Source organism: Micromonospora echinofusca (assembly GCF_900091445.1).
In the GTDB taxonomy this organism is placed as follows: Bacteria; Actinomycetota; Actinomycetes; order Mycobacteriales; family Micromonosporaceae; genus Micromonospora; species Micromonospora echinofusca.
Genome location: NZ_LT607733.1, coordinates 5,647,437 through 5,704,696 on the forward strand (window position 1 = coordinate 5,647,437; position 57,260 = coordinate 5,704,696).

At 73.7% G+C, this 57,260-nt stretch carries 55 protein-coding genes and 1 tRNA gene (1 of these 56 only partly in view); 35 read left to right on the top strand and 21 right to left on the bottom strand.

Annotated features, from left to right (window positions below; translation table 11 throughout):
• Positions 1-51 precede the first annotated feature (51 nt).
• Entirely contained in the window at positions 52-1,200 is a 1,149-nt protein-coding gene (locus GA0070610_RS24105) for an Mrp/NBP35 family ATP-binding protein (protein ID WP_089002163.1), read from the top strand.
• A gap of 105 nt (positions 1,201-1,305) precedes the next feature.
• Here GA0070610_RS24105 and GA0070610_RS24110 read toward each other — a convergent pair whose 3' ends face one another.
• On the bottom strand, positions 1,306-1,725 hold the full coding sequence (locus GA0070610_RS24110) for a Sec-independent protein translocase family protein (RefSeq protein WP_089002164.1): 420 nt from the start codon (positions 1,723-1,725) through the stop codon (positions 1,306-1,308).
• Between the two features lie 73 nt (positions 1,726-1,798).
• Positions 1,799-3,121: a trypsin-like peptidase domain-containing protein gene (locus GA0070610_RS24115; RefSeq protein ID WP_089002165.1), complete on the bottom strand. Its 1,323-nt coding sequence runs from the start codon at positions 3,119-3,121 to the stop codon at positions 1,799-1,801.
• A 300-nt stretch (positions 3,122-3,421) separates the two neighbouring features.
• Between GA0070610_RS24115 and GA0070610_RS24120 the strand changes: the two genes are divergently transcribed.
• Entirely contained in the window at positions 3,422-4,009 is a 588-nt protein-coding gene (locus tag GA0070610_RS24120; protein ID WP_089003702.1) for an O-methyltransferase, read from the top strand.
• A gap of 46 nt (positions 4,010-4,055) precedes the next feature.
• On the opposite strand, the gene GA0070610_RS24125 is transcribed toward GA0070610_RS24120, so the two are convergent.
• Complete coding sequence (locus tag GA0070610_RS24125; RefSeq protein WP_089002166.1) at positions 4,056-5,522, bottom strand: leucyl aminopeptidase family protein; 1,467 nt, start codon at positions 5,520-5,522, stop codon at positions 4,056-4,058.
• A gap of 129 nt (positions 5,523-5,651) precedes the next feature.
• On the bottom strand, positions 5,652-5,819 hold the full coding sequence (locus GA0070610_RS24130; protein ID WP_007455245.1) for a DUF3117 domain-containing protein: 168 nt from the start codon (positions 5,817-5,819) through the stop codon (positions 5,652-5,654).
• A gap of 190 nt (positions 5,820-6,009) precedes the next feature.
• Between GA0070610_RS24130 and GA0070610_RS24135 the strand changes: the two genes are divergently transcribed.
• Both GA0070610_RS24135 and GA0070610_RS24140 read left to right on the top strand, forming a co-directional pair.
• Complete coding sequence (locus tag GA0070610_RS24135; RefSeq protein WP_089002167.1) at positions 6,010-6,828, top strand: PaaX family transcriptional regulator; 819 nt, start codon at positions 6,010-6,012, stop codon at positions 6,826-6,828.
• A gap of 2 nt (positions 6,829-6,830) precedes the next feature.
• The gene (locus GA0070610_RS24140; protein WP_089002168.1) at positions 6,831-7,622 is read left to right on the top strand and encodes an enoyl-CoA hydratase/isomerase family protein; all 792 of its coding nucleotides are present in this window, start codon (positions 6,831-6,833) and stop codon (positions 7,620-7,622) included.
• Between the two features lie 138 nt (positions 7,623-7,760).
• Here the strand turns inward: GA0070610_RS24140 and GA0070610_RS24145 are convergent, their stop codons facing one another.
• The 4 genes from GA0070610_RS24145 to GA0070610_RS24160 form a co-directional block, all read right to left on the bottom strand.
• Entirely contained in the window at positions 7,761-8,384 is a 624-nt protein-coding gene (locus tag GA0070610_RS24145) for a hypothetical protein (RefSeq protein ID WP_089003703.1), read from the bottom strand.
• A 13-nt stretch (positions 8,385-8,397) separates the two neighbouring features.
• Positions 8,398-8,979 (bottom strand): DNA-3-methyladenine glycosylase I, encoded by a 582-nt coding sequence (locus GA0070610_RS24150; RefSeq protein ID WP_089002169.1) that lies wholly within the window; start codon positions 8,977-8,979, stop codon positions 8,398-8,400.
• 192 nt (positions 8,980-9,171) lie between these two features.
• Positions 9,172-9,669: an SRPBCC family protein gene (locus GA0070610_RS24155; RefSeq protein WP_089002170.1), complete on the bottom strand. Its 498-nt coding sequence runs from the start codon at positions 9,667-9,669 to the stop codon at positions 9,172-9,174.
• Positions 9,666-10,310, bottom strand: a complete 645-nt coding sequence (locus GA0070610_RS24160) for a DivIVA domain-containing protein (RefSeq protein WP_089002171.1) — start codon at positions 10,308-10,310, stop codon at positions 9,666-9,668. The genes GA0070610_RS24155 and GA0070610_RS24160 overlap by 4 nt, the downstream gene beginning before the upstream one ends.
• 470 nt (positions 10,311-10,780) lie before the next feature.
• Between GA0070610_RS24160 and folP the strand changes: the two genes are divergently transcribed.
• Positions 10,781-11,650, top strand: a complete 870-nt coding sequence (folP, locus tag GA0070610_RS24165; RefSeq protein WP_089002172.1) for a dihydropteroate synthase — start codon at positions 10,781-10,783, stop codon at positions 11,648-11,650.
• A 50-nt stretch (positions 11,651-11,700) separates the two neighbouring features.
• Here the strand turns inward: folP and ndhC are convergent, their stop codons facing one another.
• Positions 11,701-12,078, bottom strand: coding sequence for an NADH-quinone oxidoreductase subunit A (ndhC, locus tag GA0070610_RS24170; RefSeq protein WP_089002173.1), 378 nt, complete (start codon positions 12,076-12,078; stop codon positions 11,701-11,703).
• A gap of 131 nt (positions 12,079-12,209) precedes the next feature.
• On the opposite strand from ndhC, the gene GA0070610_RS24175 reads away from it, so the two are divergent.
• The 3 genes from GA0070610_RS24175 to GA0070610_RS24185 all read left to right on the top strand — a co-directional run bounded on the left by GA0070610_RS24175 (position 12,210) and on the right by GA0070610_RS24185 (position 16,807).
• Entirely contained in the window at positions 12,210-13,619 is a 1,410-nt protein-coding gene (locus GA0070610_RS24175) for a hypothetical protein (protein ID WP_089002174.1), read from the top strand.
• Between the two features lie 313 nt (positions 13,620-13,932).
• Positions 13,933-15,780 carry a 2-oxoacid:acceptor oxidoreductase subunit alpha gene (locus GA0070610_RS24180; protein WP_089002175.1) on the top strand — a complete coding sequence of 616 codons (1,848 nt, stop codon included), beginning with the start codon at positions 13,933-13,935 and terminating at the stop codon, positions 15,778-15,780.
• On the top strand, positions 15,773-16,807 hold the full coding sequence (locus GA0070610_RS24185; RefSeq protein ID WP_089002176.1) for a 2-oxoacid:ferredoxin oxidoreductase subunit beta: 1,035 nt from the start codon (positions 15,773-15,775) through the stop codon (positions 16,805-16,807). The genes GA0070610_RS24180 and GA0070610_RS24185 overlap by 8 nt, the downstream gene beginning before the upstream one ends.
• 907 nt (positions 16,808-17,714) lie before the next feature.
• Here the strand turns inward: GA0070610_RS24185 and GA0070610_RS24190 are convergent.
• Positions 17,715-18,728 (bottom strand): potassium channel family protein, encoded by a 1,014-nt coding sequence (locus GA0070610_RS24190; protein ID WP_089002177.1) that lies wholly within the window; start codon positions 18,726-18,728, stop codon positions 17,715-17,717.
• Positions 18,729-18,971: 243 nt separating this feature from the next.
• On the opposite strand from GA0070610_RS24190, the gene GA0070610_RS31810 reads away from it, so the two are divergent.
• From GA0070610_RS31810 to GA0070610_RS24205, 3 genes are all read left to right on the top strand, one after another.
• Positions 18,972-19,469, top strand: coding sequence for a helix-turn-helix domain-containing protein (locus GA0070610_RS31810; protein ID WP_331716525.1), 498 nt, complete (start codon positions 18,972-18,974; stop codon positions 19,467-19,469).
• A gap of 138 nt (positions 19,470-19,607) precedes the next feature.
• The gene (locus GA0070610_RS24200; RefSeq protein ID WP_089002178.1) at positions 19,608-20,207 is read left to right on the top strand and encodes a ClpP family protease; all 600 of its coding nucleotides are present in this window, start codon (positions 19,608-19,610) and stop codon (positions 20,205-20,207) included.
• Between the two features lie 370 nt (positions 20,208-20,577).
• Positions 20,578-20,973: a RidA family protein gene (locus GA0070610_RS24205; RefSeq protein ID WP_089002179.1), complete on the top strand. Its 396-nt coding sequence runs from the start codon at positions 20,578-20,580 to the stop codon at positions 20,971-20,973.
• A gap of 131 nt (positions 20,974-21,104) precedes the next feature.
• On the opposite strand, the gene GA0070610_RS24210 is transcribed toward GA0070610_RS24205, so the two are convergent.
• The 3 genes from GA0070610_RS24210 to GA0070610_RS24220 are packed head-to-tail and all read right to left on the bottom strand — an operon-like array spanning position 21,105 to position 25,926.
• Positions 21,105-22,982, bottom strand: a complete 1,878-nt coding sequence (locus tag GA0070610_RS24210) for an AfsR/SARP family transcriptional regulator (protein ID WP_089002180.1) — start codon at positions 22,980-22,982, stop codon at positions 21,105-21,107.
• Positions 22,983-23,023: 41 nt separating this feature from the next.
• The gene (locus GA0070610_RS24215; RefSeq protein WP_089002181.1) at positions 23,024-24,577 is read right to left on the bottom strand and encodes an amino acid adenylation domain-containing protein; all 1,554 of its coding nucleotides are present in this window, start codon (positions 24,575-24,577) and stop codon (positions 23,024-23,026) included.
• A complete protein-coding gene (locus GA0070610_RS24220) occupies positions 24,574-25,926 on the bottom strand; it encodes an MFS transporter (RefSeq protein WP_089002182.1) in 1,353 nt (450 codons plus the stop codon). The genes GA0070610_RS24215 and GA0070610_RS24220 overlap by 4 nt, the downstream gene beginning before the upstream one ends.
• A 764-nt stretch (positions 25,927-26,690) precedes the next feature.
• Here GA0070610_RS24220 and GA0070610_RS24225 point away from each other — a divergent pair.
• From GA0070610_RS24225 to GA0070610_RS24335, 23 genes are all read left to right on the top strand, one after another.
• Positions 26,691-26,939, top strand: a complete 249-nt coding sequence (locus GA0070610_RS24225; protein WP_089002183.1) for an acyl carrier protein — start codon at positions 26,691-26,693, stop codon at positions 26,937-26,939.
• Entirely contained in the window at positions 26,936-30,127 is a 3,192-nt protein-coding gene (locus tag GA0070610_RS24230) for a non-ribosomal peptide synthetase (RefSeq protein ID WP_089002184.1), read from the top strand. Before GA0070610_RS24225 ends, GA0070610_RS24230 begins: the two co-directional genes overlap by 4 nt.
• Positions 30,124-30,852, top strand: coding sequence for an alpha/beta fold hydrolase (locus GA0070610_RS24235; RefSeq protein WP_089002185.1), 729 nt, complete (start codon positions 30,124-30,126; stop codon positions 30,850-30,852). Before GA0070610_RS24230 ends, GA0070610_RS24235 begins: the two co-directional genes overlap by 4 nt.
• Entirely contained in the window at positions 30,849-31,589 is a 741-nt protein-coding gene (locus tag GA0070610_RS24240; RefSeq protein ID WP_089002186.1) for an SDR family NAD(P)-dependent oxidoreductase, read from the top strand. Before GA0070610_RS24235 ends, GA0070610_RS24240 begins: the two co-directional genes overlap by 4 nt.
• Positions 31,586-32,866: a glutamate-5-semialdehyde dehydrogenase gene (locus tag GA0070610_RS24245; protein ID WP_231925788.1), complete on the top strand. Its 1,281-nt coding sequence runs from the start codon at positions 31,586-31,588 to the stop codon at positions 32,864-32,866. Before GA0070610_RS24240 ends, GA0070610_RS24245 begins: the two co-directional genes overlap by 4 nt.
• Positions 32,863-33,132, top strand: a complete 270-nt coding sequence (locus GA0070610_RS24250; RefSeq protein ID WP_089002188.1) for a phosphopantetheine-binding protein — start codon at positions 32,863-32,865, stop codon at positions 33,130-33,132. Before GA0070610_RS24245 ends, GA0070610_RS24250 begins: the two co-directional genes overlap by 4 nt.
• Positions 33,129-34,460 (top strand): TrpB-like pyridoxal phosphate-dependent enzyme, encoded by a 1,332-nt coding sequence (locus GA0070610_RS24255; RefSeq protein ID WP_089002189.1) that lies wholly within the window; start codon positions 33,129-33,131, stop codon positions 34,458-34,460. The genes GA0070610_RS24250 and GA0070610_RS24255 overlap by 4 nt, the downstream gene beginning before the upstream one ends.
• Positions 34,461-34,470: 10 nt before the next feature.
• The gene (locus tag GA0070610_RS24260) at positions 34,471-35,709 is read left to right on the top strand and encodes an acyl carrier protein (protein ID WP_089002190.1); all 1,239 of its coding nucleotides are present in this window, start codon (positions 34,471-34,473) and stop codon (positions 35,707-35,709) included.
• A complete protein-coding gene (locus GA0070610_RS24265) occupies positions 35,706-37,205 on the top strand; it encodes a class I adenylate-forming enzyme family protein (protein WP_089002191.1) in 1,500 nt (499 codons plus the stop codon). The genes GA0070610_RS24260 and GA0070610_RS24265 overlap by 4 nt, the downstream gene beginning before the upstream one ends.
• Entirely contained in the window at positions 37,198-38,448 is a 1,251-nt protein-coding gene (locus GA0070610_RS24270) for a type III PLP-dependent enzyme (protein WP_089002192.1), read from the top strand. Before GA0070610_RS24265 ends, GA0070610_RS24270 begins: the two co-directional genes overlap by 8 nt.
• A 7-nt stretch (positions 38,449-38,455) precedes the next feature.
• Positions 38,456-38,698 carry a phosphopantetheine-binding protein gene (locus GA0070610_RS24275; RefSeq protein WP_089002193.1) on the top strand — a complete coding sequence of 81 codons (243 nt, stop codon included), beginning with the start codon at positions 38,456-38,458 and terminating at the stop codon, positions 38,696-38,698.
• Positions 38,695-39,852, top strand: coding sequence for an acyl-CoA dehydrogenase family protein (locus GA0070610_RS24280; protein ID WP_089002194.1), 1,158 nt, complete (start codon positions 38,695-38,697; stop codon positions 39,850-39,852). The genes GA0070610_RS24275 and GA0070610_RS24280 overlap by 4 nt, the downstream gene beginning before the upstream one ends.
• A gap of 91 nt (positions 39,853-39,943) precedes the next feature.
• Complete coding sequence (locus GA0070610_RS24285) at positions 39,944-41,014, top strand: acyl-CoA dehydrogenase family protein (RefSeq protein WP_231925789.1); 1,071 nt, start codon at positions 39,944-39,946, stop codon at positions 41,012-41,014.
• Complete coding sequence (locus GA0070610_RS24290) at positions 41,014-41,703, top strand: 4'-phosphopantetheinyl transferase family protein (RefSeq protein WP_089003704.1); 690 nt, start codon at positions 41,014-41,016, stop codon at positions 41,701-41,703. The genes GA0070610_RS24285 and GA0070610_RS24290 overlap by 1 nt, the downstream gene beginning before the upstream one ends.
• Complete coding sequence (locus tag GA0070610_RS24295) at positions 41,700-42,641, top strand: hypothetical protein (RefSeq protein ID WP_089002196.1); 942 nt, start codon at positions 41,700-41,702, stop codon at positions 42,639-42,641. Before GA0070610_RS24290 ends, GA0070610_RS24295 begins: the two co-directional genes overlap by 4 nt.
• A gap of 10 nt (positions 42,642-42,651) precedes the next feature.
• Entirely contained in the window at positions 42,652-44,217 is a 1,566-nt protein-coding gene (locus GA0070610_RS24300) for an amino acid adenylation domain-containing protein (RefSeq protein ID WP_089002197.1), read from the top strand.
• Positions 44,210-46,639 carry a condensation domain-containing protein gene (locus tag GA0070610_RS24305; protein ID WP_231925790.1) on the top strand — a complete coding sequence of 810 codons (2,430 nt, stop codon included), beginning with the start codon at positions 44,210-44,212 and terminating at the stop codon, positions 46,637-46,639. Before GA0070610_RS24300 ends, GA0070610_RS24305 begins: the two co-directional genes overlap by 8 nt.
• 13 nt (positions 46,640-46,652) lie before the next feature.
• Entirely contained in the window at positions 46,653-47,411 is a 759-nt protein-coding gene (locus GA0070610_RS24310) for a HalD/BesD family halogenase (protein WP_089002198.1), read from the top strand.
• Positions 47,412-47,416: 5 nt separating this feature from the next.
• Positions 47,417-48,643 carry an argininosuccinate synthase gene (locus tag GA0070610_RS24315; RefSeq protein ID WP_089003706.1) on the top strand — a complete coding sequence of 409 codons (1,227 nt, stop codon included), beginning with the start codon at positions 47,417-47,419 and terminating at the stop codon, positions 48,641-48,643.
• Complete coding sequence (locus GA0070610_RS24320; RefSeq protein WP_089002199.1) at positions 48,640-49,560, top strand: methionyl-tRNA formyltransferase; 921 nt, start codon at positions 48,640-48,642, stop codon at positions 49,558-49,560. The genes GA0070610_RS24315 and GA0070610_RS24320 overlap by 4 nt, the downstream gene beginning before the upstream one ends.
• A gap of 54 nt (positions 49,561-49,614) precedes the next feature.
• Entirely contained in the window at positions 49,615-49,986 is a 372-nt protein-coding gene (locus GA0070610_RS24325; RefSeq protein WP_089002200.1) for a VOC family protein, read from the top strand.
• A gap of 4 nt (positions 49,987-49,990) precedes the next feature.
• Positions 49,991-50,515: a flavin reductase family protein gene (locus GA0070610_RS24330; protein ID WP_089002201.1), complete on the top strand. Its 525-nt coding sequence runs from the start codon at positions 49,991-49,993 to the stop codon at positions 50,513-50,515.
• 577 nt (positions 50,516-51,092) lie between these two features.
• On the top strand, positions 51,093-51,860 hold the full coding sequence (locus GA0070610_RS24335) for a hypothetical protein (RefSeq protein ID WP_157747221.1): 768 nt from the start codon (positions 51,093-51,095) through the stop codon (positions 51,858-51,860).
• A gap of 74 nt (positions 51,861-51,934) precedes the next feature.
• Here the strand turns inward: GA0070610_RS24335 and GA0070610_RS24340 are convergent, their stop codons facing one another.
• The 4 genes from GA0070610_RS24340 to GA0070610_RS24355 form a co-directional block, all read right to left on the bottom strand.
• Positions 51,935-52,165, bottom strand: a complete 231-nt coding sequence (locus tag GA0070610_RS24340) for a hypothetical protein (protein ID WP_089002203.1) — start codon at positions 52,163-52,165, stop codon at positions 51,935-51,937.
• Between the two features lie 59 nt (positions 52,166-52,224).
• The gene (locus GA0070610_RS24345; RefSeq protein ID WP_089002204.1) at positions 52,225-52,638 is read right to left on the bottom strand and encodes a hypothetical protein; all 414 of its coding nucleotides are present in this window, start codon (positions 52,636-52,638) and stop codon (positions 52,225-52,227) included.
• 357 nt (positions 52,639-52,995) lie between these two features.
• Positions 52,996-53,068: transfer RNA gene (locus tag GA0070610_RS24350), tRNA-Arg, on the bottom strand.
• 194 nt (positions 53,069-53,262) lie between these two features.
• Positions 53,263-54,453, bottom strand: a complete 1,191-nt coding sequence (locus tag GA0070610_RS24355) for an IS110 family RNA-guided transposase (RefSeq protein WP_089002205.1) — start codon at positions 54,451-54,453, stop codon at positions 53,263-53,265.
• Between the two features lie 549 nt (positions 54,454-55,002).
• Here GA0070610_RS24355 and GA0070610_RS30970 point away from each other — a divergent pair.
• Positions 55,003-55,563, top strand: a complete 561-nt coding sequence (locus GA0070610_RS30970; protein WP_172896585.1) for a hypothetical protein — start codon at positions 55,003-55,005, stop codon at positions 55,561-55,563.
• Between the two features lie 93 nt (positions 55,564-55,656).
• On the opposite strand, the gene GA0070610_RS24370 is transcribed toward GA0070610_RS30970, so the two are convergent.
• From GA0070610_RS24370 to GA0070610_RS31560, 4 genes are all read right to left on the bottom strand, one after another.
• The gene (locus tag GA0070610_RS24370; protein ID WP_088998274.1) at positions 55,657-56,436 is read right to left on the bottom strand and encodes a transposase family protein; all 780 of its coding nucleotides are present in this window, start codon (positions 56,434-56,436) and stop codon (positions 55,657-55,659) included.
• A gap of 57 nt (positions 56,437-56,493) precedes the next feature.
• Positions 56,494-56,691, bottom strand: coding sequence for a hypothetical protein (locus tag GA0070610_RS31550; protein ID WP_231925791.1), 198 nt, complete (start codon positions 56,689-56,691; stop codon positions 56,494-56,496).
• A 130-nt stretch (positions 56,692-56,821) separates the two neighbouring features.
• Complete coding sequence (locus tag GA0070610_RS31555; protein WP_231925792.1) at positions 56,822-56,971, bottom strand: hypothetical protein; 150 nt, start codon at positions 56,969-56,971, stop codon at positions 56,822-56,824.
• A gap of 61 nt (positions 56,972-57,032) precedes the next feature.
• Positions 57,033-57,260 carry the 3' portion of a hypothetical protein gene (locus GA0070610_RS31560; RefSeq protein WP_231925793.1) on the bottom strand. The gene runs 75 nt beyond the window's last position, so the window shows 228 of its 303 coding nt (coding positions 76-303); its start codon lies beyond the right edge, outside the window; its stop codon occupies positions 57,033-57,035.

Below are 57,260 nucleotides of genomic sequence, written 5' to 3' on the forward strand. Positions count from 1 at the left end.
CGGCCCCCGCTGGCGGCGGTGGGGCAGAGCCGCCGACGTAGCATTGCGGGCATGTCAGCTCCCGTCAGCACCGTCTCCGACGCGATCCAGGCCGCGCTGGCCACCGTCAACGACCCGGAGATCCGCCGGCCCATCACCGAACTCGGCATGGTCCGCTCCGCCGAGGTCGGCGACGACGGCGTCGTACGGGTCGAGCTGCTGCTCACCGTCGCCGGCTGCCCGCTGAAGGACAAGCTGCGCTCCGACATCACGGCCGCCGTCGGCGCGGTGCCCGGCGTGACCGGCGTGACGATCGAGTTCGGCGTGATGAGCCCCGAGCAGCGCCAGGAGCTCCAGGCGAAGCTGCGCGGCGGCGGTGCCTCCCAGGAACCGGTCATCCCGTTCGCCCAGCCGGGCTCCCGCACCCGCGTGTACGCGGTGGCCAGCGGCAAGGGCGGCGTCGGCAAGTCCAGCGTCACGGTCAACCTGGCCGCCGCGCTGGCCGCCCGCGGGCTCTCCGTCGGCGTGGTCGACGCGGACATCTACGGCCACTCGGTGCCCCGGATGCTCGGCGCCGACGGGCGCCCCACCCGCGTCGAGGACATGATCATGCCGCCGCAGTCGCACGGCGTGAAGGTCATCTCGATCGGCATGTTCACCGCCGGCAACGCCGCCGTGGTGTGGCGCGGCCCGATGCTGCACCGGGCGTTGCAGCAGTTCCTCGCCGACGTCTACTGGGGCGAGCTGGACGTGCTCCTGCTCGACCTGCCCCCGGGCACCGGCGACGTGGCCATCTCCCTGGCCCAGCTGCTGCCCAACTCCGAGATCCTGATCGTCACCACCCCGCAGGCCGCCGCCGCCGAGGTGGCGGAGCGGGCCGGCGCGATCGCGTTGCAGACCCACCAGCGCGTGGTCGGCGTCATCGAGAACATGTCCTGGCTGGAGCTGCCGGACGGCTCCCGGATGGAGGTCTTCGGCGCGGGCGGCGGTCAGGCGGTCGCCGAGTCGCTGACGAAGACCATCGGCGCGCAGGTGCCGCTGCTCGGGCAGGTGCCGCTCGACACCCGGGTCCGCGAGGCCGGCGACGTGGGCACCCCGATCGTGCTGGCCGAGCCGGAGTCGCCGGCCGCGAAGGCGCTGGGCCAGGTCGCCGACCGGCTCGCCGTACGGCGGGAGTCGCTGCTCGGCAAGCCGCTGGGCCTCAAGCCGGCCGGCCGCTGACCGTGGGCCGGCCGTGGGCCGGCACCGTCGCCACCCGCGCGGGGCGGCGTTCCCCCGGGGAGCGCCGCCCCCGTCGCCGTCTCCGGCGCGGTACGGCGGGCGGGGTCAGGTCGCGTCGTCGTAGCTGACCCGGGGGGCGGGGGCCGGGGCGGCACCGGTGGCGGTGGCCGGGCGGCCGCCCGCGCGCAGGTCGGCGGCGGAGGCCACGTCCTTCAGCTCGTTGTGCACGCCGGTCACGTCCGCCCGCAGGTTGTCGTAGACGCCCTGCAACGGCTTCCGGATCGCCTGCTCGTCCTCCTCGCTGAGCAGGTGCTTGCGGATGAACGCCTTCGGGTGCAGGTCCTCCAGCTGGATGTCGGTGCCCAGCTCGCGACTGAGGTCGGTGGTGGCGTTGCTGGCCATGGCGCGCAGGTTGCGCACCATGCGCAGCCCGTCGCTGATCACTGCGGGCAGCCGGTCACCGAAGATCAGCAGCGCCAGGAGCAGCAGCGCACCGATCTCCCACCAGTTCAGGTTCTCGAACACTGCGCGGGCCTCCTTCGGCGTCAGCAGCAAGACTACGCACGTCGGGCGCCGCCCGGGGAGAGGTGGTGGGACCCTACTTCGCGTCTGCGGCCAGCGTCACGGAGGCGTTCTGCCGGTTGGCGCCCCGGCGGTACTCCACGGTCACCACCGCGCCGGGCGCGAACTTGCGGACCAGCGCGATGAGGTCGGTCGGCTCGGTCATCGGCCGCCCGGCGAGCTTGAGGATCACGTCACCGGCCTTCAGCCCCGCGCCGGCCGCCGGGCCCGACGGCTCCACCGCCGCCAGGCGTACGCCGGTTCCTCCGGTGCCCGCGCCGGCCCCGCCGACCTGGGCGCCGATCACCGTGCGCCGGGCCTTGCCGGTGCCGATGATGTCCTGCGTGATCCGCTTGGCCTGGTTGATCGGGATGGCGAAGGCGAGGCCGATGTTGCCCGCCTCCTGCCCGTCGGAGACCAGCGACTTGATGGTCGAGTTGACCCCGATCACCCGACCCGCGCCGTCGACCAGCGGGCCGCCCGAGTTGCCGTGGTTGACGGCCGCGTCGGTCTGGATCGCCGCGTAGTAGCGCGTGGGACCGCCCGGCTCGCCGGCCCGCATCGTGCGGTCCAGGGCGCTGACGATGCCGGCCGTGACCGTGTTGGCCAGCGAGAGCGGCGAGCCCATGGCCAGCACCGGGTCACCCACGGCCAGCGCGTCGGAGTCGCCGAACTCGACCGGCCGCAGGCCCGTCCGGGAGACCTTGATCACCGCGATGTCGGACTCCGGGTCCTGCCCGACGACGGTCGCCGGGGCGGAACTGCCGTCGTTGAAGACCACCGACGCCTTGCCGGTCGCCCCCGCCACCACGTGGTCGTTGGTAATGACGTGCCCGTCGGCGCTGGCGATGAAGCCCGAGCCCTCGCTCGTGCCGCCGAGGCTCGCCACCCGGACGGTCACCACGCTGGGCAGCACCCGCTCGGCGACCCCGGCCAGCGACTCGGGCCTGCGCTGGGCCAGGCCGGGCGCCTGCGGGTCCGCGCCGAGCACCGTGTTGGCCACGGCGCCCCCGCGCACCGCGAAGGCGTACCCGAGCGCGCCGCCCAGGCTGCCCGCGAGCAGCGCGGTGATCAACGGGATGAGCAGCAGCTGCCGCAGCGTCGGCCGGCCCGGGGCGTCCGGGTCGAGGACCCGCTCCGGCTCGGTGCCGGGGCTCGGCGCGGCCGGCAGCACCACGGCGGTCGGCGCCGTCGGGTCGCGCCACGGGTCGGCCAGCGCGTCGGACCACCAGGGCGAAGTCGTGCCGGCCCCGCCGCCCTGAGGCGTCGGCGGCCGGCCCACCGGCGGGTGTCCGGGCAGCGGCGGTCGCGCCGGTGCCGGAGTTCCCCCGGGCTGGCGCCAGTCCCAGCCGTCGGTCACGTCGGTGCCCTCCCAGTCCGTCCCCGGGTCCCGCGCTCGACGGACCCGGCGACAGCGTCGCCCGGTCGCGCTCGCCGGAACACCGCTTCCAGGATTACACGGATGCGGCGGATGGAGTCACCGGTTGCCGACCGTGATCGTCGGGTGGCGGACGCGCGGCTGCGCCCGTTCGACGTCGCCTCTAGGCTCACAGTGCCCACCCGCCCCCGCACCACGCTTGCCGCCCGGAGGTGTCCCATCGCCACGGTCGCCGGTTCCGGCACTTCGACGGCCCAGACCCTGCACTTCGCCGAGTCGTACGTGACCGAGGATCTCGTCCTGCGCACCGCCCGCAGCCTGGCCCACGAGGTCGGCCTCGAGGCGGTGACCCCCGGCGCCGGCGCGGCGCTGCGGCTGCTCGCCGCCGCCGGCAGCGCCCGGGCGGTGGTGGAGATCGGCACCGGCACGGGCGTCAGCGGCGTCTGGCTGCTGCGCGGGATGCGCGCCGACGGCGTACTCACCACCATCGACGTCGAGGTCGAGCACCAGCGGATCGCCCGGCGGATCTTCACCGAGGCGGGCTTCGCCGCAGGCCGCACCCGGATCATCACCGGCCGGGCGCTGGACGTGCTCCCCCGGCTCGCCGACGGCGCGTACGACCTGGTCTTCGTGGACGCCGAGGCGACCGGATTCGCCGCCTGCGTCGACGCCGCGCTGCGGCTGCTGCGCCCGGGCGGCGTGGTCGCGCTCAACGGCACACTGGCCGGCGGCCGGATCGGTGACCCGGCCGCCCGCGACGTGGAGACGGTGACCGTCCGCGAGGCCATCAAGGCGATCCGGGAGTCCGAGCACTGGATCCCGGCGCTGCTGCCGGTCGGCCACGGGCTGCTCGCCGCCGTCAAGTGCTGACCCGCCGCTGACCGGGGGCCCGCCGGGGGCGGGCGCCGCCCGGCGGTCAAGCCAGCGAGCCCAGCCAGCGCAGCAGCGAGCGTACGCCCCAGCCGGTCGCGCCCCGGGTCAGCTCCGCGTCGTCGCCGTCGGCCCAGGACGGCGCGGACATGTCCACGTGCAGCCACCGGTCGCACAGCTCGCCGGTGAACTCCCGCAGGTAGAGCGCCGCCATCACCGACCCGGCGCCCCGGTCCGGCGAGCTGTGCAGGTCGGCCAGCTCGCTGCCGAGGTGCTCGGCGTAGTCGGCGGGCAGCGGCATCCGCCAGGCGGCCTCGCCGGCGGCGGCGATCGCGGCCAGCACGTCCGCCGCGAGGGCGTCGTTGTCGCTGTAGAGGGCGCCGGTGCGCTTGCCCAGCGCCACCGCGTTCGCCCCGGTGAGCGTGGCGAGGTCGACCAGCAGGTCGGGCCGCAGCTCGGCGACGGCGTACGCGAGGGCGTCGGCCAGCACGAGCCGGCCCTCGGCGTCGGAGTTGGTGGTCTCGCTGGTGGTGCCGCCGTAGTGGCGGATGATGTCGCCGGGGCGGAACGCCGACCCGCTGAGCATGTTCTCCGCCAGCGGCGCGAGCGTGGTGACCCGGACCGGCAGGCGCAGGGACGCCGCGCCGAGGGTCGCCGCGACCACCGCCGCCGCCCCGGCCATGTCCTTGCGCATCAGCTTCATCGCCGCCACCGGCTTGATCGAGATGCCGCCGGTGTCGAACGTGATCCCCTTGCCGACCAGCACCACGTGGGTACGCGCGTCGGCCGGCCGCCAGTCCAGCTCCAGCAGGCGTGGGCCGCTCGCGGAGCCGCCCCCGACGGCGAGGATCCCGCCGAAGCCCTCGGCCGCCAGCTCGTCCGGGCCGCGTACGCGCAGGTGCAGGTCGGGCACGTCGGCGGCGAGGGCAGCGACCTGCTCGGCGAACCACTGCGGGTTCTTGACCGACGAGGGGGTGTTGGTGAGATCGCGGGCGAAGCGGGTCATCCGGGCCGTCGTCCGGGCCGCCTCGACGGTCGCGGTGTGCGCGCCCGGGTCGGCCACCAGCACGTCGACCTCCGCCAGGGCGGGGGCGGCGCCGGCGTCGGTCAGCCGGAACCGGTACGAGGCCAGCAGCAGCCCCTCGACGAGTCCGCGTACGGCCGCCGGCGTGGCGTCGGCCGGCATCGCCAACGTGACGTGTATCTCATCCTTCCCGGCGCGGGCCAGGGCCGCCCCAGCCGCCCGCCAGCCCGCCTCGTCGCCCTCGCCGACGCCGAGCAGCAGCAGCCGGCCCGGATCCCGCCCGGGTCGCAGCTGCGACTGGACCTCGCCGGGGCGCCCGGTCAGCCGGGCCGCCGGCGCCAGGGCGGCGGCCTCCTCGGTCACGCCGTCGGGCAGCGCCGACGCGGTCGGGGCCGGACGGGCCGGGTCGCCGTCGGCCGGGCCGGGCCGGACGGGCAGAACGAGCGTGTCGAGCCGGTCGGGCTCGGCGAGCAGACGGATGGCGAGCACGCGGAGCCGTACCTCCAGGGAAGCTCGCGGAGCGCGGCTCCGCGGGAGATGAAGACCCTGAGCCACCGGCGGGGCCGGTGGCTCAGGGGTTGACGAATGGCCCGCGCGGGCGCGCGGACCGTTCCTCGGTCAGCCGGCGGCTGCCTTCAGTGCGTCGCCGAGTGCGTTGGCCTCGTCGGGAGTCATCTCGACGACGAGCCGGCCACCACCCTCCAGCGGGACGCGCATGACGATGCCCCGGCCCTCCTTGGTGACTTCCAGCGGACCGTCGCCCGTCCGCGGCTTCATCGCCGCCATGTTGTCTCCCCTCAGACCTACACCAGGGTCGGTGGGTTGCCCCACAGCCACTTCGTCTTGACCACCCGCAACCTATGCGGGGGTGTCGACCAACGATTTTCCCTGATGAACACCGCCGGACCCAAACCGAAGCAGCATTGATGTAACAGCATCTAGCTTATCCCGAGAAGGCCTGTCACAATGTGCGGTCATGCAGGCACGGTCGGCACTCTTCGACCTGTACGGCGACCACCTCCGGGCGAGGGGCGGCCGGGCACCCGTCGCCGCCCTGGTCAGGCTGCTGGCGCCGCTCGGGATCGCCCCGCCCGCCGTGCGCACGGCGGTCTCCAGGATGGTCCGCCAGGGGTGGCTCGACCCGTGCCGGCTGACCTCCGGGCCGGGATATTCGATCACACCGAAAGCCGCCCGCCGGTTGGACGAGGCGGCGGCGCGGATCTACCGGACCGGCCGGATCACCTGGGACGGACGGTTCGACCTGCTGGTGCTGGAGGCCCCCCTGTCGCGCCGGGACCGGCAACGGCTCGCCGCCAACCTGACGTTCCTCGGCTACGGCGCCCTGGACGAGTGCACGTGGGTGGCGACCCGGCCGGGCGAGGACGTGGACGTGCTGCTCGACGAGGCGGGCGTGCGCTACGAGCGGTTCACCGCCGCGCACACCGCCGGCACCCCCGGCGCAATGGGCGTCGTGCGCCGGGCCTGGGACCTCGCGGAGATCGGCCAGGCGTACGAGCAGTTCGTCGCCGAGCAGCGGCCGTTGCTGGCCGGGGTCACGGTGCGCAGCCTCGACGAGGAGGCGTACGCCGCTCGGTTCCGGCTCGTGCACGCGTGGCGTACCTTCCTGTTCCGGGACCCGCAGCTGCCCCCGGCGCTGCTCCCCGAGCGCTGGCCCGGCACCGCCGCGGCCAGTTTCTTCGACCGGCACGCGGCCCGGCTGCGGCCGGCCGCCGACCGGTACGTCGAGCAGTGCCTCGACTCCGGCAACCGCATCGCCCGACAGAAGGGTCGTTAGAAGTGACCGAGCCGCTGCTCGTCGACCGCACCGACGCCGTCGTCACCCTGACGCTGAACCGCCCGACGGCGATGAACGCGCTGGACGTGGCGCTCAAGGAGGCGCTGCGGGACACCCTGGCCGAGCTGGAGACCGACCGGTCCTGCCGCGCGGTGGTGCTCGCGGGCGCGGGCCGGTCGTTCAGCGCCGGGCAGGACCTGCGCGAGCACGTGCAGGCCCTGGAGTCCACCGACGGCAACCCGCTGGACACCGTGCGCGCGCACTACAACCCGATCGCCGCCCGGCTGGCCAACCTGCCCAAGCCGGTGGTCGCCGCCGTGCGGGGGATGGCCGCCGGGGCGGGCGCCTCGCTGACGTTCCTCGCCGACATCCGCATCGGCGGGCCGTCGACCAGCTTCCTGATGGCGTTCGCCAAGGTCGGGCTCGCCGCCGACACCGGCGCCTCCTGGACGCTGCCCCGGTTGGTCGGCCACGCCAAGGCCATCGAGCTGCTGATGCTGGCCGAGCCCGTGCACGCGGCGGACGCCTGCCAGCTCGGGCTGCTCAACCGCCTGGTGGAGGACGACGAGCAGGTGCTGCCGACCGCGCAGGAGCTGGCCGCCCGGCTGGCCGCCGGCCCGACCGTCGCGTACGGGGCGATCAAGCGGCAGCTCTCCATCGCCGACGCGGGCACGCTGGCCGACGCCCTGGCCGCCGAGGCGCAGGCGCAGTCGATCTGCGGGGGCACCGCCGACCACCGCGCCGCCACCCAGGCCTTCGTCAACAAGCAGAAGCCGGTCTACGAGGGCCGCTGACGCCCTCCCGGACCGGCCGGCCCCCCGCAACCCCCCGCAGGCGGCCGGTCGCGCCTGGAAGGGCTCGTGAGCCGGCGCGTACGGCGATCACCGACGGCAGCCACCAGGGCGTCGGCGCGCGGACGCCGCCGGAGCGGATCAGTCGTCCTCCTCCGGGTCCTGGTTGGCCTCCGCGCCGAGCACGAACGCCTGCATGGCCAACTCGTCGCCCGAGGGCGAGACGAACGCGGGCAGCTCGCGGGGGCCCAGCTCCTGCACGTACGCCCAGAACAGGCGGACCGCCTCGGCGGGCGACGCGGCCTCGATCGGCAGGTCGAGGCTGACCAGCCAGGTGCGTCGTCGTGGTGGCGGGCCCAACCGGTCGGCCAGCTCCTGGAAGGCCGACGGGTCCAGCGCGGTCACCGGCCCGTCGAGCGCCAGCGCGTCGGCCGGCACCGGCTCGTCGAAGGCCCGCCGGGTGTACGCGACCACCAGCGGCGCCTCGACCCGCTCGGACTGCGGATCGTCCGGGTCCTCCCGCTCCTGGCCGGCCGCCGCGGCGACCCGGCCCAGCGCCACCAGCCGGGGCGGCGCGTCGACCAGCACGGCCACCCGGTCGCCGGGGCGGGGCCCGGAGTCGTCGGTCAGGCCGGTCAACTCGAGCATGTCGTGGTGGACGAGCCGCTCGGCCTCGTAGCGCCCGGTGGGCAGCAGCACCGCCCAGGCGCCCGTGCCGTCGGCGGGGCCGGCCCCGTCCACCCGGTGCGCGGTGTCGGTCGTCATGGCCTCCATCCCATCACGCCGCTTGCGCCGCCACGACGTGGCAGCCCGCAAGGTGGTCGTCGACCATCCCGGTGGCCTGCATGAGCGCGTAGGCCGTGGTCGGGCCGACGAAGCGGAAGCCCCGCTTCTTGAGCGCCTTGGCCATCGCCGTGGACTCGGCCGTCAGCGCCGGCACCTCCGCGAACGACGCGGGTCGGGCCGGCCGGGGCGGCGGGGCGAAGGACCAGAGCAGCGCGGAGAGCCCTTCCGGAAGCTCCAGCGCCGCCCGGGCGTTGGCGATCGCCGCCTCGATCTTCGCCCGGTTGCGGACGATGCCGGCGTCGGCGAGCAGCCGGGCGACGTCGGCGTCGCCGTAGCCGGCCACGGCCTCGATGCGGAACTCGTCGAAGGCCAGCCGGAAGGCGGGACGTTTGCGGAGGATGGTCAGCCAGGACAGCCCCGACTGGAACGCCTCCAGCGTGAGCCGCTCATAGAGCGCGTCGTCGCCACGCAGGGGGCGGCCCCACTCGGTGTCGTGGTAGGCGGCGTAGTCGGGGGTGCTGTGCCCCCAGCCGCATCGCGGCAGCCCGTCGGTGCCGATCACCAGGTCAGTCACGCGTCCACGCTAGGACACCGTACCGACGGGCCCGCGCCCCACGGTGCCGCGTCGCGCCTCGGTCGACGGGCCCGTACCGCCCGGGGTCGGCGACATCGGGGGGTCCCGGGCGGGCCGACACCCCGACGTCGGCAACGTCGAGTCGATCAGGGGAAGCCGCTCGACGAGGCACGCGAACCGGCCCGCCCACAGTCAGGGCAGCCGGCCCTGCTCCACCAGCCGGCCGAACCTCTTCAACGCCTGGGTCAGGCTGAACTTCGACCCGGGCCAGAGCACCGGCCAGGCCACCCGGCCCGCCGGGCCGCCCGGCAGGTGGAACCACTCGTGCCAGACGACCTGGGTGCGGTCGCGCTCCAGCGGCGTGCAACGCAGCACGCCGGGGCCGCGCAGCAGCTTCCCGCAGTGCACCACACCCACCTCGTAGGGCGCGTCCACCCGCACCACGCGCATCTCGTCGCGCAGCACGGCGGGACCGAACGCCGTGACCGCCTCGACCAGGCTGCCCTCGCCGCCGTCGCCCTCGACCACCCGGACGGTGGTGAACGGGATCCAGTCCGACTGCCGTTCCCAGGCCGTCAGCGCCGCGAAGACCCGGTCCGCCGGCGCGTCGACGATCACCGTGGCGGTGACCTCGCCCGCGCCGGGCTGCGTCACGTCGCGCAGGTCGTCGCCGGGTTCCGGCCCGGTCACTTCGACTCCGACCCGACCACCGGGCCGGGACCGGTCGCGTCGCCCGCCGTCCGCGTCGGGCCGTCGTCGCCCGCCCCGGTCCGGGCCGGGGCACGGTCGGCTGCCTCGGACCGGTCCACGGTGTCGTCGCCCGCCTCGGGCCGGCCGGCGGTGTCGTCGCCCGCCTCGGCGGTCGGGCCCACGAACGCGGGAATCGGCTCGACGACCACGTCGGTGTCCCCCGCCGCGTCCGGCCGGTCGGCCCCGACCGGCACCGTCCCCCGGGCCGCCGCCGACGGCTCGGCGGCTGCCTGCTCCCGCGCCTTGCGCAGGGCGTCGGCGTCCGCCGTCCGGCCCTCGCGCAGCGCGGCGACCTCCGCCTCCAGCACGCCGATCAGCTCGGACTTGTAGCCGATGTCGTAGGCCGCCCGGCGCATCGCGTGGTCGACCTGGGCCATGCGGTAGCCGCGCAGCGCGGTGTCGAACCGGACCTCGCCCACGTCGGACTCGCGCAGCGGCCGGGCCGCCGGCAACGGCACGGCCCGCCCGTCCGGCTCGGCGGGTGCCAGGCCGGGATCCCGGCCGGAGACCAGCACCGTCACCCCGAACACGACCGCCGCGACGGTCAACGCCACGACCAGCAGGAGCAGAACCTGACCCATGCACAGATCGTGGCACGTCGAACCGCCCGGAGCGACCCCACCACCCGCAGCGGCCCGGATCCGCGGCACAGGAGCCGTCCCCGGCGCCCGCTGCGGGCGCGCCGCGCCGCCCCGGGGCCGCGAAGCCGATCGTCCTGCTCAGGGGAGTCGGTGGGGGACCGTTCCCGCCGAAACGCTGATACCTGGGTGGCATAAAAATACCTGCGTGGTATCAGACGAGGGGACTACACCGCCGCCCGTCGAGGCCCGGCGCAGCCAGGGCACGGTCTGCGAAGCCGCGCGTCGAGGCCCGGCGCAGCCGGGGCACGGCCTGCGAAACCAACCGTGGGCCCCGCGCCGGCCGCGGCCGGAGGTGCCGTCGCGGTCGTCGGGCCGCCTGACCGGCGGGGCCCGGCCCGGGCCGACCGGCTAGCGTCGTGACCGGCCGGCGGCGGGCACGGGTCGGCGGCGGTGGACCTTCAGGAGGCGGCATGGCCGGGGCGCTTCGGCTCGGTGGGCGCACGTTCGGCCCCGACGAGCTGGTGGTGATGGCGATCGTCAACCGCACGCCGGACTCGTTCTTCGACCGTGGCGCGACCTTCGCCCAGGACAGCGCGCTGCGCGCCGTGGAGCGGGCGGTCGGGGAGGGCGCCGAGATCATCGACATCGGCGGGGTCAAGGCCGGTCCGGGCGCCGAGGTCGACGTGACCGAGGAGATCCGCCGCACGGTGGAGACCATCGCCGCCGTCCGGGCCGCCTTCCCCGACGTGGTGATCTCGATCGACACCTGGAGGGCCGAGGTGGCGGTGGAGGCGGTGGCGGCGGGCGCCGACCTGCTCAACGACACCTGGTCCGGCGCGGACCCGGCCCTGGCCGAGGTGGCGGCGCGCACCGGCGCCGGGCTGGTCTGCTCGCACGCCGGCGGGCTGGCGCCCCGCACCCGCCCGCACCGCGCGGCCTTCCCCGACGTGGTCACCGACGTGCTCACGACCGTGACCGGGCTCGCCGAACGGGCGGTCGCGCTGGGCGTACGCGCCGACGGGATCCTGATCGACCCGGCGCACGACTTCGGCAAGAACACCCGCCACTCCCTGGAGATCACCCGCCGGCTCGGCGAGCTCTCCGGCACCGGCTGGCCGCTGCTGGTGGCCCTGTCCAACAAGGACTTCATCGGCGAGACGCTGGACCTGCCCGTGGCCGAGCGGCTGGAGGGGACGCTGGCGGCCACCGCGGTCTCGGCCTGGCTGGGCGCCCGGGTGTTCCGCGCGCACCAGGTGCGCCCCACCCGCCGGGTGCTCGACATGGTCGCCTCGATCCGGGGCGACCGCCCGCCGACGCTGACCCGGCGGGGCCTCGCCTGACCGTCGCCGCACGGGGGGTGGCAGGCCGACCCTCGACCGCCCGGGGACGGTCAGGACCAGCGCAGGATGTTCTTACGCCAGGCGTAGAGGATGCCGAGCGCCAGCACCGCGACGAAGACCGCCATCTCCACGACGGTGACCATGCCGAAGCCCGGCCGGTCGAAGACGACCGCCCAGGGGAAGAGGAACACCGACTCGACGGCGAACAGCACGTACAGGTACGCGTACACGTAGTAGCGGATCTGCATCTGCGCCCAGTCGGCGCCGACGGGGTCGAGGCCGCACTCGTAGGTGGCGCGCTTGCCGAAGGGATCCGCCGGTCGGGCGGGACGTAACACCCGGTTGGCTGAGAACGCCGTAACGAAGAAGAGGACGCTGGCGAGCAGGAGCAGCCCGAGCGTCGCGTACGAGCCCAGGTAACCGGTCACGGTCGCCGAGCCTACCGGTCCTCGGCGCCGCCCGGGACGAACCCGTTACGGATTTGTTTCCCGCGGGGACTAGTGCCGCTTGGCAACAATTGTCGAATATTGGGATCTCACTCATCGTCACCGGAGGACAGATGGCGCGCGTGGACGTACGGCCCGGCCGGCGGGCGCGTGACCGACGCGCCGTACCCCTGCTGGTGATCGGCCTCGCGGTCGGGCTGACCGTCACGGCGACGCCCGGCTGGGCGACCGCCGCGCCCGCCGTCGCCCGGGCCGCCTCGCCCGCGCCCGAGCCGGCCGAGGAGCCGGGCGGGGACCCGCCCACGGCGGATCCGACCGAACCCGGACCGGTCCCCACCGAGGCGCCCTCCACCACGGCGCCGCCGCCCGAGAGCCCGCCCCCGCCCGCCACGACCGAGCCCGCCCCGACCACGGCGGCCCCGGAACAGCCCCTGCCGACCACCGCGGCGCCCACCACCGGCGCGCCGCCCCCGGCGCCGTCCGTGCCGCCGGTGCGGCCCTCCGCGCCCGCCCCCACCCAGCCGGCGCCCGCGGCGGGAGTCAGCGTCACGACCGACGACGTCACCCTTGCCGCCGGCTACTGGAACGCGCCGAGCACGGTGACCACGCTGCGGGTGACCATCACGAACACGGGCGCCACCCCCGCCCGGATCCGGCTCGCCTACACGCTCCCGGCGGGACTGACCGACGCCGGTACGGGGGGCTGCGCCCCGGTCGCCGGCGGAGAGCACCGCTGCGGCGAGTGGGCGAGCGCGCCCGGCGCCCGGTTCAGCACCCTGCTCCGCGTACGGGTCGACGGCGACGCGTGGAAGCGGATGCCGCTCAGCGGCTCCGTACGGGTCATCGCGACCACGCCCGGCGTGGCCGGCACCGTGGGCGACGACGAGGGCTTCGCGGTGCTCTTCCCGCCCGGCCCGCCGGTGCCGGGGATCAGGCTGGACGCCGGGGCGGTCTCCTTCGACATCAGCGGCGGGTCGAGCGGGCTCGACGTACGCCTGGGCAACACCGGCCGGGTGGACGCCGAGGGCCGCGTCGAGGTGGTCCTGCCGGCCGGGGTGACCGTGCCGGCTCCCCCGGCCGGCTGCACCACGGTCGACCCCACCCGTACGCGCTGCGAGCTGGGCGCCCTCGCCGCCGGCCGGACCGCGCAACTGCGGCTGCCGGTCTCGGCGACCGCCGAGGCACAGCGGCAGGCCCCGCTGGCCGGCGCGGTGCTCGGACAGCTCGACCCGCGCAGCGGCCGGGCGAAGAAGGTGCAGATGAGCTTCCGGATCACCGCCGCCGCCGCGCTGGCGACCCCGGTGGCCTCGCCGCCCGCGCCGACCGGGTCGCAGGGCGTGCTGGCCGCCGACGTCCCGGCCGTCAGCGACGGCGGCGGAGGCGGCTCGGTGCGGCGTACGGCGATCCTGCTGATCGTGATCTCCACGCTGCTGGTGGTGTTCGCCCTCGCGTTGGCGACCACGTCGCTGCGGCGGCGGATGGCCGCCCCGGCGGCCGGACCGTCCACGGCGCCGACGGAGTGACCCGGACGGCCCCGACGACGCCGGCTCGGCGTCCCCACCGCCGCGCCACCGGTGATCTGGATTACGGCGGGCGGATGGAAACACCTCAAATCGGGGTGGAATCTCGCTGGATCGCATCCCACAGGGCGGCCTCCGAGAAGGTTGGGGCGGCGATTCGACGTAGGCTCTCAGGTGAGGTAACTACAGCGGACCGGGCCCGCCTCCGCGGGTCTGGTGCAGCGGTGCGTCAAGGAGGTCACGTGGCCGGGCAAGGCGAGGTCACCATCATGTTCAGCCGCCCGCGCGACCGCGCCCAGCGAAGCGAGGTGCAGGCGTGACCAAGCAGATCCGTCAACTGGACCGGGTGGTCATCCGCTTCGCCGGTGACTCCGGCGACGGCATGCAGCTCACCGGCGACCGGTTCACCTCGGAGACCGCGCAGCTGGGCAACGACATCTCCACGTTGCCGAACTTCCCGGCCGAGATCCGGGCCCCCGCCGGCACCCTGCCGGGCGTGTCGAGCTTCCAGGTGCACTTCGCCGACTACGACATCCTGACCCCCGGCGACTCGCCCAACGTGCTGGTGGCGATGAACCCGGCGGCGCTCAAGGCGAACCTGGCCGACCTGCCGCGGGGCGCGGACATCATCGTCAACACCGACGAGTTCACCAAGCGCAACCTGGCCAAGGTCGGCTACCAGTCGAGCCCGCTCGAGGACGACTCCCTCGCCGGCTACGTGGTGCACCCGGTGGCGCTGACCTCGATGACGGTCGGCGCGCTCGCCGAGCAGGCGGTGTCGAAGAAGGACGCCGAACGGGCCAAGAACATGTTCGCCCTCGGCCTGCTCTCCTGGATGTACAACCGGCCCTACGAGTCGACGCTGCGCTTCCTGGAGCGCAAGTTCGCCGCCCGCCCCGAACTGGTCGCGGCGAACGTCGCGGCGTTCCGCGCCGGCTGGAACTTCGGCGAGACCACCGAGGACTTCGCGGTCCGCTACGAGGTCAAGCCGGCGAAGATGCGGCCGGGCACCTACCGCAACATCACCGGCAACGCGGCCCTGTCGCTCGGCCTGGTGGCCGCCGGCGTCCGCTCGGGGCTGCCGGTCTTCCTGGGCGCCTACCCGATCACCCCGGCGTCGGACATCCTGCACGAGCTGAGCAAGCACAAGCGCTTCGGCGTGCTCACCATGCAGGCCGAGGACGAGATCGCCGCCGTCGGCGCGGCGCTGGGCGCGTCGTACGGCGGTTCGCTGGGCGTCACCACCACCAGCGGCCCGGGCGTGGCGCTCAAGAGCGAGACGATCTCCCTCGCGGTCGCGTTGGAGCTGCCGCTTGTCATCGTCGACGTGCAGCGGGCCGGCCCCTCGACGGGCATGCCCACCAAGACCGAGCAGGCCGACCTCAACATGGCGCTCTACGGCCGCCACGGCGAGGCCCCGGTCGCGGTGATCGCGCCGAAGTCGCCGTCGGACTGCTTCCACGCGGCCCTCGAGGCGGCCCGGATCGCGCTGACCTACCGCACGCCGGTCATCCTGCTGTCCGACAACTACGTCGCCAACGGCTCCGAGCCGTGGCTGCTGCCCGACGTCGAGTCGCTGCCCGACCTGCGGGTCGAGTTCGCCACGAAGCCCAACGGCGACGACGGCACCACGTTCCTGCCCTACCTGCGCGACCCGCAGACCCTGGCCCGGCCGTGGGCCGTGCCGGGCACCGCCGGGCTCGAGCACCGCATCGGTGGGCTGGAGAAGGCCGACAAGACCGGCGACATCTCGTACGACCCGGCGAACCACGACTTCATGGTGCGTACCCGGGCGGCCCGGATCGAGACGATCCCGGTGCCGGACGTCGAGGTCGAGGACCCGGACGGCGACGCCCGGGTGCTGGTGCTCGGCTGGGGCTCCACGTACGGGCCGATCGGCGCGGCGTGCCGGGGCCTGCGCCAGCGGGGCCACGCCATCGCGCAGGCGCACCTGCGGCACCTCGCCCCGATGCCGGCCAACCTCGGCGAGGTGCTGCGCTCCTACGACCGCGTGGTCATCCCCGAGATGAACCTCGGCCAGCTCGCCCACGTGATCCGGGCCAAGTACCTGGTCGACGCGATCGGCTACAACCAGGTCCGCGGCCTGCCGTTCACCGCCGCCGAGCTGGAGACGATGCTGGAAGAGGTCCTGAAGAATGTCTGAGCCCGTCGCCCTCAAGCTCACCGCCAAGGACTTCAAGTCCGACCAGGAGGTGCGCTGGTGCCCCGGCTGCGGCGACTACGCGATCCTCGCCGCGATCCAGCAGTTCATGCCGGAGCTGAACATCCCGCGCGAGCGGATCGTCTTCGTCTCCGGCATCGGCTGCTCGTCGCGCTTCCCGTACTACATGAACACCTACGGGATGCACTCGATCCACGGCCGCGCCCCGGCGATCGCCACCGGCCTGTCGGCCAGCCGGCCCGACCTGTCGGTCTGGGTCGTCACCGGTGACGGTGACGCGCTCTCCATCGGCGGCAACCACCTGATCCACGCGCTGCGCCGCAACGTCAACCTGAAGATCCTGCTGTTCAACAACCGGATCTACGGCCTGACCAAGGGGCAGTACTCCCCGACCTCCGAGGTCGGCAAGGTCACGAAGTCGACGCCGGCCGGCTCGGCCGACGCGCCGTTCAACCCGCTGTCGCTCGCCCTCGGGGCCGAGGCCACCTTCGTGGGGCGCACCATCGACTCCGACCGCAAGCACCTCCAGTCGGTGCTGCGGGCCGCCGCGGAGCACCAGGGCTCGGCGTTCGTGGAGATCTACCAGAACTGCAACATCTTCAACGACGGTGCGTTCGACCAGCTCAAGGAGCCGGCCACCCGCGACGACTTCCTGATCCGGCTGGAGCACGGGCAGCCCATCACGTTCGGCAAGGACGGGCAGTTCTGCGTCGTGCACCCGCCCGGCGGGTTCGGCCTGGAGGTCCGGGAGACCGCGTCGGTCAGCCCGGGCGAGATCGTCGTGCACGACGCGACGGTCACCGACCCGGCGTACGCCTTCGCGCTGTCCCGACTGCCCGGCCTGGACCTGCGGAACACCCCGATCGGCGTGTTCCGCTCGGTGGACCGTCCGTCGTACGACAGCGTGGTGCAGGAGCAGCTCGCCGAGGCGAAGGCGAAGGTCACCGAGACGCCCGAGCAGCAGCTCGCCGGCCTCCTCGCCAGCGGGGACACCTGGACCATCCTCTGACCGACGCGGCCTACCGCCTCTGATCGAGAGCCGGGGAGGCGCACCGCCGAGTTGCCGGAACGACAGGAGGGCCCGCAACCCGTTCCCGGGTTGCGGGCCCTCCTCGCTCACGTGTGGCCCTCTCCACCGGGTCGCCTCGGGACCTGAGCCGGTCGATCACCCGCTCCGGCCAGGAGAGCCGGGATGCTCATCGCCGCCGGTCGCCCATCCGGCGGGAACGTCGGCCATCCCGGCACGCCCCCGGCTGCCGCACCTCCCACCGGCCCGCCCGTCGACGCCTTGTGTCCGGCGAACAGCTCACTGTCGGCCCTTCACCCACTTTGGAACACGCAACCGGTGCAACCACCGACGCCCCCCGGCGCGCTCCTGCGGCGTCCTCGGCCTGGTCACGGTAAGCAACGGGACCCGCCGCTCCGCCACCTACTACGGTGAGTGACGATTCCCTCTGCGCGGCGAGGGCGGGCATCCGCCATCTTCGACGCAGAAAGTCCGTGACCAGCACCTTCAGCGAAGGCTGCCCTCGGCACCGACCAACCCCCGCGCGCCCTTTGCTCTGCATCCTCATAGGCAACAGGCACTCAGGGTCACTGGTGCGTAGAAGGATGCAGAGCAAAGCGTCCGGAGGGCGATGGGCGTCGGCTACAGACCGAGCACTGAGCGTGACGGTGCTGGCCCGGCGCGCATGCTGCGCATGTCGCTGTGCGCCCGTTGTGCTGTGCCGCACCGGGCGGGCGCCGGGCCCGACGCGCGAGGGACCCGCAGCCGGCACCTGCGCCAGCGAGGCGTCGCAACGGCACCGGCCCGGTCGGACGGCAGCCAGGACGGCCCCGCCAGAACCGTGGTGGTCAGGGCGGGCTGCCGGTCAGGGGGCTGCCGATCAGAGGGGCGCCGGTCAGAGGGCTGCCGGTCAGGGGGCCGCCGTCGCCTGGGGGCGGTCGTCGCGTACGTGCACCAGCATGTCGCCGGTCTCGATGACCGCGCCGGCCTTGTCCGCCAGGGTGACCACCTTGCCCCGCCGGACCAGCGCGATGACCAGCGAGTCCAGCTCGCGGGGGGAGCGGCCCACCTCGGAGCGCTCGGCGGAACGCATCGCCAGCGCCATACCCTGGCCGGGGGTGAGCAGGTCCTCCACCACGTCGATCAGCGGCGGCGCCGAGGTGGACAGGCCCAGCAGCCGGCCGGCGGTGGCCGAGGAGACGATCACGTGGTGGGCACCGCTCTGCTTGAGCAGCGGGGCGTTCTCCGCCTCGCGGGCGGCGGCGATGATCCGTACCTGCCCGGCGGTGAGCTGCCGTACGGTCAGGGCCACCAGGACCGAGGCGTCGTCGCTGTCCGTCGCGATGATCACCGCCTTGGCGTTGCGGACGTGCGCCTCGTTGAGCACCGACGAGCGGGTCGCCGAGCCCTCGATCGCCACCAGGCCGGCCGAGGTGGCCTGCCGCAGCGCGGGACCGCTGCGCTCCACCACCACGATCCGGGACTTGTCGAGCCCGTTCTCCAGCAGGGCGGAGACCGCGCTGCGGCCCTTCGTGCCGTAGCCGCAGATGATGACGTGGTCCTTCACGGCTCTCCTCCACCGCGACAGGCGACGCCCGGTGCGGTACTGCTCGGTCAGCACTTCCAGGGTGGTGCCGACCAGGATGATCAGGAAGATCACCCGGGCCGGCGTGATGTAGACGACGTTGATCAGCCGGGCGCTCTGGCTGACCGGGGCGATGTCCCCGTAGCCCGTGGTCGAGAGGGTGACCACCGTGTAGTAGAAGCAGTCGAGGAGGGTCATCCCGTCACCGTTGACGTCGCGGTAGCCGGCGCGGTCGAGGTAGACCACGGCGACGGTGGCGAAGACCAGACCGATGGCGGCGGCGAGCCGGAGACTCAGCGCGCTCAGGGGGCCCCGTCGCTGCGCGGGAAAGTGGATCACGTGAGGGCCCGCCCCGGCCCTGTCGTCGCCTGCACGACCACAACATAGCGGCCCGCGCGGATCTCGCACGGCGAGGTCGCCCACCGGGGGTCACGCCCCTCGGGTCGACCCGACGATGGTCGTGCCCGCAGCCGGGGACATCCGGCTGCGGGCACGACGCGCGGCAGGACGGGACGACCCGCGCACCCGACAGGGGGCATGATGAAATCGTCCCTGGACGACGAGCCCGAGAGCGAGGCCCGCATGTCGTTGCTGCGACGAGTGATCGGCGGGGTGCTGCGTCGGTTGCGGCTGCGGCAGGGCCGCACGCTGCGCGAGGTGGCCGAGGCGGCCGGGGTCTCGGTGCCCTACCTGTCCGAGGTCGAACGCGGCCGCAAGGAGGCCTCCTCGGAGGTGCTGGCGGCGATCTGCCGGGCGCTCGGCATCCACCTGTCCGACCTGCTCGAGGAGGCGCGCGACGACCTGCGCCGCGTCGAGCCGCGCATTCCGTCCGCGCCCCGGGCCGGCCTGTCCCGGCTGGAGCGGGCGGAGGGTGGCCGGCCCGACGCCACCACCCCCGTCGCGTGGGTCGGCCCCCGCACCGGCGGCCCGCTGCTGCACCTGGCCCCACGCACGGGCGGTCCGACCCTCCGGGTCGGCCAGCCCGCCTCCGCCGTCGGCGGTCGCCGCGGTCCGCGTACCCGTGTCGCGCTCGGCTGCGCGCGGACGCGGGCGGGCGCGCGGGCATCGACCCTCGTCTAGGCCGGCCGGTTCTGCCGCAGGCTGATCTGCCGCAGGCAGAATCGTTGGCTCCGCGTGGGCCGCTCCGCGCAGGCTGGAGGGGCCGGTCCCCCGGGCGTCCTCCGGTCGCCCGCCGGCACTGTCGGAAGGGCGGACGCGATGATCGGTCTCGACGTGCGGATGCTGGACGGTGGACAGCCGTCCTTCGGTGACCAGGTGTTCGATCGGCTGCTGAAGGAGCGGATCATCTTTCTCGGCACCGAGGTGACCGACGCCTCGGCGAACCAGATCTGCGCGCAGATGCTGCTGCTCGCCGCCGAGGACCCGGAGCGGGACATCGTGCTCTACATCAACTCGCCGGGCGGCTCGGTGAGCGCGGGCATGGCCGTCTACGACACGATGCGGTTCGTCCGCAACGACGTGGCCACGGTCGCGCTGGGCTTCGCCGGCTCGATGGGGCAGTTCCTGCTCTGCGCGGGCACGGCCGGCAAGCGTTACGCATTGCCCCACTCGCGGATCATGATGCACCAGCCCTCCGGCGGGATGGGCGGCACCGCCGCCGACATCACCATCCAGGCGGAGAACATGCTGCACGTGAAGCGGACCATGCAGGAGCTGATCGCCCGGCACAGCGGGCGCAGCCTGGAGGAGATCCAGCGGGACTGGGACCGCGACCGGTGGTTCACCGCCGAGGAGGCCCGCGAGTACGGCCTGATCGACCGGGTGGTCACGAAGGCCGAGCAGCTTCCGGCGAGCTGACGGGCCCGGGCCGCGACGGGGGCGGTCCCGGGCAGCGTCAGGTCACACCGGCGTCGGACGCGCCCCCTCGATCCGCGTCCGACCCCCCGGTACGCGAGGGCCGCCGCTGTGCCGGCCGTCGATACGGGGAGCCTATTGCGGCCGCTGGGATTCCGCGCGGATCGCGGGGCACAGCGTCTTGCCGACGAATCTCGTTACATCAGGCGGAGGCGGGGCAGGGAGGGTTGGACCGGGCCCCGGGCCGGGTACCAGAAAGAGGCCGGAACGACGCGCTCCCGGTCCGACCGGGATCGGGAACCCCGGGACGACCTTTAGACTAAGGTCACAGTCCGTAATCCGGATTCCCCCGGACAATCGGAAGGACTTCACCGTGATCGAGACCATGCAGATGAGGCCGATCAACCCCGAGTCGGTGCCGGAGGCCACGGGCGGTTACCACAACGCGCTGGAGGTCCAGACCGCCGGACGGATGCTGTTCATCAGCGGGCAGATCCCCCAGACCCGGGACGGCCACGTCCCGGCCGGCCCCGAGGCCCAGTGCCGACTGGTCTGGGACAACATCCGGGCCGTGCTCGCCGATGCGGGCATGGGCGTCGATAACCTGGTCAAGGTCACCACCTTCCTGGCCGACCGCCGGCACGCCGACGTCAACACCAAGGTCCGCAACGAGGTGCTCGGCGCGCACCGCCCGGCCCTGACGGTGATCGTCACCGGGATCTTCGACCCGGAGTGGATCATCGAGATCGAGGCGATCGCCGTCGCCTGACCGACGGCCGACATCCGGGCCGCCGCACCGCGGGCCGTCACCACCGCCGTGGGCCGTTCATCGGCCCGCGTCGCCACCGCCGTGGGCCGTTCGACGCCCGCGTCACCACCGCCGCAGCCCGCTGCGCCGGCTCACCGTTGCGGCCGGGCGGTCGTGGTGGGCAGTCGGGCGTTCAGGGCGACGACCTGGTCGCACTCCGGGCTGCGGCCCAGCTCGCGCACGTGGGCCCGGACGAGTTCGGGGATGCGGTAGCGGCCGTCCGGCAGCGCCTCGGCGAGGCCCGCGTCGACCAGACGTTCGGCGGCGACCTCGGCGGCGACCGGCGGCTGGCCCGACAGCGCGGCGAGGTTCGACACGCTGACCGTGCCCCGGTCCAGCCGGCTGAGCAGGCTCAGCGCCCGCAGCGCCAGGCCGTCACCGTCGCCGTCGCCGTACCGGGACAGCACCCGCACCGCGCCGGCGAGGCAGTCCCGCATGGTCATCGACTCGCAGGCCAGGGCGTCGAGGCGGCCGGCGGGATCGGCTAGCCGGGCGGCGAAGGCGGCGAGGGACCAGTTCTGCCGGGTCGCCAGCCGGGCGGCCGCGATCCGCAGGGCCAGGGGCAGCGCGTCGCAGCGCTGCACCAGCGTCCGCGCCGCCTCGGGCTCGGCGTCCACCCGCTCGGAGCCGAGGTGGTAGCGCAGCACGTCGAGCGCGTCCTCGGTGTCCAGCGCACCGACCGAGACCCGGGCGGCGCCGTCGAGGGTGGTCATCCCGGACCGCGAGGTGACGATCAGGGCGCTGCCGGCGGGCACCGGCCCGAGGACGCGTACCTGCGCGGCGGTCGCCACGTCGTCGAGGACGACCAGGACCCGGCGGCCGGGCGGCAGGGTCGACCAGCCCGACACGGGGTGGTCGCTCGTCGGCGACGCTCCGAGCGCCTCGGCCAGGACCCGCACCGCCCGGGCGGCCTCCGCCGGCCCGTCGGACGTCCCCCCGCCCATGGGTACGAACACCGACCCGCCCGGGTACTCCGCGGCCAGCTCGTGGGCGGCGCGTACGGCCAGGGCGGTCTTCCCGGCGCCGGCCAGGCCCTGGACCACGCCCAGCCGCCCGGACCGCACCCCGCTAACCAGCCGCGCTAGCTCGGCGCCCCGCCCGTGCAGGATCACCGGGTCGGCGGGGAACCGGGAGGCTGGCGGACTCGACGTGGTGACCCGGGCGGGTGGACGGGCCTCGGGGCGGTGCAGCCGCAGCGACGGGTCGTTGCGCAGGATCCGCTGTTCCAGCTCCCGCAGCGACTGGCTCGGTTCGATGCCCAACTCGTCGACCAGCAGCCGCCGCAGGTCCCGGTACGCGCCCAGGGCGACCGCCTGCTGCCCGTCGCGGTAGAGGGCGGTCATCAGGTGGGCGTGCAGGCGCTCCCGCAGGGGGTGCTGGCTGACGAGCACCTTCAGTTCCGGCAGCAGCATGCTGTGCCGGCCCAGCTCCAGCTCGGCGCCGATGCGCGCCTCGACCGTCGCGATCCGGGTCTCCTCCAGTCGGGCCACCTCGGCCATCACCAGCGGGGTCGGCCGGACGTCGGCCAGCGGGACGCCGCGCCACAGCGCCAGCGCCGCGTCGAACCCCTCGACGGCGGCCTTCGGCAGGCCGGCCGCGAGATCGGCGTGGGCCTGCCGGATCAGCCGCTCGCACTCGCCGATGTCGATCATCTCCGGGGCGACCACCAGCCGGTAGCCGGGGCTGCGGGTGGTCAGGACCTGACCGTCGCGGTCGTCGAGGGCGCGGCGCAGCCGCCACGCGTATCCGGCGACGAGGCCGCTGGCCGAGGCCGGCGGGTGGTCGTCCCAGAGTTCGGCGACCAGTTGTTCGAGCGAGACCACCTGGTCGGCCTTGAGCAGCAGCATCGCCAGCAGGGCGCGTTGTTTCGCCGAACCGATCCCCCGCCACTGGACACCGTCGTGGAACTCCACCGGCCCCATCAACCGGAAACGCAGGCGGGCGGGTGGTGCTTGCCGCGGGATGGGCATCTCTGCTCTCGATTCCTGAGCGTGGTGGGGGTCGCTGCCGCTCAGACCAGCCCGACGTCGGCTGCGAGCCGCCGGCGGTCGACCTTGCCGTTCGCGTTGACCGGGAAGAACTCGACCCGGTGGTAGCGCGCAGGCGCCATGTAGGGCGGCAGGTGGTCGGCCACCAGCACGGCCAACGCCGGCTCCGCCACCGTGTCGCAGGTGTAGAGCGCGTGCAGCTCGACCTCCCCGGCCCCGGCGGGCAGCGCCAGGACGACGACGTCGTGCACCCCCGGATGTCGGCGCAGGACGGACTCGATCTCGCCCAGCTCGATCCGGTATCCGTGGATCTTGACCTGGTCGTCGAGCCGGCCCAGGTGGACCAGTTCGCCGTCCTCCCGTCGGACCCGGTCCCCCGTCCGGTACCAGCTCGCCGGGCCGGGCGGGCCGTCGACCGGCGTCGTCCGGCGGCCGTCGTGGTCGACGAACCGGCCGTGGTTCTGCGCGGGGTCGAGGTAGCCGTCGAACCGCTGGCTGCCCCGTACGCAGAGCTCGCCGTCGTCCCCGGCGACCCCGTCGGCCGCCAGCAGGACCCCCTCCAGGTGCGGGTGGATCCGCCCGATCGGCACGGTGTCGTTGCTGGTGCGGGGCCAGCGCGCCGGATCGGCGGGGAGCTGGTAGCGGGTGCAGGTGACGGTGAGTTCGGTCGGCCCGTACAGGTTCTCCAGGGTGCTGCCCGGCGCGGCGTCCGCCCACGCCCGCGCCTGGGTCAGGGTGAGCTGCTCGCCGGCGAAGAGGCTCCAGCGCAGGCCCGGCATGCTGCCGGGTCGCAGGCTGCGCAGGCGGCGGGCCAGGGAGACCACCGACGGTACGGAGAACCAGTGGGTGATCCCGTTGTCGTTGACGTAGCGGACGGGGGCCAGGGCGTCGCCGGGCGCGGCGACCACCAGCAGCGCCCCGGACAGCCAGGCGACGAACATGTCGAACACCGACGGGTCGAAGGTCAGCTCGAAGGTCTGCGACAGCCGCGAGCCCGGGCCCACCTGGTAGGCCTCGATGCAGTGCGCGAGGTAGGGGGTCAGGTTGCGGTGCCGGACCGGCACCCCCTTGGGCGTGCCGGTGGAGCCGGAGGTGAACAGGGTGTAGGCGACGTCGTCGGGGCCGCCGGCGTACGCCTGCGTCCACCGCTCGGCCGGCACGTCGTACCAGCGGTGCTCGGGGGTGTCGGGCAGGTGCAGGACGCCGACGGGCCCGGCCGCCTCGTCGGCCACCCGGCGGCCGGCGTCGTCGGCGATCAGGGCGTCCACCCCGGCGTGGGCGCAGGTGCGCCGGATCCGTTCCGCCGGCGTGTCGGGGCCGAGCGGCACGACGGTCGCCGCCAGGCGCAGCGCGGCGAGATAGCCGACGTACGCCGCGAGGCTGCGCGACGCGCAGAGCCCGACGACCCGGGGCGGGCGGCCGTGCAGGTCGACCAGCCGGCCGGCCAGCCGCTCGACCCGGTCCAGGAGTTCGGCGTACGTGAGCTCGTGCCCGGCGACGCGCAGCGCCGGGGCGTCGGGATGCCGGCGGACCGTGTCGGTGAACCCCTGGTAGAGGGTCGGGCCGGCCGTGCTCACCGGGAGCCGCCGGTCGTCGCCGCCTCCGGCAGGTCCCCCCCGTCGTCGGCGGCGCCGGCGCCCCCGTCGGGCGCCGGGGCGGCGGCCGGCTCGGCCGGGCCGTCGACCTCCGCGATCCGCTCGCGGGTGACCACCTTGAAGAACGGGTAGATCAGCAGTACGCAGAGCACCGCGAAGAAGCCGAACGCCACCTGGTAGGAGAAGACCTGGGCGAGGATGCCGGCGAGGATCGCGGCGACCGGGGTCATGCCCCAGGCCACGAGGCGGCTCGCCGCGCTGAACCGACCGAGCATGTCGGCCGGCACCAGCGACTGCGTGATGAACCGCGAGTTGACCGTCCACATCGTGCCGCCGGCGCCGGCGATGAACGCCGCGGCGCCGATGACCCAGGCGCTGGACGGCGCGGCGGGCAGCAGCGCGGGGGCCGCCACGAGGGCGAAGGCGCCGACGATGTCGGTGAACATGGACCAGCGCCGGCCGATCCACCGGTTGACCGGCCCGACGATGACGGTGCCGATCACCCCGCCCGCGCCGAGGCAGGTGAGCAGGAAGCCGTACTGCCGCTCGTCGAGCCCGAGCGGACCACCCACGGCGTAGACCGGGATGAGGGCGAGCCACGCCGCCCAGCAGCCGGCCATGATCGCGATGAGCAGGGCCATCGTCCGGAGCAGCCGGTGCTGCCAGAGGAACTGGAGGCCCTCACGGATGTCCTCGTTGACCGAACGCTTGCGGGCGGTGGCAGCCACCTTGAAGTTGCCGACGAGCAGGAGCAGCAGGACCGCGCCGGCCACGTAGGCGAAGCCGGTGACGCCGAGGGCCAGGCCGAATCCGATCGCCACCAGGAAGCCGCCGATCGGCTGCCCGGCGAACCCGTTGAACAGGTACTCCAGGGCCGTGATCCGCGCGTTGGCGGTCTCCCACCGGTGTTTCGGCACGGCCGACGGGACGATGGAGGCTCCGGCGATGCCGGCCACCACGTCGGCCAGGCCGATGACCAGTGCGGCGGCGTAGATCAGCGCCAGGGTCGGGCTCGCGGCGAGCACGGCGACGAGGAGCGCGCCGACGGAGAGCATCCGGGCGATCTCGGCGCCCATCAGCAGCGACCGCCGGTCCATCCGGTCGACGAAGACCCCGACGTGCAGCGCGGCCACCAGCCACGGCAGGCTCATGATGGCCGCGACGGCGGTGACCACGACGGGCGAACGGCTGATCTGGGCGGCGAGCAGCGGGAGGGCGATCCGGGCCACCGCGTCGGCGATGTTCGTGGTGCCCGTGAAGATGACCAGAATCCATTCGTTTCGCCTGGCTCCGGGCGGATCCGCCTGCACTGTGGGTTGAGCTGTGGCCACGACAATCCCTCACACGGTCTTGAATTAAGAGAAGTGAATGGGGACTCCGCCGCGAAGTGCGCACACCACCCGGACAAACGATAAAGGACCATTTAGCCGGTCGCACTTGTCAATTAGGCGACATGTGAGCCGGGCGGGTGGTCGACCGATCCCGCGCAGCCGTGCCGTCAGCGCCGGCAATTCCGACCAGACCGGTCGGCGGGCGGCACGGAGTGGCAGGTCATCGGGGTCCGCGCGTTGACGGTGTGGGCGTACGGGCATCGACAGGCGGCTCTATCAATCGCGGAAAAGTCCCTTTCGCACCTTTTGGGAATACTCTGCGTTGCGCTGGTTGCACCATAGGTCATCCGAAGAGGCGTGTCCATCCTCACGTCGACAGCTTGCCCGGCCCCGGTGCGTCCGGCGGCGGCCGGCGGCCCGCGCTCCGCCGGCGCCCCGAACAACACCTACGGGCAGTTCTGTCGGGCCCTGCCACATCTGAGGCAGTTGGGGAAAATTGCCGCCCGCCGGCCCGGCCGCGCCACTGGTCGACGCCCCTTTTGCACCGCCCCTTCCCCGATGCGCGCGAACCCGCGGCACCGCCTGAATCAGCGACCAACGACATTCCATCTCGGGAACATCGAGCGAACATCGGAGCCGGGATGCTCTGACCCGTAGAACTTCCAAGCGCAAATTCAGTCGACCCCCACCTCGATCGGCAACCGCTGCTCATCCGGTTTCCGATCACTCGGGCGCGGCCGACCTCAGGTGAACGGGAAGCAGGGATGACGACTCCAGCTGACCTCGACACGACGATCGCGAAGTACGCGTCGGTGGCCTTCGACGACTCGACCCCCCTGCTGGAGGCCGGACTCGAATCGCTGTCCCTGCTGCGGCTCGCCGTCGAGCTGGCCAACGACGACGACGCCGAGATCGACGCCACCCGCCTCGTGGACCTGCGCACGGTGGGTGACCTCAAGCAGTGGCTACGCGAGCTGAGCGCCGTGGGCGCCGAGACCGGAGGCGCACGGTGACCACGACGGCCGGGACCCAGCTCGCGGCGGAGACCGCCCCGGAGCGGCTGCCGATCACCGAATCGCAGAAGGGGCTGCTGGTCGTCAACGAACGCTCACCCGGGCGCGCCGTCTACAACCAGCTCGTCCGGTTCGACATCGACCCGTCGATCCCCGACGAGACGATCGAGCGCGCGCTCGCCACGGTCGTCGCCGTTCAGCCGGCCATGCGCCAGGTGTTCGGGCTGCTGCCCGAGATGCACGCCCGGCTCACCCCGCCCCCACGGGCGGAGGACTTCCCGCTCGAACGGGTCACGGCCCGCCGACGCGACTTCGAGGAGGCGGTCGGCGCGGCCCAGCGGCGCATCGGCCGACCGGAGTTCGACCTGGCCAACGGCCCCGCGTACCGGTTCGCCATCGTCCGGTGCCTCGACGAGCCCCGCGTGGCGGTCCTCATGTGCGACCACCACATCATCCTCGACGGCGTGTCGATGGGGCCCCTGGTACGCGACCTCCAGGAGGCGCTGTCCGGACGCCTCGCCGGGGCGGAGATCGAGCAGCGGCGCGCCGCCCGCGAGAAGGCCTTCGTCAAGGAGCTGGCGGCGCAGAACCGCACCGCCACCTCCGACCGCGTCGTCGAACGGTCCCGGGAGTGGGCGGCCCGGCTACGGGAGGTCCCGCCCCTGGTGCTGGCGCCCCTGCCCGGGCGCGCCGCGCAGACGGAGTTCACCGGCGACCGGGTGAGCTGGTACCTCAGCCAGGCCGAGACGGCAGCGCTGTCGGAGACCTGCCGGCGGCTGGAGATCTCCCCGTTCGTCTTCTTCTCCGGCATCTACGGCACCGTGCTGGCCCGGCACGCCAACGTGTCCAGCGTCCTCGTCGGCAGCCCGTTCATGGCCCGCCGCACGATCGGCGCGTTCGACCTCGGCGGATTCTTCGTCAACACGCTGCCGGTCACCGTCGACGTGGAGTGGAGCCGCACCGTCGACGAGCATCTCGGCAAGGTGGTCCGGGAGTCCATCGACTTCTGCCGCGCGAACGTCGACGTCACCTTCAACCGCCTCGTCGCCGACGTACGGCCCGACCGGTCCAGCAACCGCAACCCGCTGTTCTCGGCGATGCTCGCCATGCAGGACACCTTCACGCCGGAGCCGGGCGGAGCGGTGCTGCGGGTCCTGGAGCCCGGCAACGGCACCGCCAAGTTCGACCTCTGGCTGGGCGCCACCCCGGTCGACGGCCGCTGGCTGCTCGAACTCGAGTACGACCGGCAGCTCATCGCGCCGGTGGTCGCCGACGGGCTGCTCACCTCGCTGCGCGACGCCGTACGCGGGGCGGTCTCCGACGGCTCGTGCCGGCTCGGTGACCTCTTCGCCGACGCCTCCGCCGCCGCCAGCGTCCGCTCCGACGGCTGGACCAGCCCACTGACCGGCGACACGCCGTGGGACTGGGTGTCGGCGGCGGCCCGGCGGCGGCCCGACGCCCCGGCGATCGAGGACCCGACCCGCCGGCTCGACTACCGCCAACTGCTGGCCGAGGCCGAGCGGATCAGCGCCGGGCTCGCCGCGCACGGGGTCGGCCCCCGGGCCGTGGTTGGTCTGGCCGCGACGACCCTCTGCGACACGGTGACCGCCATCCTGGCCATCCTCGGCCGGGGCGCGGCGTACCTCCCGCTGGACCCGGGGCTGCCCGCCGAGCGGCTGGAGTACATGGTCCGGCGGGCCGGCTGCGAGTTCGTCGTCGGCGAGGCGCTGGTGCCCGACGTGCCCACGGTCGCGGTGGCGGACCTGGCCGCCACGACGGAGCCGGTGCCCGAATCGCTGGCCGACCCCGCCGCCCCGATCTACGTCATGTACACGTCGGGCTCCACCGGGCAGCCCAAGGGCGTCCAGATGGGACACGGCCCGCTGGCCAACCTCACGAGCTGGCAGATCGCGGCCCTCGCCATGGACGCCGAGACCCGCTTCCTCCAGTACGCCCCGCTCGGCTTCGACGTCTCCTTCCAGGAGATCCTGCCGACCCTGGCCGCCGGCGGGACGGTGGTCTCCCGCGAGCCGGCCGACCGGCGGATGTTCACCGCCGTGCTCAGCCGGATCGCCACCACCGAGGTGACGCACGTGTACCTGCCGGTCGCGGCGCTGCGTCCCCTGGTGCAGACCGCCGCCGCCCGGGGCACCCGGCTGCCCGCGCTGCGCTACCTCTGCGTCTCCGGCGAGCAGCTCACCGTCGACGACGAGATCCGCGACTTCTTCCTCGCCCACCCGCACTGCACCCTGGTCAACCTGTACGGCCCCACCGAGACCCACGCGGTCACGTCGCACCGGTTGTCGTACCGGGACGCGGTGTGGCCGACCCACGTGCCGATCGGTCAGCCGTACCCGGGGGTGAGCGCGTACGTGGTCGACGCCACCGGCCACCTCGCCCCGCCCGGCGTCGCCGGCGAGCTGCTCCTGGGCGGGGACTGCCCCGCCGACGGCTACATCAACGACCCGGAGATCACGGCCGAGAGGTTCGTGCCCGACCGCTTCTGCGGCACTGCCGGCGGGACCGTGTACCGCACCGGGGACCTCGTGGTCCGCGACGACCGGGGTGACCTGGTCTTCCTGGGGCGGATGGACACCCAGGTCAAGATCCGGGGATACCGGATCGAGCTGGGCGAGATCGAGACCGTCGCGAACCAGGTCGACGGCGTGCGACAGGCGGTCGCGGTGGTCCGGGGCACCGGCGCCGACCGGGAACTCGGGCTGTTCGTCCGGCCCGACGCGGACCGCACCGTCGACCCTGAGCAGGTCCGCCAACGGCTGACCACGGCGCTGCCGGTCTACATGCGCCCACTGTGGATCTTCCCGGTCGACCGGGTCCCGACGACACCGACCGGCAAGACCGACCGCGACGCGCTGCTGCGGATCGCCGACGAGCTGCTGGTCGAGCAGCAGAGCGCCGACACCACCGAGGTCACGTACGCCGACAAGCTGGAGCGCGAGCTGGCCGGGCTGTGGGGCGGGGTGCTCGACGTCGAGGGCATCCGGCCGGACCGCCCGCTCATCGAGTACGGCGCCCACTCGCTGAACATCTTCACCACCCTCGCCGAGGTGCAGGAACGCTACGGGGTGGCCGTGCCCCTGGTCGACTTCTTCGCCGCGCCCACCGTGGCCACCCTGGCCGGGCTCGTCCGCGGGGCGCGGGGCGGCGACGCGGCGGTGACGCCGTGACGACCAGGCTGCCCGGCCGGCTGGTCCCCCTGCTGCGGCGGGGCGCCCGACCGGCGTGCGTACTGCTGCCGGGCGCCGGCGGCGGGCTGCACCCCTACCTGCGGCTCGCGGCGGCGATCGGCAGGACCCACAACGTCGCGGCCGTACGCGCGGCCGGCCTGCTGCCCGACGAGGAGCCGGAACTCAGCATCGCCGAGATGGCCGACGCGGCGGCGCAGGCGCTGGACGCGGACGGCACGGTCCCGGCGGCCGTCTTCGGCTGGTCCCTCGGCGGCTCGGTCGCCTGGGAGCTGTGCGTCCGGCTGGCCGAGCGGGGGCACCTGCCCGACCTGGTGCTGGTGGACGCCTCGCCGCTGCCGCGCCGCGCCACGGCCGGCGAGGACGCCCGCGTCCGCGAGACCATCGTCGGGATGCTCGGGCCGCGTCCCGACCCGGCGACCGTCGAGCGGGTCCGGCGGGTCTTCGACACGCAGGTCGCCGCCCTCGCGGACTACCGGGCCGACCGGTCGTACGCCGGCCGCGTGCTGATGCTGATGTGCACCGACGAGGAGTTCGCGTTCCGCGCCGAGGCCGAGGCCCGGTGGCGGGAACTCGCGCCGGAGCTGAGCGCCGGGCGGCTCGACGCGGGGCACTTCGACGTCTTCGACCCCGAGCGCCTGCCGCAGCTGGTCGACGAGGTGACGCCGTTCCTCGGCCGGGCCGCCTCCGGGGCGGTGCTGCAGTGAGCCCACTGGCGGTCGTCAGCGGCGGCACCCGGGGCATCGGGCTCACCTTCAGCCGCCGGCTGGTGAAGCTGGGGCACCGGGTGGTCGCGCCGTACCGGAGCGACGCCGTCGCGGCGGCGTCGGCGGCGGCCGAGCTCGGCGACGCGTTCCACCCCATCCGGCTCGACGTCGCCGACGCCGCCGCGGTCGACGTCGCCGTGGAGACGGTCCTCGCCGAGCACGGCCCGCCGACCGTGCTGGTGAACAACGCGGGCATCAACGTCGACCGGCCGTTCCTGGAGATGTCGACCGAGGACTGGCGGCGGGTGCTCGACACGAACCTCTCCGGCGTCTTCCACCTGACCCGGGGGTTCGCGCCGGCGATGCTGGCGGCCGAGGGCGACGGCGTGATCGTCAACGTGGGCGCCACCACCGGCATCCGCCCCCGCCGCAACGGCGCGAACTACTGCGCCAGCAAGGCCGGCCTGCTCCAGCTCACCAAGTGCCTGGCGCTGGAGCTGGCGCCCCGGATCAGGGTCAACTGCCTGATCCCGGGCATGACCGAGACCGACGAGCTGGTGACGCGGTTCCGGCTGGACGATCCGGCCGCCCGGGCGGCGGTGGTAGCGGAGATCCCCCGGGGCCGCATCGGCACCACCGAGGAGATCGCCGACGCCCTGGAGTTCCTCGTCGGGCCGGCGAGCGGATACCTGACCGGGCAGAAGCTGATCGTGGACGGTGGGCAGTTCATGTGGTGACCGATGTGGACGACATCCTGGACGGCGCGACGCGGGCCCGGGCCGAGCTGCCCCCGCCCGGCGACCGGCGCTACGACCGGTACTGCGAGGCGCTCGCCGACCGGCTCTCCTCCGGCTGGGCCGACGTCCTGGCAGCGAACGCCACCGACGTGGCCCGGGGCACCGAGGCGGGCCTCGGCCCCGAACTGGTCGACCGCCTGGCGCTCGGCAAGCGCCACCTCGACGCGCTGGTCGACCTGATCGCACGCACCCGTGCGGCGCTGCCGGCGGTGACCGCCCCGACCGCCGGACACCGCGCCGGCAACGGCGCCACCGTACGCCGGCTGCCCAAGCCGCTCGGCGTGGTTCTGATGATCTTCGAGGCCCGGCCGACGGTGACGGTGGAGGGCGCCCTGCTGCCCGTGGCGGTCGGCAACGTGGCCGTCCTGCGCGGCGGGGCGGAGATCGCGGCCACCAACCGGGCCCTCGCCGTCGTCGTCGGCCGGGCACTGGAGGACGCGGGGCTGCCCGCCGGCACGGTAGGGGTCGTCATCGACCCCGACCGGCGGCTGGTACGGGCCCTGCTGAAGCGGCACGACGCGGTCGACGTCCTCATCCCCCGCGGCAGCCCGTCCCTGATCGACTACTGCCTGACCAGCTCCACCATCCCCGTCATCGCCAGCGGCGGCGGCGTCAACCACCTCTACGTCGACCGCAGCGCCGACCTGGAGCTGGCCGCCCGGATCGCCCTGGACAGCAAGCTGGGCGAGCCCACCGCCTGCAACACCCTCGAACTGGTGCTCGCCCACGCGGACGTGGCCGAGGAGCTGACCCGGGCCCTGCTGCGGGCCGGCGCCGGGCTGACCGAGCCGTGGCTGCTGCGGGTCGACCCCCGGCTGAGCGCCGTCGCGCCCGCCGGGGCGCCGGTGGCCGAGCTGACCGCAGCCGACGACGGCCGGGAGTTCCTGGAACGCGCGGTCGGCATCCGGCCCGTCGCCGGCCTCGACGAGGCGGTGGCCCACATCCGCCGCTTCGGTTCCCGGCACACCGAGGGCGTGGTGGCCGCCGACCCGGCCGTCGTGGACGCGTTCCTGGCCGGGGTGGACGCCGCCGCGCTGGTGGTCAACGGCTCCCTGCGCCTGCACGACGGCCCGACGATGGGGCTGGGACCGGAGCTGTCCATCGCCACCGGCCGGCTGCACGTACGCGGTCCCGTCGACCTGTCCGCCCTGCTGACCTGGAGCTGGGTCGTCGACGCCGGGGGCCGGCTGCGCGGCGCCGGGACGGAGGAGGCATGACCGACCGGGCCCGGATCAACGAGGCGGTGAAACGGCTGGTCGTACGCGAGTCGCGGCTCGCGGTCGACCCCGCCACGGTCGACGACCTCGAACCGCTCAACGGCGACCTGCTGCGGGTCAACTCGCTGGGCTTCCTCGGCATGCTCGTCCGCCTCGAGGACGAACTCGACGTGACCCTGCCGGACGACATCTTCGCCGGGCGGGTCTTCACGACCGTCGCCGACCTGGTCGACGTCGTCGCGGACGTGGTGAAGGAGGAGTCGTGACCGAGACACCCCGGGCCTGGCGCAGCGTCCTGCCGCACCTCGGCTACGAGTTGCCCGCGGACGTGACGCCGGCGGACACCGGCGGCCCGGTGACCGCCACCCTGCCGCTGGAGCTGATCCGGCAGAGCGTCTCGACCCGGGAGTTCTGGCCGATCCCTGAGCCGGTGGCCGAGCGCTACCGGGCCTACCGGCCGGCGCCGCTGTGGCGGGCCCGCCGCTTCGAGGCCGAGATCGGGGCGACGGTGCCGGTCTACGTGAAGTACGAGGGCGGCAACATCTCGGGCAGCCACAAGTTCAACACCGCGCTGGCGCAGGCCCACTACTACCATCGCGCGGGCTTCCGGGAGCTGGTCACCGGCACCGGCGCCGGGCAGTGGGGCAGCGCCCTCGCCGCCGCGTGCGCCGCGTTCGGCATGGCCTGCACCGTCTTCATGGTCGGCGGGAGCCTGCGCGACAAGCCGTACCGGGGCAGCCTGATGCGCCTCTACGGCGCGGAGCTGCACGCCAGCCCCAGCCCGCTGACGGGGGTGGGCCGCGCCGCCGCCGAGCGGCCGGGGCAGGGCAACAGCCTGGCGCTGGCCATCGGCGAGGCCGTCGAGTACGCCCGGGCGGACCCGAAGCGGGCGTTCTGCATCGGCAGCGGCGAGACGTACAGCATCCTGCACCAGTCGGTGATCGGCCTGGAGTCGATCGACCAGCTCGCCGCCCTCGACGCCACCGTGGACGCGGTGATCGGCTGCGTGGGCGCCGGCAGCAACTTCGGCGGGCTGGCCCTGCCGTTCTTCGCCGCCGACGCGGCCGGCGAGCGGGAGGTGCCCGCCGACCTGATCGCGGTGGAGTCCAGCACCACCCCGAAGCTGACCCGGGGCGTGTACGCCTACGACCACACCGACTCCACCGGCACCGGCCCGATGGAGGCGATGTACACGATCGGCAGCGGGTACGCGATCCCCGCGTCGCACTCGGCGGGGCTGCGCTTCCACGGCGCGGCGAAGCTCGTCTCCGCCATGCGGCACCGGGACCAGGTCTCGGCGCTGGCGGTGGGCCAGCGGGAGGCGTTGACCGCCGGCCGGACGTTCGCCCTGACCGAGCTGGTGCTGCCCGCGCCGGAGTCGGGGCACGCGCTGGCCGCCGCCGCCCGGGTGGCGACCGGCCGCGAACCGGCACACCCGGCACGGCACGGGGTGCTGGTCTGCGTCAGCGGGCACGGCCTGCTCGATCTGGCCGCGTACGACAAGCTCCTCGCCGGTCTGCCCGAGGACCGGCCGGCCGACGCGGACGCGTTGCGGGCGGCGACGGCGTCGCTCCGCGCGGTCCACCCGACGTGAAGGGCGTGACATGGTCGTTGTGCCTGCGGTGCCGACGCGCAGCCGGGAGTGGACGCCGGTGCTGACCGGTCTCCGCGCCGACCTGCTGGACTGCGTACAGGTGAACCTGGCCGCGCTGGCGGACCGGGCCTACGGGCCCGGGGCGCACCTGGCGCTCGGTGCCACCCTGCGGTTCGCCACCGTCGTGGGGCCCGCCGGTACGCCGGCGGTGACCGCGTCGGTCGAGCAGCGGCTCACCGAGGCGGCCGACCTGCTCGGCCTGCGGGTCACCCGGCGCTGGGACGACGTGCCCGGCGCGCGGCTGCGCGAGCTGCTCGCGGAGCACTCGCCGCTCTACGTGGTCGCCGACACGTTCACCATGAGCTGGCTGCCGTACGCCGGCAACCAGCACATGGAACACAGCTTCCTGCTGGTCGACGCCGGCGAACAGTGCGTGGTGGTCGACGGCTACCACAACTCCACGCAGTGGGGCGACGCGCGACCGGGGACCTGGCGGATGTCGGCCGCGGACTTCGACGCCGCGGTGCCCCGGGCGACCGCGATGACCGTCGCCGCCGACGGCGCCCCGGTGCTCGACCGGGCGACGGTCCTGCGCGACAACGCCGCCGCGCTGCGCGCCGGGGCGGACCGGATCGAGGACTACCTGACGGCGGTCCGACGGCGGGCGGGCGAGGCGGAGGCGGCGGCCCAGCTGGTGCTCGACGTGTGGCTGCTCGGCCGGTCCCGGGCGCTGCACGCCGCCTGGCTGGCCGGCGACCCGGCCACCGCCGACGCGGCGCGCGAGGCCGCCGGTCGCGCCGACGCCTGGCTCGCCCTGGCCGGGCAGAGCTACGTGGCGATGCGCCGGGTCCGCCGGGGCGGCGTCTTCCCCACCCCCGTCCTCGACCAGCTCGACGGCCTGCTGCGCGACGACGTGGCGCTCGCCGGTCGGCTCGCCGACGCCGGACCGGTGCCGCCGCCGCAGGACGGGCCGGCCGCCGACCCGGGCCGGATCCGCGCGGTGCTCGCCGACGAGGTGCGCGCCGTGCTCGGGGTGGGCCCGGAGGTGCCGGTCGAGGGGCGTCCACTGCGGACGCTGTCCGGCTTCAACTCGTTCCGGCTGGTCGAGGTGATCGAGCGGGCGGAGGCCCGGCTGGGGGTGGAGCTGGACCCGGACGACCTCACCGGGACGGCCCTGCACGACCTCGACTCGCTGGGTGCCGTGTTCGACCGGGCCCGCCCGGCGGCGCAGGGGGTGTCGGGCCGGTGACCGGGCTGCTGCACGACCTGCTGGACCGTACCGCGACCGCCCGGCCGGAGGCGCCGGCGATCGCCCACGGCGACCTGGTGCAGACCTACGGGGAGCTGGACGCGGCCAGCCGGCGGCTCGCCGGCTGGCTGGCCGGGCGGGGTGTCCGCCGGGGCGAACGGGTGGTCGTCTGCCTGCCCACCGACCCACTGGTGCCCGCCCTGCTGTACGCCTGCTCCCGGGCGGGCGCCGTGTTCAGCGTCGTCAACGAGCAGTCCCCCGCGGTCGCCCTGGCGCACGTGCTGACCGACGCCGAGCCGGCGCTGCTCGTCACCGACAGCCCCCGGGCGCTCGCCGTGGCGGCCGGGCACGGGGTGCCGACCGTCGGCACAGCGGAGCTGCGCGACGTCGTACGGGACGGGCCGGACGCCGAGCCGGCGGCGTCCCCGCTGGCCGTCGACCCGGTCTGCCTGATCTACACCTCCGGCAGCACCGGCATGCCGAAGGCGGTGGTGTCCACCCACGCGCAGGTGGTCTTCGCCGTCGGGGCCATCGCCTCCCAGCTCGCCTACCGGGCCGACGACGTCGTGTGGTGCGCGCTGCCGCTCTCCTTCGACTACGGCATGTACCAGATCTTCCTCAGCACCCTCGCCGGCGCCCGGCTGCACCTGGCCTCCACCGCCGACACCGGCCCGACGCTGCCCCGGCACCTGGTGAACAGCGCCGCGACCGTGCTGCCCGCCGTGCCCGCGCTCGCCCGGGGCCTGGCCCGGATGCTGTCCCGCCCGGGCGCGACAGTGCCCGCGCTGCGCCTGCTCACCAATACCGGCGCCGCGATGCCGCCCGAGGTCCTGCGCGACCTGCGCGCCCGGATCCCCACCCTGCGCGTACAGCTGATGTTCGGGCTCACCGAGTGCAAGCGGGCGGCGATCATGCCGGTGGACGAGGACCTGCGTCGACCCGGCGCCTCCGGGCGGGCCCTGCCGGGCACCGAGATCCTGATCGTCGACGCGGACGGCGCGGCGGTGCCGCCCGGCACCGTCGGCGAGATCGTGGTCCGGGGCCCGCACGTGATGGCCGGCTACTGGCGTCGCCCGGAACTCACCGCGCAGCGCTTCCCCCGCGTCGAGGGGATCTTCCCCCAGCTACGCACGGGCGACCACGGCTGGCTCGACGCCGACGGCTACCTCTACTTCGTCGGCCGGCGCGACGACATCTACAAGGAACGCGGCATCCGCGTCAGCGTCACCGAGGTCGAGGCGGCGGCGTACCGGATACCGCAGGTGCAGGCCGCCGCCGTGCTGCCGCCCCGCGCCGAGGACGGCGGCGACTCGGCCACCCTGTTCGCGGTGACCGAGCTGACCGCGCCGGAGGTGCTCGCCGCGCTGCGTACCGAACTCGACGAGATCAAGACGCCCCGGACCTGCCTCGTCGTGCCGGAGATCCCGCTGACCCGCAACGGCAAGGTCGACCGGGCCGAGCTGTACCGGATGTGGTCGGAGCGCGCCCGTGTCTGAGCTGGCGGAACTCTTCGACCGGCCGGACGCGCCGCAGACCCCCGCGTACCTCTACGACACCGACGAGCTGGCCCGCTCGTACGCGGCGCTGCGGGCCGCCCTGCCCGGGCCCGCCGAGCTGTTCTACTCGCTCAAGGCCAACCCGCACCCGACGGTGGTCGCCGACCTGACCGCCGCCGGGTGCCGGGCCGAGGTCTGCTCCCCCGGCGAGCTGCGCGTCGCGCTGGCGGCCGGCTGCGACCCGGTCGAGGTCCTCTACACCGGCCCGGGCAAGCGGGACGTCGACCTGGTCGAGGCCGTACGGGCCGGGGTCGGGCTCTTCTCAGTGGACTCGCCGTACGGGCTGGACCAGCTCGACCGGGTGGCCCGCGAGCACGGCGTCGAGGTACGCGCGCTGGTGCGGATCAACGACGACACCCCGGCCCCCGGGCAGGGCCTCACCATGACCGGCGTCGCCTCGCAGTTCGGCGCGGACGTGCGCTGGGTGCTTGACCGGCCCGAGCTGTTCGGGCCGCGCCGGAACGTGGCCCCGGTCGGGTTCCACCTCTACATGGGCAGCAACGTCGACGGCGAGGACGCCCTGCTCGCCCAGTTCACCCAGTCCGTCGACACCGTACGGCGGCTGGCGGCGGCGACCGGGACACAGCCGGAGCTGATCGACCTGGGCGGCGGCTTCGGCGCGCCCTTCGCGCGGGCCGGCGACCGGCCGGACCTGCCGAAGCTGGCGGACCGGCTGACGGCGTTGCTGGCCGACGCCTTCCCGGGCTGGCCGGAGCGGGGGCCGGGGGTGGCCTTCGAGTCGGGCCGGTACCTGGTCGGCACCTGCGGGACGCTGGTCACCCGGGTCCTGGACGTGAAGCGGTCGCAGGGCGCGACCGTGGTGGTGCTGGAGTCGGGCATCCACCACCTCGGCGGGATGTCCGGCCTGCGCCGGCTGCCGCCGATCGTGCCGGACCTGCTGACCGTGGACGCGGCGGCCGGCCCGCCGGTGCCCGGGACCATCGTCACCGGGCCGCTGTGCACGCCGCTGGACACGTGGGCCCGCGCCGCCGCCCTCCCGCCTCTGGTCCCGGGCCAGCTGGTCGCCGTGCCCAACGTGGGCGCGTACGGCCTCTACGCCAGCCTGGTGGCCTTCCTCGCGCATCCCATGCCGGTCGAGGTCACCGTCGCCGGGGGCCGGATCACCGGCGTGACCCGGCTGGAACTCACCCGGCACACCGTCATCGGCAGCGACAGGGGTTGATCTGACAATGGACGCCGCTTTTCCGGACCTGCTCAAGCCGTTCCTCAAGTACGCGGGAACGCAGCCCATCACCGCCGAGGCCTCGCTCAACGAACTGGGCCTGGACTCGATGCGCGCGATCGAGCTGCTGTTCACCATCGAGGACACCTACGGGGTGTCCATGCCCGACGAGCTGCTGACCGACAGCACCTTCGCCACCGCGGGCAGCCTGTGGAACACCATCGAGTCGCTGCGGGGGCGGGCGGCGTGAGCACCGCGACCGGCCACGAGAGCGCGCTGGAGGAGGTGCTGGCCGCCGCCGCCGCGCACGCGGAGCACGCCGACGAGACGGCGGAGTTCCCGACGGCGGCGCTGGACGCGATGCGGGCCACCGGCCTGCTCGGCCTGCTGGTGCCGGCGGAGCACGGCGGCGGGGGTGGCGGGCTCGACGACCTCGTCGACGTGACCCTGCGGCTGGCCCGGGTGGACATGTCCGTCGCGTTGATCTTCGCGATGCACTGCCAGCAGGTCGCGGCGGTGGTCCGGCACGCCGACGGCCCGTTCGCCGAACGGCTCCTGCCGGAGCTCGGCAAGGGCGACGTCTACCTCGCCTCGGTGACCACCGAACGTGGCAAGGGCGGGCACCTGCTCAGCTCGGAGTCGACGGTCCGGCAGGACGCCGGGACCCTGACGATCGACCGGGACGCCCCCATCGTAACCGGCGGCCAGCACGCCGACGCGTACCTCATCACCACGCTGGCGCCGGACGCCACCTCGCCCACCCAGGTCTCCCTGGTGTACGCCCGCCGCGACCAGCTGACGCTGGAGGTGCGCGGCGGCTGGCAGCCGCTCGGCATGCGGGCCACCCAGAGCGTGCCGATGCGGCTGACCGGGCGGGTGCCGGCCGACCAGGTGATCGGCGCCCCCGGGAAGTTCCGCGAGATCGTCGCCCCCACCTTCGGCCCGCTGGCACACATCGGCTGGTCGGCGGCGTGGCTCGGCGCGGCCACCGGCGCGCTGTCGCGGATCCTGCACCACATCCGCGACGCCGGGCGGGGCCAGTTCGATCCCTCCTCCGAGCTGCTGCTGACCCGGCTGGCCCGCGTCCGGGGCCGGCTCGACCTGGTCAACGCCCTGCTGCGGCACACCGTCGCCGCCGTGCAGGGCACTCCCGACGTGGCCGACCCGTCGACCCAGCTGCTGGTCAACTCCCTCAAGGTGCACGCCGCCGAGCAGTGCTTCGCCGCCGCCGACGAGATGGTGGAGCTGGTCGGCCTGCGGCACGGCTACCTCAGGTCGTCGCCGCTGTACCTGGAGCGGGTCTTCCGGGACCTCCGCTCCGCCTCGCTGAACTACGCCAACGACCGGCTGCTGCTGGTCAACGGGGCGCTGACCCTGCGGGACCGGCAGGTGCACCTTGCCTGAGCTGCGGACGGCACCGGCGGCGGCCCCCGCGGCGCCCGGCCCGGCGACCCCCGGTCCAGCAGCGCCCGGCCCGGAGGCGCCCGGTGCCGACGTGGCCGCGCGTACCGAAGCGGCGCTGCGCGGGCTGGTCACCCCCGCCGACGCCCGGGCCGTCTGGCGGGCGCTCGGCGGGCACGGCCTGCTGCGTGACCTCGCGCCGGCCGAGCTGCCGGGGCTGCTCGGCACCCTCGACGCGCACTGTCCGGTCGGGGTGGTGCTGTCGGTCTGCGTCCAGGTCGCCAGTGCCCTGCCCGTCCTGCGCGAACAGGTCGACGCGGGGCCGGAGGACGGGCCGGTGCGGGCCGCGTACCTCGACGCGGTCGCCGGCCACGCGACGCTCGCGCTGGCCGCGACGGACCGCGACGGCGCCGGCTCCGACCTGATGGAGCTGGGCACGACGGTACGCATCGACGACCGGTCGCTGGTGCTCGACGGCGGGAAGCGGTGGATCACCAACGCCCGCACCGCCGCGTACGCGCTCGTGCTGGCCCGGCACCGCCCGCAGCGCCACTTCACCAGCTTCGTGTGGGTGCTGGTGCCCACCGACGCCCCGGGCGTGCGGGTGTCCGCCACCCGGGGCACCCCGCTGAGCGGCGCCGGCCTGGGCGACCTGCACTTCGACCAGGTACGCCTGGACCGGTCGTACCTGGTCGGCCGCCCCGGCCGGGGCATGGTCAGCTTCGCCCGGCACATCGCTACGGAACGCTTCGCCGGCGGTGTGTGGGCCGCCGCGATGTGCCGGCGCGTGCTCGCCGAGACCCACCGTCGGCTCGTCGAGCGTCCCCTCGGCGCCGGCCGGGCCTGGGACAACCCGGCGATCCGGGAGCGGTTCGCCCGGTGCGTGGTGGAGTCCTGGCGGATCGAGGTCGCCTGCGACGCCCACCGGGCGAGCACCGAGCCCCTGGTGACCAGCATGCTGCTGAAGGTCTCGGTGGCGCAGGGCCTGGACGTGGTGCTCGGCGAGTGCGCCGCCCTGCTCGGCGCGGAGGCGTACGCCGAGGGCGGGCTGGCGCAGCTGCGGGCCGCCGCCGGCATGTTCGCCACCGCCGGCGGCGCCACCGGGGCGATGCTGGCCGGGATCGCCGAGCACGTGCCCGACCTGCTCCGGGACCGGCCGTGGTGATGACGCGGCAGCGGACGGCGCTGGCCTGCCGGACGCGACCGCGCCGGGCCACGGCGGGCCGCCACGGCGGCGTCGTCCGGCTGCGGCTGGGCGCCCGGGTGCGGGTGGCGGTGGCCGAGCAGCGGCTGCTCGCCCACCTTCCGCCGGCCCCGTCCGACCTGGCCACCGTCGGCGACCTCCCCGCCGGACCGCGCGCCGAGCGGCTGGCCGCGCGGGCGCTGCTGCGCCTGCTGCTCGCCGCCGAGCTGGGCCGGACGGCCGGTGCCATGCCGATCGCCGCCCACGACGGCGGCCAGCCCTACCTGCCCGAGTGGCCGGAGGTCGGCGTCAGCCTGTCCCACGACGCCGGGACGGTGGCCGCCGCGCTCGGGCGCGGCGTACCGGTCGGCGTCGACGTCCAGGTGCCCGTGCCCGCGCCGCCGGCCCTGCTGCGCCGCTGCTGCGCCCCGGCGGTCCGCGCCGCCCTGGACCGGCTGCCCGAGCCGGCGCGGGACCGCGAATTCGCCTGGATCTGGACGGTGCAGGAGGCGTGCGTGAAGGCGACCGGAGCCGGCCTCGCCGGCCGGCCCTGGGCCATTCCGGTGCCGGCGGGACGGCGGACGGGCCGCTGGGCCGACCTGCGGTGGGTGAGCCTGCGCGGGCACACCCGGGTCCCGGCGAGCGTGGCGTACGGGGTGGGTACGCGATGACCGTCCCGGACCCCCGGTTCGCCGGGCTGAGCTGCTACACCGCCAACCTGGCCGGCTACCAGGCCGGCGAGTTCGCCGACACCCCCGACCGCTTCGCCGACTCGGTACGCGTCGCGGTGCGCACGGACCTGCCGGCGGGCGGGCTCGCCTTCTCCCACCACCGGGTGCCGCTGGACCGGCTGCCGGACGGCACCCGGCTGGCGTGGGCCACCGCCCCGGTCGACAGCCTCGTCGACCGCGTCGACGCGGAACTGCGGCGCCACGGGCGGGTGCTGGTGGTCACCGACAACGCGGCGCTGCCCTGGTCCCCCTCGATCGACGGCACCGGGCACGCGCCGCACTGGCTGCTGGTCGACGACCGGCGCGGCGACGACTGGCACGTCGTCGACGGGTTCAGCGGGCTGCTGCCCGCCGGCGAGCAGGAGCCGTACGCCGGCTGGCTCGGCACCGCCGGCCTGCTCGCCGCGATGAACTCGCCGCCGTCGTGGCGCCCGGAACAGGACCGGCGCAACGCGCTGGCCTTCGGCTTCTGGCTGCCCCCGCCGGCCGGCGCGCAGCCGCAGTGGCTGGTCCGTACGGGTGCCGCCGGGGACGAACCGGAGCTGCCCGGCGACTGGCTGCTCGACGAGGACGCGGCCCTGGAGTTCCTCCGCGACCACGTCGTCGCGCACCCGGAGGCCGCCGGGTCGCACCTCGACGACCTCTGGGCCGTCGCGCAGCATCGGACGTTCCGGTACCGCCACCTCGGCGACGACGAGGCGGCGCGGGCCTGGGCGGACCTGCCCCGGGCGCTGCGCTTCGCGGTGGAGTCGGCCCGCCGGGGGCGCCCCCGGTCCGCGCTGGTGCGGACCACCTTCGACCACCTGCGGCAGCTGGAACGAGACCGGTCGACCACCCCAGCGCCGGCGGCGGAACGCCCGCACCGGCAGACCTTGTGAAGGATGTGCGATGCAGACCCGTACCCTCTACGACTGGTTCCGTACGTCGGCCCGGCAGCACCCGGACAACGTGGCGATCGAGGTCGCCTCGGACGCACTGACCTACGCCGAGTTGCGGGCCGCGGCCGAGCGGTTGTCGGCCGCCATGCAGCGGGTGCCGGGGCGGCCACCCCGACGGGTCGGGCTGCTCACCTCCCGCAGCCTCGTCGGCTACATCGCCTACCTGGCCGCCCTGCGGCTGGGCGCGACGGTGGTGCCGCTCAATCCCGCCAACCCGGCGGCCCGCAACCTCGCCATCACCGACGAGGCGGACCTCGACCTCGTCATGGTCGACGACACCTCCGGCGACGGGCTGGCCGAGTTCCGCGCGCAGACCACCGTGCGGGTCCTCGACCTGACCGGTGAGGGCTGGCGCCGGTTCCTCGCCCCGGGCCACGCGACGGAGATCCCGCCGGCCGTGGAGCGGGGCCGCGACGACTTCGCGTACATCATCTTCACCAGCGGGACCACCGGGAAGCCCAAGGGCGTGCCGGCGACGCACGCCAACGTCGACTCGTTCCTCACCGAGGTGATCAAGCGGTACCGGTTCCGGCCCGAGTCGCGGGTCTCGCAGACCTTCGAGATGTGCTTCGACGGCTCCATCCTGGCGATGTTCGGCGCGTGGGGCACCGGGGCCACCCTGTGCGTGGCCCAGCGCGGGGACGTGCTGACGCCGGTGCGCTTCATCAACACGAAGCGGCTCACGCACTGGCTGTCGGTGCCGTCGCTGATCTCGTTCGCCAAGCGGCTGCGGGCGCTGGCGCCGGAGAGCATGCCGACCCTGCGGCTGAGTTCCTTCGGCGGGGAGCCGCTCACCATCGAGCAGGTCAACGACTGGACGGCGGCCGCGCCGAACACCGCCGTGATCAACTGCTACGGCCCGACCGAGACCACGGTCATCGTCACCGCGTACGAGGTGCCCGCCGACCCGGCCGCGCGGATCGAGTCGTCGAACCGCTCGGTGCCGATCGGGGACATCTACCCGCACCTCGACTACGTGCTGCTCGACGAGGACCTGCGCCCGTGCGACGACGGCGAGCTGTGCGTCCGCGGCGAGCAGCGCTTCCCCGGCTACCTGGACCCGGCCGAGAACGCGGGCCGCTTCGTCTCCTTCGACGGCGAGCGGGGTCGCCTCTACGACGGCACCGGGCCGTTGACCGCCGAGCACTGGTACCGCACGGGCGACCGGGTCCGCCGCGAGTTCGGCGAACTGGTGCACCAGGGCCGCATCGACCACCAGGTGAAGGTGCGCGGCAACCGCGTCGAGCTGGCCGAGATCGAGGCCGCGCTGCGCGCCCACGCGGACGTGGTGGAGGCGGTGGTGCTCACCGTCGCCGGCGACGACGGGGAGCTGGACCTGCACGCCGTCTACACGGGCGCGTCGCTGGCCGACGACGACCTCACCCGGCTGGTAGGGCACCTGCCGCCGTACATGCGGCCACGGGCGTTCCACCACCGGGCGGAGATCCCGCTGACCGAGGTGGACAAGGTCGACCGCAAGCGGTTGACCTCCGAGCTGCTCGCCACCCGTGGCTGAGCAGGGCGCCGGGGCCGTCCCCGAACCGGTCCCGGCCACCGCGATGCAGGAGGCCCTGTGGTGGGTGCACCAGCGGGCCCGCGACCGGTCCGTCTACCACCTCACCTGGCGGCTCGGGGTGGACGAGCCACTCGACGAGGCGGCGCTGGCCGTCGCCTGGCAAGCGATGGTCGACCGGCACGAGGCGCTGCGGACCTCGGTCGTACGGCACGCGGACGCCGTCACGCTGATGGTGGCGCCCCGCGTCGCCGTCGGCCTGCACCGGCTGGAGGTGGACGACCCGGGGGACGCCGACCCGGGCACCCTGCTGCGGCTCGTCGCCGAGGAGGTGCACGCCGCGCCGGTGGACCCGGAGGCAGCACCGCTGGCCCGGATCACCCTGGCCCGGGTCGGCGACCGGCACGAGGTGCTGCTGACCGTGCACCACATGGTGCTCGACGGCTGGGCGGTCCAACTGCTCGTCGGCGAGCTGTCCGAGACGTACGCGGCCGTGCGGGAGGGGCGTGCCGTGAGCTTCCCGGCCGACCCGGTGCCGTTCAGCACGTACGCCCGGGAGCAGGCCGCGGCCCGCGCGGACGGCCGGTGGGACAAGAGCCTGGCGTACTGGTGCGACGCGCTCGCCGGCGCCGCCTCCGCCGTCCTGGAACCCGACCTGCCGGGCGAGGTGACCAGCGGCGCACCCGGCGCGATCCTGCGCTACGGCTTCAGCGCCGAGGCGGGCGCCGGGATCGCGGCCCTGGCCAAGGCCACCTTCGCCACCCCGTTCGCGATCATCCTCGCCGCGGCGCAACTCGTGCTCGCCCGGGCCGGCGCCGGGCCGGACGTGGCGGTGGGCGTGGTGACCGCGAACCGGATGACCACCCGCGACCAGGCGTTGCTCGGCTACACCGCGAACCTCTGCGTGGCCCGGGCCAGGGTCGCCGAGGCGGACACCGTCGTCGCGGTGGTGGGTGCCGCCCGGGACGGCATGTGGCAGATGCTGACCCACCAGGCGGTGCCGTATCCGGTGGTGTTCGGGGCGCTGCCCGAGCAGACCCGGGCGGCCCTCGGCGACCCCGCGCCGCTGCTGCTGAGCTACCTCGGCCCGATCGGCACCGACCTGCGGATCGGCCCGGTCCCGGCGACGCTGCTGCCCAGCCCGAACCGGGCCGCCCGGGCCGACGTGGCGATGTCCGTCTGGGAGGCCGACGGCGGCTACCTCGCCGAGATCGAGTACCACACCGGACGCTACCGGGAGAGCAGCGTGCTGGCGCTGCTGCACGACCTCGACGCGGTGCTGGCCGACGGCGGCGCCGAGCCGCAGCGTACGGTCGGCTCGTTCGAGGTCGCGACCCGCGCCCACGCCGGCCGCGCGGCCCCGGCCGCCGCGGACCGCGACCCGGCGGCCGGCCCGCTGCCCGAGTCGGCGGACTGGCGCCACGTCGTCGCCGCCTGGACCGACGTGCTCGGCGCCCGACCGGCGGGGCCGGACGTCGACTTCTTCGCCGCCGGCGGCAACTCGCTGAGCGCCCTGCGCCTCGTGGACGCGCTGGCCGCCGGCGGGAGGCCGGCGGTGGACGTCGTGCGATGGCTGGGCGAGCCGACCCCCCAACGGCTGACCGACCTGCTGGGCGGCGGGCCCGAGCCGGTCCCGGCGGAGTCGACGCTGGTGCGGCTGCGGGACGGCTCGGGCCCGCACCTGCACCTGGTGCACGGCGCCGGGGGCAGCCCGCAGGACTACCAGGACCTGCTGGCGGAGCTGCCGGAGCACTGGCGGGTGACGGCGTCCCGCGACAGCGCGCAACTGCCGACGGTGCCGGAGCTGGCCCGCCGCTACCGGGCCGACCTGGACGCCGCCGGCCTGGTCCCGGACCTGCTCGGCGGGTGGTCGTTCGGCGGTCAGGTCGCCTACCAGATGGCCGCCGACCAGGTCGGGCGGCGTTCGGCGCTGGTACTGCTGGATTCCGCCCCGCCGGTCGGGTACGAGCTGCCGGCCGACGACGTCCGGCAGCGCTTCGACACCTTCACGGAGAACGTCCACCGGGCCCTCGGCCTGGAGCCGGACGCCCCGAGGCCCCGCGTGACGGGCGGCGCGGAGCCGGGCGGCTTCGACGAGCGGCTGGCGGTCGGCGCGCTCGCGGCCTGCCTGGCGGCCGTCCGGCAGCCCGTGCCGACGGCGCTGCTGGCGCACCGGTGGCGCAGCTACGAGCGCCACCTGCGGGCCAGTGCCGGGTACGTCCACGACGGCCCGGTCGACACCCCCGCGCTGGTGATCGGCGCGGACCTGCTCGACGCGCAGCTCGCCCAGTGGGCGGCCCGCGTCGGGGCGGCCCGGTCCCACCGCATCGGCACCGACCACTTCGGAGTGCTGCACTCCGCCGCCGTGGCGCAGGTAGCGGCGGCCGTCATCGATTTCGCACGCGTCGCGGCGGCGCGAGGTTAACCAAGGAGGATCCGTGTTCGACTCGAGAGTCTTGTACCAGGAACTGCGGGAGCACGTGGAGCGCGAGGTGGCGCCGGACGACATCGCCACGGCCCGCCGCGACTTCTCGTACCTGGGGCACGCGAAGGTCTCCTTCGTCGCCCCCGACAGCGTCAAGAAGGCGGTCGCCGACGAGGTCAACGAGCTGATCGACAAGGCGGGCACGCGACGGGACCTGCGGTTCGCCGAGACCGACTACACGCCGCGCCGGATGCGCAACGTGACGCGGGCGGAGATCGCCGACCTGGGCACCGTGATCAGCGGGATCTACACGGCGGAGCCGATCCTGCGGGTGTTGTCGGAGGTGGCCGGCGAGCCGGTACACCCGTGCCCGTACGAGCCGGAGCAGTTCGTCATCACCTGCCTGGAGAAGGACGGCGACACCCACGGCTGGCACTGGGACGACTTCACCTTCGCCCTGGTCTGGGTGGTGGAGTGCCCGCCGGTGGAGCACGGCGGCTTCGTCCAGTGCGTGCCCGGCACCACCTGGAACAAGAAGCGTCCGGAGATCAACCGTGCGCTGGTCAGCCGCCCCATCTACTCGATGGAGTTGTTCCCCGGCGACCTGTACCTGATGCGGACCAACACCACGCTGCACCGGGTCGCCCCGGTCCGCCAGGGTCGCCGCAAGATCATCAACATGGGGTACGCCTCCACGTCCGACCTGACCCGCGACTTCACCCACGAAACCATGGACCAGCTGTGGGCCACCGCGCCCGCCGGAGAGGTGTGACCGTCATGTCGTCTCGGAACAACATCGCCCCCCAGCACATCGTGCTCGCCTTCTCCGGCGGGCTCGACACCTCGGTGGCCCTGGTCTGGCTCAAGGAGCGCTACCGCTGCCGGCTGACCGCGTTCATCGCCGACCTGGGCCAGGGCGAGGAGCTGGACAACGCCGCCCGCAAGGCCGAGAAGCTCGGCGCGGACGAGGTGCGGGTGGTCGACCTGCGCGAGGAGTTCGCCCGGGACTACGCCTTCCCGATGTACCGGGCCAACGCCCTCTACGAGGGGCAGTACCTGATGGGCTCCTCCATCGGCCGGCCGCTGATCGCCGCGGCACAGGTGCGGGTGGCCGAGGAGGTCGGCGCCGACGCCGTGGCGCACGGGGCCACCGGCAAGGGCAACGACCAGATCCGCTTCGAGATGACCTTCGCCGCGCTGCGCCCCGACCTCACGGTGATCAGCCCGTGGCGGGAGTGGGACCTCGCCTCCCGCAGCGACCTGCTCGCCTACGCCGGACGGCACGGCATCGAGCTGGACCTGAGCAGCGGCGAGCGGCCGTACTCCATCGACAGCAACCTGCTGCACACCTCGTACGAGGGCGAGGCGCTGGAGGACCCGGCGCAGCCCGCGCCGGAGGGCCTGCTGTTCCGGGTGCGCGACATCGCCGACACCCCGGACGAGCCCGAGACCGTCGAGATCCACTTCCAGGGCGGCAACCCGGTCGGCGTCAACGGGACGCCCCTGTCGGCGAGCGCCGTGCTGGAGGCGCTCGACGAGATCGGCCGCCGGCACGGGATCGGCCGCCTCGACATCGTGGAGAACCGGATCTTCGGCATGAAGACCCGCAACATCTACGAGGCGCCGTCGGGCAGCCTCCTCTGGCACGCCCACCGGGCGGTGGAGTCGCTGGTGCTCGACCCGGAGGTGGCGCAGCTCAAGGAGGAGCTGATGCCGAAGTACACCGCCCTGGTCTACCGGGGCCTGTGGTTCGCCCCCGAGCGGCTGATGTTGCAGACGGCCATCGACTTCAGCCAGCAGGACGTCACCGGCGACGCGATCCTGCGGGTGCACCGGGGAACCGTCCAGGTGATCGGCCGCCGCTCCCCGCACAGCCGCTACGACACCGCGTTCGCCACCTTCGAGGCGGACGACGTGTTCGACCAGCGCGACTCCTCCGGCTGGCTGCGGGTCAACACCGTCCGCTTCCGGGCCGGGCGGGCCAACGGGACGGCGAAGCCGTGAGGATCGTCTTCTTCGGCTACGGCGAGCTGGGCGCCACCGTGCTGCGGGGCATCGCCCCGCACCACGAGGTGCTGCTCGTGCTGACCCACCGGGCCGAGTTCAGCGGCCTCGGCGAGCCGGACGTGGAGCTGGCCGCAGCCGAACTGGGACTGCCGGTGCGCTACTCGGCCACCGCCCGCGAGCCCGACCTGCACGAGCAACTGCGCGACCTCGCGCCGGAGGTCATCGTCTCCACCAACTGGCGGACCCGGGTGCCGGCGGAGGTGCTGCGGATCCCGGAACGCGGCGCGATCAACACGCACGACGCGCTGCTGCCCGCGTACGCGGGGTTCGGTGCGGTCAACTGGGCGATCCGCAACGGCGAGGAGGAGACCGGCCTCACCGTGCACTACATGGCGGAGGAGCTGGACACCGGGCCGGTCATCACGCAGACCCGCGTGAAGATCGGCCCGTACGACACCGCCGGGCTGATCCTGGACCGGCTCCTCGCGGAGTACGTGCCGGTCACGCTTCAGGCGTTGGACCGGGTCGCCGAGGGGCACCGGGGCGAGCCGCAGCCGCCCGAGGGGGCGTCGTTCTACCACCGGATCGGGGTCGAGGACACCCGGATCGACTGGCGGGACAGCGCCACCACGATCTGCAACCTGGTACGCGGCCAGTCGGACCCGTTCGTCAACGCGTGGACGACGCACCGCGGGCTCCGGCTCTGGGTCAAGGCCGCCGCCCGGCCGACCCGGGCGCACGGCGGCACGCCCGGCCGGATCGTCAAGGCCGACTACGGCGGCGTGGTCGTCGCCAGCGGCGGCCCGGGCGACGGCGACGACCGTGGGGTGGTGCTGCTCCAGGTCAGCACCGAGACCGGCCCACCCGTGCGCGCCCTCGACTACTTCACCACCTTCGGCGAGTACCTTCACTGACACGGTGACCGGGGGCGCCGGTCATCGCGCTACGACGATGACGGGAGAGGTCGGATGATCGGTCGACTGCACTCGGTGGTGCTGGACTGTCCGGACGCCGAGAAGTTGGCGGAGTTCTACGTCGAGCTGACCGGCCTGGAATGGGCCGACAGCGACGGGTACTGGGTGACGTTGAAGGGCTCGGACGGGCATCCCCGCCTCTGCCTGCAGAGCGTCGCCGACTACCAGCCGCCGCAGTGGCCGGATCCGACCTTCCCGCAGCAGGCCCACCTCGACGTGGAGGTGGACGACATCCAGGAGGCCGAGCAGGCCGTGCTCCGGCTGGGTGCCACCCTGCTGCGCGGTGGCGGGAGCCGCAACCACGGCTTCCGGGTCTACGCCGACCCGGTGGGGCACCCGTTCTGCCTGGTGTGGGGTCAGGACTGACGCCATGACCAACCAGGACCAGGCGGTGGAGTTCCGCCGTACCGCGGGCGCGTTCGCCACCGGCGTCGGCATCGTCAGCAGCGTGCACGACGACATTCCGCTGGCGATGACGGTCAACTCGTTCACCACCGTGTCGCTGCACCCCACCCTGGTCCTGACCTGCCTGAAGCACCGGAGTCGACTGCTCGCCCAGATCCGCGACTCCGGCATCTTCGCGGTCACCGTGCTGGCGGCGGACCAACGGGACGTCGCCCGTTGGTTCGCCGACGCCCGGCGGCCCTCCGGCGCGGCCGCGTTCGCTGGCGTCCGGGTGCACCGGGCGCCGGCGACCGGCTGCCTCGTGTTCAGCGAGGGGCTGGCCTACTTCGACTGCCGGGTGCGCGACCTCTCCGACCAGGGCGACCACTCGGTGGTCATCGGGGAGGCGGTGTCCTACGGCGCCCTGCACCCGACCAAGGCGCCGCTGCTCTACCTGCACGGGTCGTACCGGTCGATCGCGGCGGCGCCCTCGGCGGCGTCCGCCGCGTAGCGGGCGGAGGCGGCCACCCGCCTCCACCGGCGCGCTCGCCCACCGTCCGCTCTTCCACCTCGTCCTCGACGACGGCCGGTACGAGTCCACCGGAGGCCAGAGCGTCCCGTCGCGACGCATCAACTTCACCGCACTCGCCGAAGCCGCCGGATACACCGGTGTCTGGCACGTCGACGACCTGAGCAAGTTCAAGGAGTTGCTGCACAGCGAGCTGAGCACGTGCGCGACCGCCACGTTCGTGCACTGCGGGCTCATCGAACAGGACGACGCCGGCGCGCCGCCGAGAATCGAAGCCGAACTCGCGCAGCACCAGCTCCGGTCAGCGGACACCTCGCCGCGCGCCGGTGACCACCGGCCGACGCCTAGGCCGCTGAGGCCACCCGTCGGCAGTCGTTCCGTGGATGGTCCGTGGCGGTCCGGGCCATCCACGGACCGGGCTGCGACCGACGGTGCAGGAATTGATGCAGTACGGCCAGCCGGCCGTGCCCCTGCCCAAGCGATTCCGGGAGTACCCCCGAGTCGACCGTTGGAGGATGACGGGACGGCGCTGTGCGGCCCACTTCATTAGGGTGGACGGTTGGATCGCCGACCCACCGGAGGTCGCTTGTTGTCCGAAACACCGGACGCCGGACCCTATCTCCGCAGCTACGACCCGGTGATCATGCCCGATCACCTGACCTGGCCAGAGGCCGATCCGGCCCGGAATCCGTTCGACCCGGACGCCGCCCCGGCCGTCATCCGGTCGCTGCCGGCCGCCGCAACTGTCCCCACCCGGCCACCTGGCCGCTCCGGCAGACCGGAGGTGTACGACTGGGGACAGCAGCAGGGCACCCGGTGGGCCGATCAGATGAGCTTCGCGATCGTCGGTCGTTACGGACGCTGGGCGTCGGGCTGGCGGTGGGGTGTCGGCGAGGCGGACTTCAACGGCGGCCCCGTCCATGCCTGGTGCTGCCCGACCGACAGCATGGGTGGCCCGGAGCAGACGCTCGGCGTGGTCACCGAGTCTCTGGTGGAGTGGCGGGGGTGGCTGGAGGAACTGTCCGAACGCTTCGACCGGTTCCTGCCGTCACTCGCCGCCGACCCGGCCGACCCAGATGTCTGGGAACGTGCGGTGCGCCATCTCGTTACCGTGGTGGTCGACCGGACCTGTGCCGACGGCGCCTGGGAATGGCACTGCCGGCAGGTGCTCGGCTGGTTTCTCGGCCTGACGGACGTACCGCCAGAACGACACAGGCCGCTGCTCGACCATTCGATCGACGGCCGTTTCGACGACTTTCGCGCCCCGTCGAACCTCCTGATCCTGGACGTCGCCGAGCGATTCGGCCGGGCGGTAACCGGTCGGTGATCATGTCGATCGCCGGCGGGTGCGTGGCGTCCGACGGCGTGCACAGGAGGTGATCCTTCCAAGTTCACCGTCGCTCAGCCGATCCCACGATCGCCTCGGCCGTCGTTGTGCGGCTGGTCTTCGCCGGTCCCAACGAGGTCACCGGACGACTCAACCAGATCGATGAAGCGTCGAAAGATCGGCCACGGAATCCGCGCGTCACCGACCTGCACCAGCACACGATGTGCCGGCTGCGGCGTGAACGGGCCGTCATCCGGGGTTGCGTCAGGGATGACGACCGCGACATGCCCGCCCGCCTCCGACATGCCGGTCAGCTCGTACCGCCAGGCGTCGTCGGGCAGGCTGCCGGGTCCGTTAGGAGTTGTTATACGCCGACCGGGCTGCCGGCGCCAGCCGGTGGGTCGGTGCGACCCCGGGCCTGCCGGGCCCGCCAGGAGCGCTCGACCAGCGCCACGACAAGTAGCCAGATCCCCATCCCCGAGCCGACCCAGATGCGTCGCATCGGAGCGAACGCTTCGGCGTCCCTGGCCCAGTCCCGCTCTTCGAGGTAGACGACGGTCATCCTCTCCCCGACCCCGGGAGTCCCCTTCCAGGCCCACAGCTCCGTCTCGTGCCCCGAGGCGAGCCGGACCCGGACGAGGTCGGAGCGACCGACGTGCCGTGCCCTGACGACCTCGGCCGGCGTGCTGACGCCGTTCGCGCTGAGATAGAGGCCCTGGCCGATGGTAACCAGCGCCCAAGTGACCAGCAGCGCACCGCTGAGCACGAGTGCCAGCATCCGCCGTCTCGGGTTGGCGGTGAACGGGCCTGACGTCGACGCAGGCTGAGGGTGCGGGGTGACCATCGCCCCAGCATGTCAACCACCGGCAACGGGGTGCGGTGGGCCCGGCGGGGGGCCCGTCGCGGCCACCCCGTTCGAGTAGGACGAGGAGCGGACCCATCGTCACCATCACGGCTGCCCCCTGCCGACAGGGTGTGGAAGCGGGCCGGCACGAGGATCTTCAGCTCAACCGCCCAAGATCATTGCAAGGAGGGCTGCAGACAGCGGCTACGGGTGGCATCCGGCCGCACAGGTCGACCGATCGATGCGGTGACGTATCCGCAGTTCAGGAAGCGTTTTTGCTGATCTTCGAGGTGCCCCCGGCAGGATTCGAACCTGCGACACACGGTTTAGGAAACCGATGCTCTATCCCCTGAGCTACGAGGGCGCGAGGGCCTAGTCTAGCGACCCGGGCGTTCACCTGGGGTGGCAGGGAGTCGCCCACGTTCACCCACGTCACCCGGACCGGCGTTGTCCCAGCCCAGGACCACACGCCGAGTCTCCATGTGACTCCGGGTGATCTTGGTGGGCAGGGTGGAGCGGCCGGCGCGATGGCGTTGCGTCGGCGGGGAGCGGTCTGCTTCAGGCCGCCGCGCGGATCACCGGTGCCGGTCGAGTGAAGGTTTTGCGGTCCCGGATGAGTGCCCAGAGAACGTCGACGCGTCGTCGGGCGAGGGCGAGTATGGCTTGGCGGTGGTTCTTTCCTTCGGCGCGTTTCTTCTCGTAGTAGGCGCGGGAGGTGGGGCATTCTCGGGCGGCGGTGAAGGCGGCCATCCACAGAATGTGCCGCAGTCTCCGGTGATAGCGGCGGGGCTGCCGATGGTTGCCGGAAACCGTTCCGGAATCACGGGAGATGGGCGCAAGGCCGGCGTGGGCGGCGAGTTTCGCGGGGCTGTCGTACTCGGTCATGCCGGCGGTGTGGACGAGCAGTTCGGCGGTAAGCAGGTTTCCCATACCGGGCAGACTTCCGATGATCGGCGCCAAGGGGTGCTGTTCGAGGTGGTCGGCGATGAGGTCGTCGACGGCGGAGATGCGTTGTTCGAGGGCGAGGATCTCGGTGGCCATCTGCCCGACCACCATCGCGGCGGCGCGTTGCCCGGGCAGGTTCACGGTCTGCTGCCGGGCGGCGGCGACCATCGCCTCAGCGACCTGGACGGCGTTCTTGACGTGCCCGCGCCGGAGCAGGGCGGTGATCCGGTCAATGCCGGCGTGCCGGATCGCCGCCGGAGTCTGCCAGCACGCCAGGACCATCATCGGAGCCTTCCGGTTGAGTTCCACCGCTCGCTCCAACGCCGGACTGATCCCGGTGAGCAGCTCCTGCAACCGGAACAGGGTCGCGACACGCTGGCCGACGAGGCCGGCACGGTAGCTGGTCAGGACGGTGAGTTCGGCGAGGAGCCGGTCGGACGGTTCCAGGATCGGGATGTCGGGGCGCATCCGGATGGTCTGGGCGATCACCAGCGCGTCGCGAGCGTCGGTCTTGTTCTCACCGGCGAACGCGGCGGCCATGTGGAACGCGACGGTCCCGGAGACGTAGCGGACCTGGGCCTGTCGGCGCCACAGCAGGGTCAGCAGCAGCGCCGACATCCCGGTGGTGACGTCGACCGCCCAGCAGACCGGGCGGCCGTGCGTCGAGACCTCGGCCATGACGGTGAGCAGGGCGGTCTCGTCGTTGGCTACTCGGCGGGAGTAGACCAGCCGGCCGTCGCCGTCGACGGCGGCGACATGGTGGTGGGTCTTGCCGATGTCCACGCCGATCCACAGCCTCGCCACCCTCGCGCCTCTCCTCCATCCGATCGGGACTTCTGTCGGGCCGTCGTCTGTGGGTTCGGATTTGCCGGCACCTTCTACGAATGCGAACGCAGGTCGCGGATCTCCATCAGCGGTCTACCGAATCTCGCAGACGACGAAGCGGCGGGTGGCATCTCCTACCGTGAGCCAAGCCATCTCGACGAAACACACGCAGCCATACCCACCGCTCCCGGGCATCAGGGTCTACGGCCACCAGGGCCGCGCCCGTTCAACCAGCCCGCCCGCGAGGCGGGAAAGTGGGTGGGCACCTCGAGGCTCAGCCACGATCACGGCGGAACACACACAGCCATCCCCACTCCCGGCCCTGCGGGCGCGGCAACCTCGATCCTGCCGCCGTCACCGGCCGGCACCTCGGACACGATGTGCGGGACCCACGCCGCATGCTTCACCGAGCGCGGGGCAGGCGTACGGCATGGTGGCCCAGGACGGCTGGTCGCCGGCCGCCGTTTCGCGACCGGCCTGATTCCTAATTCCTACGCCAACCATCGCTGCAGCGGCTTGAATAGCGGTGTGCAGGTCAGCAAGGACGGGCGGGACTGGCGCATCGGCACCGCCGCCGACGTCGGCTGGATCGCGGGTCACACCACTGCCGGGGTCTCGGTCACCACTGCCATCCCGCCGGCGTTCGACGCCTACGCCACCACCTACCAGGCCGACGACGTCACCGCCGCCGCCTACGAGCACGCCCTGGTCGAGGACCTCACCACGCACACTCGGGACCAACCGTGGTGGCTGGCGTACCTCGACACCGGCGCCCACGACGTCGTCTTCCCCCACGCCCCGAGGGTGTTCCTCTACTGGAACTGGCCGTACGTGCTGGTCCAGGCCGGCCCCGAGCAGGCCCTCACCTGGCGCACTGGCGGTCACATGCGCCACGGCCGCGGAGTGCTACCCGACCTCTTCTTCCCCGCCGACCGGTCATGGCTGGTCTCCGCGCTCTGGGACGACACCTGGACCTGCGTCGGCGGCCCAACACCACTGATCCACACCCTTCAACGCGACCCCGTGGCCAACGTCCGCGAGGTCCGACCCGACGAGGACGCGCTGCCGCCGGGGCTGACCCGCGAGTGACGACCCACGTCCCGGGGCCACGGTCAGCCTCCAACGGTGGCTAAGGGACGTCTCGTAACTGGGTGGAGGCGTTGCCCGGCACCGGCCCGGCGTTCAGCCGGCCAGGATGATGTTGTGGAGGTTAGCGATGCCGGACGCGGCGTCGGTCAATGTGTGGGCGGCGCGGCGGTAGTCGCGCAGGATCTTGAAGCACTTCATCCTGGCCAGGGCGTGTTCGACCCCTGCTCGGACGGTGCGGTGTTCGACGTTGAGGGCTTCCTTCCAGTCCGGCAGGTCGCTGCCGTCGGTGGGCTTGCGGTACGGGATGATCACCTCGGGGTTGCCGCGGTAGCCGCCGTCGGCCATCACCGGCCGCCCGTCGAGCTTCTCGGCGATGCCTGAGGTGCGGTAGACGATGGTGTCGTTGCGGTTGCCGGGCTGCGGGTCGCCGACGGCGATGACCAGGCGGGTGCTGGCGTCGATGGCGACCTGCAGGTTGGTGGAGTAGCGGTAGTTCTTGCTCCGGGCGGCCAGGCGGTGATCGCGGGTGGGGACCAGCGTCCCGTCGACGATCGCGATCTGCTCGACCGGCCGCTTACGCACCGGCGCCAGGGCCAGCAGCGGCGCGAGGGTGTCGATGACCCGGTGCGCGGCGGAGTGCGACACCCCGAACAGCGGGCCGATCTGCCGCATCGTCAGGTTCGTACGCCAGTACGCGGCGACCAGCAACACCCGATCCGGCAGGTCGAGGGCCCACTGCCGGCCCGGCCGGCCGTCGGCGATGCCGTCACCGCCGCGCTCGGCGACCAGTCGGACCAGCGAACGGAACTGGGCGGGCTGCAGCCCGGTGAACGGGAAGATCCACTCCGGGCGGGCTGCCGAGATCACCTGCACCCAGGCATCTTGACCGACCATCCTCAACGGACAGACACCGGGGTTACGAGACATCCCTTAGCCTCGCCACTTCTCGGCGGGTCGGCAACCGCCGGTCGGTTTGCCGTAGATCCGCTTCCCGTTCGGGCCCACGTAGCAATGCTCGAGTTGGTCCTCGGCCTGGAACAGCGGGCGCCTGTCGATCTCCACATTCTTGGCGTCGTAGCTGACCAGTTCAGGGGTGCTGCCGGCCTTTAGTCTGGCGTCGCTGGTCATCAGGCCAAACGCGCCTTCGGAGAGCCGGGCCGCGGTGGCGTGGCCGTCGCCGTGGTCGAGTACGAGCCGGTGGACACGTCGCTGATCCGGCCGCTGACGCTGACGTCACCGCCGTCGGACTCGGTGGAGGTCAGCAGCAGTCGCTGCACCGGCCCGGGCAGCCACTCACCGTGCGGCCACGCTCAGTGGCGCCCCCGCCGGACTCCCGGCCCGTGCCCGGCGACTTGACGTCGCAGGTGGCGTAGCCGACGTCGTTCATGAACAACACCAACGCGGTCACCCCGCTCCATGGCCACCGCCAAGTCGGCCAGGGACACCGGTACGGGCCGCTTTCCCGGGTCCTACCGGGCCTGCCGTTGCGGGGAGTTCCACCGCAGGCACCGCTCGGCCGCATCCCGCAGCGTCGGCGACAACTCACCCGATCCCATGGCCAACACCTGCACGGCCGGTCGGTCCGGCCGCTGCCACACCACCGCCGCGACACCGGACGCCACGGCCAGCAGCACCACCCCCGCCACGGCGGCTCGCAGTCGTGCCGTACGAGCCGGGCGCGGGCGCACAGAACCAAG

Coding starts and splice junctions, on each gene's coding strand:
- GA0070610_RS24105 (WP_089002163.1), top strand. CDS start 52: ATGTCAGCTCCCGTCAGCACCGTCTCCGACGCGATCCAGGCCGCGCTG.
- GA0070610_RS24130 (WP_007455245.1), bottom strand. CDS start 5,819: ATGGCGGCGATGAAGCCGCGGACGGGCGACGGTCCGCTGGAAGTCACC.
- GA0070610_RS24135 (WP_089002167.1), top strand. CDS start 6,010: ATGCAGGCACGGTCGGCACTCTTCGACCTGTACGGCGACCACCTCCGG.
- GA0070610_RS24145 (WP_089003703.1), bottom strand. CDS start 8,384: ATGACGACCGACACCGCGCACCGGGTGGACGGGGCCGGCCCCGCCGAC.
- GA0070610_RS24160 (WP_089002171.1), bottom strand. CDS start 10,310: ATGGGTCAGGTTCTGCTCCTGCTGGTCGTGGCGTTGACCGTCGCGGCG.
- folP (WP_089002172.1), top strand. CDS start 10,781: ATGGCCGGGGCGCTTCGGCTCGGTGGGCGCACGTTCGGCCCCGACGAG.
- GA0070610_RS24175 (WP_089002174.1), top strand. CDS start 12,210: ATGGCGCGCGTGGACGTACGGCCCGGCCGGCGGGCGCGTGACCGACGC.
- GA0070610_RS24185 (WP_089002176.1), top strand. CDS start 15,773: ATGTCTGAGCCCGTCGCCCTCAAGCTCACCGCCAAGGACTTCAAGTCC.
- GA0070610_RS31810 (WP_331716525.1), top strand. CDS start 18,972: ATGTCGTTGCTGCGACGAGTGATCGGCGGGGTGCTGCGTCGGTTGCGG.
- GA0070610_RS24200 (WP_089002178.1), top strand. CDS start 19,608: ATGATCGGTCTCGACGTGCGGATGCTGGACGGTGGACAGCCGTCCTTC.
- GA0070610_RS24210 (WP_089002180.1), bottom strand. CDS start 22,982: ATGCCCATCCCGCGGCAAGCACCACCCGCCCGCCTGCGTTTCCGGTTG.
- GA0070610_RS24225 (WP_089002183.1), top strand. CDS start 26,691: ATGACGACTCCAGCTGACCTCGACACGACGATCGCGAAGTACGCGTCG.
- GA0070610_RS24250 (WP_089002188.1), top strand. CDS start 32,863: ATGACCGACCGGGCCCGGATCAACGAGGCGGTGAAACGGCTGGTCGTA.
- GA0070610_RS24260 (WP_089002190.1), top strand. CDS start 34,471: ATGGTCGTTGTGCCTGCGGTGCCGACGCGCAGCCGGGAGTGGACGCCG.
- GA0070610_RS24275 (WP_089002193.1), top strand. CDS start 38,456: ATGGACGCCGCTTTTCCGGACCTGCTCAAGCCGTTCCTCAAGTACGCG.
- GA0070610_RS24290 (WP_089003704.1), top strand. CDS start 41,014: ATGACGCGGCAGCGGACGGCGCTGGCCTGCCGGACGCGACCGCGCCGG.
- GA0070610_RS24295 (WP_089002196.1), top strand. CDS start 41,700: ATGACCGTCCCGGACCCCCGGTTCGCCGGGCTGAGCTGCTACACCGCC.
- GA0070610_RS24300 (WP_089002197.1), top strand. CDS start 42,652: ATGCAGACCCGTACCCTCTACGACTGGTTCCGTACGTCGGCCCGGCAG.
- GA0070610_RS24315 (WP_089003706.1), top strand. CDS start 47,417: ATGTCGTCTCGGAACAACATCGCCCCCCAGCACATCGTGCTCGCCTTC.
- GA0070610_RS24325 (WP_089002200.1), top strand. CDS start 49,615: ATGATCGGTCGACTGCACTCGGTGGTGCTGGACTGTCCGGACGCCGAG.
- GA0070610_RS24330 (WP_089002201.1), top strand. CDS start 49,991: ATGACCAACCAGGACCAGGCGGTGGAGTTCCGCCGTACCGCGGGCGCG.
- GA0070610_RS24340 (WP_089002203.1), bottom strand. CDS start 52,165: ATGTCGGAGGCGGGCGGGCATGTCGCGGTCGTCATCCCTGACGCAACC.
- GA0070610_RS24345 (WP_089002204.1), bottom strand. CDS start 52,638: ATGCTGGCACTCGTGCTCAGCGGTGCGCTGCTGGTCACTTGGGCGCTG.
- GA0070610_RS31550 (WP_231925791.1), bottom strand. CDS start 56,691: ATGACCAGCGACGCCAGACTAAAGGCCGGCAGCACCCCTGAACTGGTC.